The 57,671-nt window shown below is 37.4% G+C and carries 51 protein-coding genes (2 of these 51 cut by a window edge); 6 read left to right on the plus strand and 45 right to left on the minus strand.

Annotated elements, in window-relative coordinates; genetic code table 11:
* From ACLRYO_RS09035 to ACLRYO_RS09230, 40 genes are all read right to left on the minus strand, one after another.
* Positions 1-1,178, minus strand: the 5' portion of a protein-coding gene (locus tag ACLRYO_RS09035; protein ID WP_413084832.1) for a GumC family protein. 268 nt of this gene lie to the left of the window's left edge; only the first 1,178 of its 1,446 coding nucleotides appear in the window; the start codon lies at positions 1,176-1,178; the stop codon falls past the left edge of the window.
* Between the two features lie 149 nt (positions 1,179-1,327).
* Positions 1,328-3,154 carry a polysaccharide biosynthesis protein gene (locus ACLRYO_RS09040; RefSeq protein WP_413084833.1) on the minus strand — a complete coding sequence of 609 codons (1,827 nt, stop codon included), beginning with the start codon at positions 3,152-3,154 and terminating at the stop codon, positions 1,328-1,330.
* 37 nt (positions 3,155-3,191) lie between these two features.
* Positions 3,192-3,935: a polysaccharide biosynthesis/export family protein gene (locus tag ACLRYO_RS09045; RefSeq protein WP_012864170.1), complete on the minus strand. Its 744-nt coding sequence runs from the start codon at positions 3,933-3,935 to the stop codon at positions 3,192-3,194.
* A gap of 409 nt (positions 3,936-4,344) precedes the next feature.
* Entirely contained in the window at positions 4,345-5,055 is a 711-nt protein-coding gene (locus tag ACLRYO_RS09050) for an ABC transporter ATP-binding protein (RefSeq protein WP_302498393.1), read from the minus strand.
* A gap of 1 nt (position 5,056) precedes the next feature.
* Entirely contained in the window at positions 5,057-5,818 is a 762-nt protein-coding gene (locus tag ACLRYO_RS09055; RefSeq protein WP_008600621.1) for an ABC transporter ATP-binding protein, read from the minus strand.
* Positions 5,819-5,829: 11 nt separating this feature from the next.
* Complete coding sequence (locus tag ACLRYO_RS09060; protein ID WP_349208875.1) at positions 5,830-6,843, minus strand: branched-chain amino acid ABC transporter permease; 1,014 nt, start codon at positions 6,841-6,843, stop codon at positions 5,830-5,832.
* Positions 6,843-7,724, minus strand: a complete 882-nt coding sequence (locus ACLRYO_RS09065; protein ID WP_012864168.1) for a branched-chain amino acid ABC transporter permease — start codon at positions 7,722-7,724, stop codon at positions 6,843-6,845. Before ACLRYO_RS09065 ends, ACLRYO_RS09060 begins: the two co-directional genes overlap by 1 nt.
* Before the next feature lie 14 nt (positions 7,725-7,738).
* Positions 7,739-8,887, minus strand: a complete 1,149-nt coding sequence (locus ACLRYO_RS09070; protein WP_120054626.1) for an ABC transporter substrate-binding protein — start codon at positions 8,885-8,887, stop codon at positions 7,739-7,741.
* A gap of 121 nt (positions 8,888-9,008) precedes the next feature.
* A complete protein-coding gene (locus ACLRYO_RS09075) occupies positions 9,009-10,928 on the minus strand; it encodes an ABC-F family ATP-binding cassette domain-containing protein (protein WP_413084834.1) in 1,920 nt (639 codons plus the stop codon).
* A gap of 28 nt (positions 10,929-10,956) precedes the next feature.
* Positions 10,957-12,255 carry a secretion protein gene (locus ACLRYO_RS09080; protein ID WP_316074062.1) on the minus strand — a complete coding sequence of 433 codons (1,299 nt, stop codon included), beginning with the start codon at positions 12,253-12,255 and terminating at the stop codon, positions 10,957-10,959.
* Entirely contained in the window at positions 12,237-13,085 is an 849-nt protein-coding gene (locus ACLRYO_RS09085) for a hypothetical protein (RefSeq protein WP_316074063.1), read from the minus strand. The genes ACLRYO_RS09080 and ACLRYO_RS09085 overlap by 19 nt, the downstream gene beginning before the upstream one ends.
* Before the next feature lie 125 nt (positions 13,086-13,210).
* Entirely contained in the window at positions 13,211-14,200 is a 990-nt protein-coding gene (gene galE, locus ACLRYO_RS09090) for a UDP-glucose 4-epimerase GalE (protein ID WP_316074065.1), read from the minus strand.
* Positions 14,201-14,209: 9 nt separating this feature from the next.
* The gene (locus tag ACLRYO_RS09095) at positions 14,210-15,646 is read right to left on the minus strand and encodes a glucose-6-phosphate isomerase (protein ID WP_316074067.1); all 1,437 of its coding nucleotides are present in this window, start codon (positions 15,644-15,646) and stop codon (positions 14,210-14,212) included.
* An 83-nt stretch (positions 15,647-15,729) separates the two neighbouring features.
* A complete protein-coding gene (locus ACLRYO_RS09100) occupies positions 15,730-16,008 on the minus strand; it encodes a DUF1294 domain-containing protein (RefSeq protein WP_008600612.1) in 279 nt (92 codons plus the stop codon).
* Between the two features lie 20 nt (positions 16,009-16,028).
* Positions 16,029-16,952 carry an NAD-dependent epimerase/dehydratase family protein gene (locus tag ACLRYO_RS09105; RefSeq protein WP_316074068.1) on the minus strand — a complete coding sequence of 308 codons (924 nt, stop codon included), beginning with the start codon at positions 16,950-16,952 and terminating at the stop codon, positions 16,029-16,031.
* A 22-nt stretch (positions 16,953-16,974) separates the two neighbouring features.
* Positions 16,975-17,700 carry a ribonuclease H family protein gene (locus ACLRYO_RS09110; RefSeq protein WP_316074070.1) on the minus strand — a complete coding sequence of 242 codons (726 nt, stop codon included), beginning with the start codon at positions 17,698-17,700 and terminating at the stop codon, positions 16,975-16,977.
* A 9-nt stretch (positions 17,701-17,709) separates the two neighbouring features.
* Positions 17,710-18,201: a Cys-tRNA(Pro) deacylase gene (gene ybaK, locus ACLRYO_RS09115; protein WP_004697210.1), complete on the minus strand. Its 492-nt coding sequence runs from the start codon at positions 18,199-18,201 to the stop codon at positions 17,710-17,712.
* Between the two features lie 81 nt (positions 18,202-18,282).
* Complete coding sequence (locus tag ACLRYO_RS09120; RefSeq protein ID WP_174892330.1) at positions 18,283-19,281, minus strand: nucleoid-associated protein; 999 nt, start codon at positions 19,279-19,281, stop codon at positions 18,283-18,285.
* 27 nt (positions 19,282-19,308) lie between these two features.
* Positions 19,309-20,604: an AMP-binding protein gene (locus ACLRYO_RS09125; RefSeq protein ID WP_316074076.1), complete on the minus strand. Its 1,296-nt coding sequence runs from the start codon at positions 20,602-20,604 to the stop codon at positions 19,309-19,311.
* Between the two features lies 1 nt (position 20,605).
* Positions 20,606-21,712 (minus strand): acetyl-CoA C-acyltransferase, encoded by a 1,107-nt coding sequence (locus ACLRYO_RS09130; RefSeq protein ID WP_316074077.1) that lies wholly within the window; start codon positions 21,710-21,712, stop codon positions 20,606-20,608.
* Positions 21,713-21,774: 62 nt separating this feature from the next.
* Entirely contained in the window at positions 21,775-22,287 is a 513-nt protein-coding gene (locus tag ACLRYO_RS09135; RefSeq protein ID WP_004693338.1) for a biotin transporter BioY, read from the minus strand.
* Between the two features lie 8 nt (positions 22,288-22,295).
* Positions 22,296-22,862 carry a hypothetical protein gene (locus ACLRYO_RS09140; protein ID WP_120054616.1) on the minus strand — a complete coding sequence of 189 codons (567 nt, stop codon included), beginning with the start codon at positions 22,860-22,862 and terminating at the stop codon, positions 22,296-22,298.
* A 173-nt stretch (positions 22,863-23,035) separates the two neighbouring features.
* Positions 23,036-23,899, minus strand: coding sequence for a UTP--glucose-1-phosphate uridylyltransferase GalU (gene galU / locus ACLRYO_RS09145; protein WP_004693334.1), 864 nt, complete (start codon positions 23,897-23,899; stop codon positions 23,036-23,038).
* A 13-nt stretch (positions 23,900-23,912) separates the two neighbouring features.
* The gene (locus ACLRYO_RS09150) at positions 23,913-25,466 is read right to left on the minus strand and encodes an organic solvent tolerance protein OstA (protein WP_004697340.1); all 1,554 of its coding nucleotides are present in this window, start codon (positions 25,464-25,466) and stop codon (positions 23,913-23,915) included.
* A gap of 37 nt (positions 25,467-25,503) precedes the next feature.
* Positions 25,504-26,616, minus strand: coding sequence for a hypothetical protein (locus ACLRYO_RS09155; RefSeq protein ID WP_316591334.1), 1,113 nt, complete (start codon positions 26,614-26,616; stop codon positions 25,504-25,506).
* A gap of 108 nt (positions 26,617-26,724) precedes the next feature.
* Entirely contained in the window at positions 26,725-27,171 is a 447-nt protein-coding gene (locus ACLRYO_RS09160; RefSeq protein WP_004697051.1) for a hypothetical protein, read from the minus strand.
* Positions 27,172-27,432: 261 nt separating this feature from the next.
* Positions 27,433-28,440, minus strand: coding sequence for a hydrogenase expression/formation protein HypE (gene hypE / locus ACLRYO_RS09165; RefSeq protein WP_004697095.1), 1,008 nt, complete (start codon positions 28,438-28,440; stop codon positions 27,433-27,435).
* A gap of 1 nt (position 28,441) precedes the next feature.
* Positions 28,442-29,560, minus strand: coding sequence for a hydrogenase formation protein HypD (gene hypD / locus ACLRYO_RS09170; RefSeq protein ID WP_012864154.1), 1,119 nt, complete (start codon positions 29,558-29,560; stop codon positions 28,442-28,444).
* On the minus strand, positions 29,520-29,771 hold the full coding sequence (locus ACLRYO_RS09175; protein WP_012864153.1) for a HypC/HybG/HupF family hydrogenase formation chaperone: 252 nt from the start codon (positions 29,769-29,771) through the stop codon (positions 29,520-29,522). Before ACLRYO_RS09175 ends, hypD begins: the two co-directional genes overlap by 41 nt.
* Positions 29,772-30,004: 233 nt before the next feature.
* Entirely contained in the window at positions 30,005-32,284 is a 2,280-nt protein-coding gene (gene hypF, locus ACLRYO_RS09180) for a carbamoyltransferase HypF (protein ID WP_012864152.1), read from the minus strand.
* Positions 32,285-32,319: 35 nt separating this feature from the next.
* The gene (scfB, locus tag ACLRYO_RS09185; protein WP_004693319.1) at positions 32,320-33,729 is read right to left on the minus strand and encodes a thioether cross-link-forming SCIFF peptide maturase; all 1,410 of its coding nucleotides are present in this window, start codon (positions 33,727-33,729) and stop codon (positions 32,320-32,322) included.
* 166 nt (positions 33,730-33,895) lie between these two features.
* A complete protein-coding gene (scfA, locus tag ACLRYO_RS09190) occupies positions 33,896-34,039 on the minus strand; it encodes a six-cysteine ranthipeptide SCIFF (protein ID WP_004693318.1) in 144 nt (47 codons plus the stop codon).
* A gap of 100 nt (positions 34,040-34,139) precedes the next feature.
* Positions 34,140-34,901 (minus strand): ECF transporter S component, encoded by a 762-nt coding sequence (locus tag ACLRYO_RS09195; protein ID WP_101928144.1) that lies wholly within the window; start codon positions 34,899-34,901, stop codon positions 34,140-34,142.
* 49 nt (positions 34,902-34,950) lie between these two features.
* Complete coding sequence (locus tag ACLRYO_RS09200) at positions 34,951-35,793, minus strand: hypothetical protein (RefSeq protein WP_413084835.1); 843 nt, start codon at positions 35,791-35,793, stop codon at positions 34,951-34,953.
* Positions 35,786-36,190 (minus strand): hypothetical protein, encoded by a 405-nt coding sequence (locus ACLRYO_RS09205; RefSeq protein ID WP_279008286.1) that lies wholly within the window; start codon positions 36,188-36,190, stop codon positions 35,786-35,788. Before ACLRYO_RS09205 ends, ACLRYO_RS09200 begins: the two co-directional genes overlap by 8 nt.
* Positions 36,191-36,305: 115 nt before the next feature.
* Positions 36,306-38,444 carry a heavy metal translocating P-type ATPase gene (locus ACLRYO_RS09210; RefSeq protein ID WP_413084836.1) on the minus strand — a complete coding sequence of 713 codons (2,139 nt, stop codon included), beginning with the start codon at positions 38,442-38,444 and terminating at the stop codon, positions 36,306-36,308.
* 14 nt (positions 38,445-38,458) lie between these two features.
* Positions 38,459-38,719 carry a DUF6110 family protein gene (locus tag ACLRYO_RS09215; RefSeq protein ID WP_005376730.1) on the minus strand — a complete coding sequence of 87 codons (261 nt, stop codon included), beginning with the start codon at positions 38,717-38,719 and terminating at the stop codon, positions 38,459-38,461.
* Positions 38,720-38,822: 103 nt separating this feature from the next.
* Positions 38,823-39,029: a FeoB-associated Cys-rich membrane protein gene (locus ACLRYO_RS09220; RefSeq protein ID WP_105086582.1), complete on the minus strand. Its 207-nt coding sequence runs from the start codon at positions 39,027-39,029 to the stop codon at positions 38,823-38,825.
* A gap of 231 nt (positions 39,030-39,260) precedes the next feature.
* Positions 39,261-41,630, minus strand: a complete 2,370-nt coding sequence (feoB, locus tag ACLRYO_RS09225; RefSeq protein ID WP_413084837.1) for a ferrous iron transport protein B — start codon at positions 41,628-41,630, stop codon at positions 39,261-39,263.
* Positions 41,631-41,639: 9 nt separating this feature from the next.
* The gene (locus ACLRYO_RS09230) at positions 41,640-41,873 is read right to left on the minus strand and encodes a FeoA family protein (protein ID WP_413084838.1); all 234 of its coding nucleotides are present in this window, start codon (positions 41,871-41,873) and stop codon (positions 41,640-41,642) included.
* 538 nt (positions 41,874-42,411) lie between these two features.
* On the opposite strand from ACLRYO_RS09230, the gene ACLRYO_RS09235 reads away from it, so the two are divergent.
* Entirely contained in the window at positions 42,412-43,710 is a 1,299-nt protein-coding gene (locus tag ACLRYO_RS09235) for a DEAD/DEAH box helicase (protein ID WP_024061223.1), read from the plus strand.
* Between the two features lie 221 nt (positions 43,711-43,931).
* Here the strand turns inward: ACLRYO_RS09235 and ACLRYO_RS09240 are convergent, their stop codons facing one another.
* On the minus strand, positions 43,932-46,241 hold the full coding sequence (locus ACLRYO_RS09240; RefSeq protein ID WP_412224965.1) for a DNA topoisomerase 3: 2,310 nt from the start codon (positions 46,239-46,241) through the stop codon (positions 43,932-43,934).
* Between the two features lie 180 nt (positions 46,242-46,421).
* On the opposite strand from ACLRYO_RS09240, the gene ACLRYO_RS09245 reads away from it, so the two are divergent.
* On the plus strand, positions 46,422-48,017 hold the full coding sequence (locus tag ACLRYO_RS09245) for a peptide chain release factor 3 (protein ID WP_413084839.1): 1,596 nt from the start codon (positions 46,422-46,424) through the stop codon (positions 48,015-48,017).
* A gap of 445 nt (positions 48,018-48,462) precedes the next feature.
* Positions 48,463-49,710, plus strand: a complete 1,248-nt coding sequence (locus tag ACLRYO_RS09250; protein WP_105086586.1) for a sodium/glutamate symporter — start codon at positions 48,463-48,465, stop codon at positions 49,708-49,710.
* 90 nt (positions 49,711-49,800) lie between these two features.
* On the opposite strand, the gene rsmA is transcribed toward ACLRYO_RS09250, so the two are convergent.
* Together rsmA and rnmV are read right to left on the minus strand one after the other, a co-directional pair.
* Positions 49,801-50,655, minus strand: a complete 855-nt coding sequence (gene rsmA, locus ACLRYO_RS09255) for a 16S rRNA (adenine(1518)-N(6)/adenine(1519)-N(6))-dimethyltransferase RsmA (protein WP_412225942.1) — start codon at positions 50,653-50,655, stop codon at positions 49,801-49,803.
* 13 nt (positions 50,656-50,668) lie between these two features.
* Complete coding sequence (rnmV, locus tag ACLRYO_RS09260) at positions 50,669-51,196, minus strand: ribonuclease M5 (protein WP_316689536.1); 528 nt, start codon at positions 51,194-51,196, stop codon at positions 50,669-50,671.
* Positions 51,197-51,302: 106 nt separating this feature from the next.
* On the opposite strand from rnmV, the gene ACLRYO_RS09265 reads away from it, so the two are divergent.
* From ACLRYO_RS09265 to msrB, 3 genes are all read left to right on the plus strand, one after another.
* Positions 51,303-52,241, plus strand: a complete 939-nt coding sequence (locus ACLRYO_RS09265; RefSeq protein ID WP_412225940.1) for a LysR family transcriptional regulator — start codon at positions 51,303-51,305, stop codon at positions 52,239-52,241.
* Positions 52,242-52,496: 255 nt separating this feature from the next.
* On the plus strand, positions 52,497-53,618 hold the full coding sequence (locus tag ACLRYO_RS09270) for a 5-methyltetrahydropteroyltriglutamate--homocysteine S-methyltransferase (RefSeq protein ID WP_413084840.1): 1,122 nt from the start codon (positions 52,497-52,499) through the stop codon (positions 53,616-53,618).
* Positions 53,619-54,557, plus strand: a complete 939-nt coding sequence (gene msrB, locus ACLRYO_RS09275) for a peptide-methionine (R)-S-oxide reductase MsrB (protein WP_412225936.1) — start codon at positions 53,619-53,621, stop codon at positions 54,555-54,557. It begins immediately after the preceding gene.
* A gap of 47 nt (positions 54,558-54,604) precedes the next feature.
* Here the strand turns inward: msrB and ACLRYO_RS09280 are convergent, their stop codons facing one another.
* Both ACLRYO_RS09280 and ppk1 read right to left on the minus strand, forming a co-directional pair.
* Entirely contained in the window at positions 54,605-55,582 is a 978-nt protein-coding gene (locus ACLRYO_RS09280) for a 3D domain-containing protein (protein ID WP_004693280.1), read from the minus strand.
* A 425-nt stretch (positions 55,583-56,007) separates the two neighbouring features.
* Positions 56,008-57,671: the 3' portion of a polyphosphate kinase 1 gene (gene ppk1, locus ACLRYO_RS09285; protein WP_413084841.1), read on the minus strand. 454 nt of this gene lie beyond the right edge of the window; the window shows 1,664 of its 2,118 coding nt (coding positions 455-2,118); its start codon lies off the right edge, out of view — the gene reads right to left on this strand; it ends in the stop codon at positions 56,008-56,010.

The raw sequence follows: 57,671 nt of genomic DNA on the forward strand, positions 1-57,671 counted from the left end.
ACTTCATTCGGTACCATAACCTCTGCTACCTTCGCTTCTTCTAAGCGAGTAGATAACATTTGATAGATATCTTGAGCCACATCTACATCACGTTTTGCTTGGATATAACCACGTTCTTTTTCAGGTAGTCCTTTTATAGCTTCTTCGTTTGCTTTATCTAGCTCAGCTAATGTAGATTGTTTACCTTGAGCTACTACTAAAGCAGCTTCATTTTTAAACTTATCCGCTAGCAAGCCTTGTTGTGCAGAGTTGCTTGAAGGTGCTTGTTGCGATGCAATAGCGTTGATTTCAGCATTTAAACCACTTTTAGCCTCTTCAATTTGTTGGTTAATCTCTTTCATCGCTGGATGTTCATCAGTATATTTACCAATGTAAGAAGCTTTACGAGATTCTAGGTCTGCTAACTGCCCCTTGTAGGCTTGAACCGTGGCGCTATCGGCGATACTTTTACCAGCAGAACCTAATTGTTCATTGATACTGCCAAGTGCAGCTTGTGCCGTTTCTAAATCGAGTTGATTTTGAGCCTTCTCACGATCAATTAGAGTAATTTTATCTGTTAAGCCTTTCATCTGATCAGCGGTGGAGTACACCTTATTATCTATTTGAAATTGTTGCAATTTATTTTCTGCTTGTTCTAATTCAGATTTCGCAGTAACAACGCGTTTTTGTAAGAATTCACGAGTAGTTCGTTGTTCAACATGAGAAATTTCGGCAAGACGTTTCAAGAAGGTATCAATAAGTAATTGATTAGCTTCTTGTGCTTGCTCAGGACTCTTACCAGTTACGCTTACTTGTAATAACTCGGTTTCTTTATACGGTTTAGTTTCAATGCGATTTTTAACAAAATCTTCATATGTTGGCGCATTACCAGTACCTTCAGGATCTTCTATAGCAGTAATTACTGGCTCTACTACATTACGACTTTTTAAAATTTCTGCATCTGTGTTCATCAATTGACGAGACATAGAATCAGAATAGGCATTAGCACTAGATAATACAGAATTGCTCAAACCTTGAGCTTGTTTAATGCGCAACATCGATGTAGATTGATATATAGATGGTGCAAGAAAAGCATACGCACCACCTAAAACCATACATGCTACCGCAATATTAATAATTTTACGGCGCTTTTTAATGAGGACTCTGCCCACCTCTTTTAAATCAATAATTTGTTCCACCCATATACCCCTTTCTGTAAAAGTATACAAACAACAGGGCCTCTCCCACTTAGAATATTAACTACACCTAACCCTCTCAATAAAGGCACAATGTATCAAAATAAAATAGTCTTATACATGTATCGGGTAAAAAATGTATCGTCCAAAACCTATACATTATGATTTGGATCGTATGTAGGAATGATATCCTGCAACACATTAATTACATCTATATCAGTTTTACATGTATCAAAGCGCTCTATTTCATGACTTAGCCATTCTTGATTAACATCTTCTAGAGCTGCTTCAAAAATTTTCTTATGCGTAGTAGTATTCGTACCTTCTCCGGCAGTTAATAGTTCTTCATATAACTTTTCACCTGGACGTAAGCCAGTAAATTCAATACGAATATCCTTATTAGGCTCAAAGCCAGAAAGGCGAATCATATTCTTAGCCAAATCGACAATTTTAACCGGTTCACCCATGTCCAAAAGGAACACTTCTCCTCCATTTCCCATGGCACCAGCTTGAAGTACTAATTGACTGGCTTCAGGAATAGTCATGAAATAACGTGTCATTTCTGGATCTGTAACGGTTACAGGGCCACCTGCTTCAATTTGTTTACGAAATAAAGGAATAACCGAACCACGGCTACCAAGTACATTACCAAAACGAACTGTTATAAACTTAGTATCATATGTGTGATTCATACCAAGTACAACTTTTTCAGCAACTCGTTTTGTAGCGCCCATAACGCTGGTTGGATTCACCGCTTTATCCGTGGAAATCATAACAAATCGATCTACCCCATGAGCTCCGGCTACATCCGCAACATTACGAGTACCATAAATATTATTTAATACCGCAGCAATTGGCTGTATTTCCATAAGCGGCACATGTTTGTGAGCTGCCGCATGAAATACTACATCAGGGTTATAGTTTTTAAAAATTTGTTCTAATTGATTCTTATCACGAATATCTGCAATAATTGGAACCAATGTAGCTTGGGACATAATATTGCGCAATTCTTGATGAATAAGATAAATACTATTTTCACCATGGCCTAGAAGCAATAGCTTTTTAGGCTTTACACGTAAAACTTGACGACAAATTTCAGAACCAATAGAGCCCCCTGCACCAGTAACTAAAACTACTTTATCCTTAAGATATGTTTTAACCTTAGACGTATCGAGCTGAATCTCATCGCGCTCCAATAAGTCTTCGATTGAAACAGGATGTAAATGAGATACAAGAACTTCATCATCAAGTAATTGATACATCCCCGGTAAAATATTGATTTTACACTTTAAAGGAGCACAAATTTCCATGATTGCCTGAATAATATCTCGCTTCACGGAAGGCATAGCAATAATGATTTCTTCTACCTTATACTTAGCAACTAATGCAGGAATATCTTCACGGCTCCCAAGAATTCTAAAACCATTCATAAGGCGATTATGTTTAAACATATCATCATCAACAAAACCAATCACTCGACGAGAACGCTTATGATATCGTTCAATTTCACGAGCTATAGTTGCACCTGCATCACCAGCTCCTATGATCAATGTATTTACTTGTCCACTTTCACCATCGTCCCCACGGCTATAGTGAAGTGCCACATAATGAAGCAACATTCGTCCCATACCAACAGCACCTGTAGTGAGGAACCATGTAATAAAATAGACAGAACGTGGTAATGACTTACCAAATACAAACATAGAAGAATAGAATAAAGCCGTACCAATTGTAGTCGCTACAAATACTGCTAATACCTCTCGCATCCCTGCATAGCGCCAAATACGTGTATATAAATGCATTATCAAGAACATCAACATATACGAAATAAGTAATAACGGAAGTGCATCCACCATTTGAGTAATATATTGAGGTTCTATATGTCCATCAAATCGAATAAAAAGACTGATAAAAGCAACGATTACAATCGTCACAATATCTGTAATAAACAATATAGATGGTAATAAATATGAACGCAAAAAAACGCCCCCTTATATGATAGATATCGTCTTATCTTTAATCCTTACCTATTCGTGATACCATGTAAGCCCCTGTTAAGATTGGAGCAATATCACGAGCAAAGTTGATACGACTATTCTTAGTTAAGTAAAGAATATCACCTTCACGCATGATGTAGTTTTCAGACATATCTCCAGTTTGTAAAATACGATTCAAATTGATAGGAATCGGTTTCTCTGGATTGTCTTGATGAATCAAATAAATTTTTTTCTTTGCTGTATCCCAGTTAAAACTACCTGCAGCCCCAATAGCATCAATAACTGTACTAGATTTAGTCAACGTATAGGCGCCAGGCTTATTAATTTCACCAAATACATATACGCGAACGCCGCCCAATTTCGATACATTTACTGTGATATCAGGATTAATGATATAACGAGATAAACCTTGCTGTAACTCAGCTGTAAATTCATCTACAGTTAAGCCATCTGCTTTTACGGCACCAACCATAGGGAACGATACATATCCATCTGGTCTGACGGTATACACAATGTCGTTACCATTACGCGTACCAAGCTCTGCCTGCTGAACCACTTGAATATTTAGTTCATCTCCTTGGCGCAGACGATATTCTTTATCAGAGCTAATTACAGATGCGCTAGTTTCCAATGGTGCATGACCGTCCATTTGTACATTCTTAGCATTATAAGGCTGATTAGTATTTATACTAACTGGTGCAGCCATAGCCATTGTTGTAGTACATAAGAATGCAGCCATCATCATATACTGTTTCTTCTTCATACTTACCTCTTTTTTATTCAACTTATTTAATTCATCACTTAATTATTGATGTATCTTATATCTAAAAAATCAGTCATGCTATTTTATCATTTTTTTAAATGTTCTTCTACAAATCCAGTATGTTCCAAGCGAACTTCATAAAACCTTCAACAATAACCCCTTAAAAATACAGTATTTTCAATATATGCTCATTAATTATTATTTGCTTTTTTCATTCCTAATTCACTAGTTTTATCATTGAATTTTTTAAAAATAATAAAAAATATATAAACTCACTTCATTATTAGCTCACATAGTTTTTCTATTTATATCAGAATTAGTGATAAAAAAATAAGGTGTATATACTAGAAATCTAGTATATACACCTTATTCAAAGTTTTTGACACTAATGATCGCTCTATATAATTAATTATTCAACACGACCGCCTAAATAAGCTTCCATAACGCGAGGATTATGGCGAACTTCATCAGCAGAGCCAGATAATACCATTTTACCAGTCTCCAAAACATACGCATAATCAGCAATCTTCAATGCTTGACGCACATTTTGTTCTACTAAAAGAACTGTTGTTCCATCGGCGCTGATTTCTTTAATGGTTTCAAAAATCTCATTTACTACTAAAGGTGCAAGGCCCATAGATGGTTCATCTAATAATAACAATTTTGGACGAGCCATAAGTGCACGACCAATAGCTAGCATTTGCTGTTGACCACCTGATAAAGTACCACCCAATTGATAACTTCGTTCATCAAGAATAGGGAATCGTTTAAATACCTTTTTGATATCTGCTTCGATTTCTTTATCTTTACGTGTATAAGCACCCATTTCAAGGTTCTCATAAACACTCATATCTTGTAGAATTTGACGTCCTTCAGGAACTAAGGAAATACCACTTTGTACAACTTGATGGGTTTGGCGACCTGTAATATCTTGACCTTCAAAAATCACTCGACCAGATGTGGGTTTTACAAGTCCCATAATAGTCTTCATCGTCGTAGTCTTACCAGCACCATTAGCACCAATAAGAGATACAATGGAACCTTGTGGAACTTCTAAACTTATATCTTTTAAGGCTGTAATATGTCCATAACCAGCCACAATATTTTCTAGCTTTAACATATTACACCTCCTCTTTACCTAAGTAAGCTTCAATTACAGCCTCATTATTTTGAATTTCTTGAGGTGTACCTTCTGCAATTTTCTTGCCAAAGTTAAGTACTACCAAACGATCACAGATATTCATCATCAATTCCATGGCATGTTCGATAACCACAACGGTAATACCTAGGTCACGAATCTTGCCAATCAATTGACGCAGAACTTCAGTTTCACTATCATTCATACCTGCTGCCGGTTCATCAAGCAAGATTAACTGAGGGTGTGTCGCTAAGGCACGAGCGATTTCAAGACGACGTTGCTTACCATACGGTAATGATGTTGCAACCTCTTCTGCATCTGCTTCAAGACCTACAAGCTTTAAGAACTCATAAGCAATACCACGACAACGCTCTTCTTCAATGCGTTGACGTTTTGTTTTCAAAAAACTAGATAAGAAGCCAGAGCCAGTACGACAATGCATACCGGTTAAAACAGTTTCAAGAGCTGTCATATTGCCAAAGAGACGAATATTTTGGAATGTACGAGCAATCCCCATTTCAACAGTTCTATGAGGCTTGATGCCTACAACAGACATACCATCAAATACAATTTCACCAGAACTTGCAGGGAATACACCAGTAATCAAGTTGAATAGTGTGGTCTTACCAGCACCATTTGGACCGATGACACCAAATACTTCACCTTGTTTAACGCCAAAAGATACTCCTGTGAGGGCTGCAACGCCACCAAAGCTTTTACTTACGTCATTTAATTCTAATAGCATTCAGTTCCCTCCTATCCTTGTTTTTCTTCTTGTTGTTTGCGTTTATATGCTTCAAAACGTTCTGTTAATACTTGTGACTCTGGAATATATAGAGCCTTTTTAAAGCCTAATTTGCGACTAATTTTATCTACCATAGATTCTGTCAGAATACCATCTGGACGAACGGCCATCAAAATGACTAGTAATGCACCATAGATGATGTCCCGATAGTCGGATAAGAAACGCAATACTTCTGGTAATAATGTAAGAATAAAGGAACCTAATACGGAGCCCCATACTACATTGGAACCACCAAATACAGGGAATAACAAAATTTGTACTACTTTATGGTAGCTGAAATCTGTAGGATTAATAAAGTTTGTAATATGCGCATACAAACCACCGCCAATACCAGCGATGAAAGCACCAATGATAAAGGCCATCATCTTGTAGTATACAACGTTAATACCCATCAATTCTGCTGCATGATCATCAGCCTTAATCGCTGCAAAGGCACGACCCACACGGCTATTATTAATCCGTACACAAAAGGCGATAATCAATACTAAAATAGCTAACAAAATAATGATAGCCATTAGATTGCCCCATGCAACAGCATCAATGCCCATTAAACCATCGAGATCAAATTCATAGGCATAATTTGTCAATTCTTGAGGAATGGATGGAATACCAGAAAGGCCTAATGCACCATTTGTAATATCCAAATTCAAGAAAATAACACGCACAACTTCGCCAAATCCAAGTGTAGCAATGGCAAGATACAAACCTTTAAGACGTGTTGTTGGCAAACCGATAATAACAGCCACAAGACTAGCAACTAAGCCACCAATAATAATGCCTACAACGATAGGCAAATCAGCTTTCAAAGAAAGAATAGCGCCTACGTATGCACCAACACTCATAAAGCCAGCAGCCCCTAAAGAAAGCTGTCCACTTGCCAGTGTGAAATAAATTGAAATACCCATGATGGCATTAATGATGAAAAACATCACGATCTGTAGATAATACGGGTTTAATAATTCCATTACGGTCTACCCCCTTTATCTTTAGATCCAAACAAGCCTTGTGGGCGCCAGAATAATAATAGGATAATGAGACCAAAGGCCACAGCATCACGGAATGTAGATGCACCATAAGCAACAGAGAAGATTTCTGCTACGCCTAAAATAAAGCCGCCAACCATGGCGCCTGTAATATTACCAAGACCACCTAAGATAAGTACTGCCAGACCTTTAAAGCCTATAATAACACCCATAGTAGGCTCAATAGCATTAAAGGACAAGCCTACCAATACACCTGCCGCTGCACCTAAAGCAGATGCAATCATAACAGTAATAGATATAATCATTGTTGGATTGATACCCAAGAGAGCTGCTGTTTCCGTACTCATGGATACAGCGCGAATAGCCTTACCAATCTTAGTTTTCTTAATAACTACATTTAAAATCAGCATTAGCACAACAGAAACGCCTAAACCAATAATTTGTACCATAGAAATTTTGAAAGCTCCAAAGTCGATTAGGCCACCAATATAATCTGGTGGGAATGATCTAGTTTGAGGGCCCCAAAGCAATAATGCCAAACTTTCAAGGAAAATAGAAACACCAATGGTACTAATAAGTGGTGCCAAGTGAGACACCTTTTTCTTGCGTAGTGGACGAAGCGCCACAAATTCTAAAAGATAACCGAGGATAGCACCTACAGCCATAGCTACGATAAGGGCTACAAAAATGTTAACGTTAAAAATTGTTACCATAAAAAGACCAACGAAGGCACCTATCATAAAGATGCCTCCGTGAGCCATGTTGATAATATTCAAAACACCGAACACAAGTGTTAAGCCAATAGCGAGTACAGCATATAAGCTACCGAGGGTTAACCCGTTAACTAATTGTTGTAAAAACACTATACTACCTCAACTTATTTTGTTAATGCGTCAAATTGACCGTTTTTAATTTGTAATACTTGAACTTCCATAGAAGGATCGCGTTTTTCGTTGAATTTGAATTGGCCAGTTACACCAACGAAGTCAGCAATGTTTTTCAATGCTTCCCGGAATTTTTCACGATCTGTTGTGGACCCTGCTTTTTTCAAAGCTGTTTCATAGAGATATACTGCATCATATGCTTGAGCAGCGAATTGGTCAGGTTCTTTACCGTATTTAGCCACATAGGCTTTACGGAAATCTTTAACCTTTTGGTCTTCTTTGTTAGGGAACCATGGCGTACCAACAATAACACCGTTAGCAGCATCGCCAGCAATTTTAATGAATTGTGGGCTGTTGAAACCATTGGAGCCAACTACAGGTTGATTCATACCCATTTCACGCATTTTTTTCATGATTAATGCGCCTTCTTGGTAAAGAGAAGCAACTACAATTACATCAGGTTTTGCTTGTTGAATTTTAGTCAATTGTGCAGAGAAGTCAGTATCTTTATCTGCAAATGTTTCAGTATCAACGATTTGTACACCTTCAGATTCCAATGCTTTACGAGCTGTATTATTTACAGATACCATTTGGTCATTGTTGTTGGAGTACATGATAGCTGCAGTTTTGAAGCCTAAAGTTTTATGTGCTTCTTTAATTGCAGTATCTACTGCCAAGGATTCAGGTACAGCATTACGGAAAATGTAATCGCCGATATCCGTAATACCTTCAGCCGTTGTAGATGTACCAAGCGCTACTACTTTACTTTTGTTTGCTACAGGCCCCGCAGCCATCATTTCACCAGATAACATAGGACCGATAACTGCTACCACTTTATCTTTTGCAATTACTTTGTTCATCGCATTGATAGCTTCGTTTTTATCACCTTTAGTATCTTCTACTAATAAGTTAATTTTTACAGCATTTGCATCAGCATTGATTTCGCTTACTGCCAATTCAGCACCAGCTTTAATGGATTCACCATATGCTGCCGCACCACCAGTTGTTGTTGTTAATAATGCAATTTTAGCTTCATTGCTATTTGCACTACCTGCATCTTTATCGCTACCACAACCAGCAGCAATTGCCATTACACCAGCAAGGCCAAAAATGGCCGCTTTTTTTAACATGGATTTATTCATGTTACACCCTTCCTTTAAAACATAAAACTTTAAATCTATACCTATATTATGAGAATATAAAATAGTTTGTCAATTAAAAGATAATGATTTTAATTCCCTAATAATATATACATTAAATAAGTTATTCACATAGACGTTCCCACTTCTTATACAAGGATTCCAACTCTGTCTGAGTCTCTTCAATTTGTGTGGAAATTTTGGACATTTCATCTAAATCTTGTTGTACTACAGGATTAGCTAATTGTACCTCATACATCTTCATCGTCGCCTCTAAACGAGCAATTTCAGCTTCTACCTCAGCCAATTGTTTTTCTACCATATAAGCATTCGGCTTCTTCTGATTTTCCTCCGTAGTTTCTGATACTGAAAGCATTGACTCATTAATAGGAGTAGCTTTACTATCACGCTTACTGCTATCAGAGTTTTTCTCATTAGCCAATGCTAATAAATCTTCTTGCTCTTTCAGCTTTTCCTTATAGTATGAATAATTACCGAGATACTCTGTAATTTTACCTTCATCTAGAATTACTGTTTTTGTAGAAACTTGATCCAAGAAGTATCTATCATGAGAAATAATAAAACAAGTCCCTTCAAATTGTTGCAATGCTTCCTCTACAATTTCTCGTGTAGGAATATCTAAATGGTTTGTCGGTTCATCTAAAATTAGAAAATTATCTCCTTGAAGAAATAATTTAAGCAAAGCTAAACGAGCGCGCTCACCACCAGATAATTCACCTACTAGCTTAAATACATCGTCCCCTTTAAACAGGAAAGCCCCCAGCACATTACGAGCCTTATCCTCGCTGTAGTTAAAGTGATTCATGATCTCTTCCACTACCTGCCAAGAATCATGCAATTCTTCGTGTTCTTGTGAGAAGTAACCGACTTGTACGCGATTGCCAATATCCACATGACCAACTTCAGGAAATAGTTCTCCTACAATGGTTTTCACCAGTGTAGACTTACCCGCGCCATTAGGTCCAATAAGCGCTACTGATTCACCTCGTCGAACAACAAGAGAGATATCATCAATAATACAACTTTCACCATATCCGACAGATAAGTGATCTAATACTAAAACCTTATCAGCACTCATCGCAGCAGGAGGAAAAGAAAATTGTAAATGATGTGAAGTAACAGGTGCCTCTAGCCGCTCTAATCGATTTAGTTGAGACTGACGACCACGAGCCATTTTAGACTTGATACCAGCGCGGTATTTATCTATATAAGCCTCTGTTTTCTTAATATACTCCTGCTGTTTTTCATAGGCCACCATATCAGCCTTTAAACGTTCATCACGTTGTTGAATATAGCGACTATAGTTACCACGATAGGTTGTGGCTTTGTGATTATCTAACTCCACAACACCTGTGACGATACGATCTAGAAAATATCTATCATGGCTGACAATGAGAATACCACCTTGATAGGCAGATAAGTACCCCTCTAACCACTCCAGCATATCCATATCTAAATGGTTAGTCGGTTCGTCTAAGAATAAAAAATCAGGACTACGTACTAACGCTTTAGCTAAATTGATACGCGTTTTTTGACCACCTGAAAAAGCATTAGCCGGCTTATCTAAGTCATCATCAGTAAAACCAAGACCATAGACTATGCGCTTTGTCTTTTGCTCGTAGTCATAGCCACCTAGCCATTCTAGACGATTCTGTAAATAATCTAAGCGTTGTAAATCCGATTCGCTAGCCTCTTCGGTTTCCAAGCGACTAGTGAGCTCTTTTAATTGTTTTTCCAATGCATGAACATCAGCCCAAGCTTTTTCGATTTCCGTAGCAAGGCTATCATCTCCAAGATTTACATCTTGTTGTAAATAGCCAATACTAGCAACAGGCGACTTGACTACATTACCTTCATCGAGTTCTTCATAGCCTAATATGCACTTTAACAAGGTAGATTTCCCAGCCCCATTAGGGCCTACCAATGCGAGTCGATCCCCTTCTTTTATCTCAAAAGACACATTGGAAAATACTTGGCGCACCCCAAATGATTTTCCAAGGTCTATCATTCGAATGCGTTCCATTCACAACCTCCTAATCATTTACTCTTCATTATACCACAGTTGCCCTCACTAACATTAACATTTCTATAGAATCTTTTGTTTTTCGACTATGACGGAATAATTTTCCTAACAAAGGGATATCTCCCAAAATAGGTATTTTTTGTATTTGATGTTGATCTCGATTATCCATGAGTCCACCAATAACTAGCACTTCTCCTGGTTGTAATCGTACTCTTGTATGTGCTTGACGTGTGCTTATTTTGTAGGCTTTCATTTCAGATACCATAATAGGTGTACTCACTTCTGCATGTATTTTAGCATCTACACCACCATCAGCGGTAATGATAGGAGTGTAATTCAACTTAATGCCCACCTCTTCATAACGAGTAGAACGCTTTCGTTCGCCATTCACTTCTGACTCTTCTATAACAGGTATTCTTTCACCTATCAAGATATGCGCAGTCTCACCATTGAGAGCCATGATAGATGGTTTTGCAATTAAAACGGCCTTACCTGAGCTTTCCATAAGACTTAGCTCTGGCTTTACAAAGAACTTATAGGCCTCTCCAGTCGGTGTTTTACCAAAAGTAACAGCGCCATAGGAATGTGTTTTGTCTTCTCCATGTCCAGTTAAGCTGAGCCAAGACCATCGAAAACCCTGTTCTTTTGCATAAGATTGTTCCATGGCAATGATGGTAGCTTCCAATTGCACTTGTTTTGGTTCCTTGTCGATAGCACGTACTAAGGTTTCTACACGTCGCTTTTCTCCGCTCGTCAAATGCATAATTACTTCATTTTGTTCTGAAAGCACTGCCATTTTATCATTTTTTACCACTGTGCCTACCACATTTTTCAAAGACTCAGCCGGTAAATGTTCAGGTGATATAACATATAGTTCTCTTTTTTCAAGTGTTTCATCATCAGAATCAATAAGAAGTGTGTTATGCTCCTTCAATACGGAGAAATGATATAACTTACCTAATTCATTAATAATCCCTTCTGGGGATTCTCCCGTTACAGTGGCCGTAACAGTCCCTTTTAACGACTCTACACCAATAACAGATATACCGTAACTACGACAAATTCCTAAAACGGTTTCCTTTAAGGATGCATTGCGTACAGAAATCGTTATGAGTTTGTTCTCAATATTTTTTTCATTTTTAGCTACTTCACCACTATTTACAATGTTTTCAGAACTACTAGTAGTTATCCTATCAGTACCATTAGCAAATACCATGAAGGGAGTTACAAGCATTACGACCATCCATAAGCTTATTTGCAATATAACTGTCACTATAATCTTATCTATACATTTTAGACCTATAAAGCTTAATCGATTTTTAGCCACCGTGATGAACCTCCTTCAATAATTTCTACACCACTTGCAGTTATCTTAGATACTGATATTTCTTTCCACACACTTCCTATACTAACCATTTGTTCCTCTGTACCTTTTCGTAAAATAGCAATATTCTGTTGTCCCTCAATAATACCTATAAGCTCTATGGGATGTTGTTTGATAGGATTACTTATAGAAGGTTGTATACTAGATTCAACTCGTCTAGCACTAATATCTTTAGCTTTTAATTCAATATAATTACCACTATGCTTTTTATTATTTCTTATTTGTTGATATTTTTCATTTCTACGACTTTCATCTACCTTTTTCTCAAAAGTCTTCATTGAATCATCTGACTCATGTAAATCATTATTTATATCAACGAAATTGCCATTACTATCTTTAGTTATCTTATTCTGACCAAGTAATTCATCTATAGGAATATCTTTAAAAACCTCTCGCCAAGGATTTGCTCGCTCAACACCGGTAATATCATATAATAATCGTCCATGAACATCGCTTTTTACCTCTCTATCCTTTACATTTTTTATATCACTTTCATCTTTAAAATAGTTCTTTCCTTTCCCATTTCTATTATCATGTGTTGTTTCTTTTGATAATTTTTCTGAGCCTCGTTCAATTTGATTAGCATCTCTACCATTAGATTGATCTAAACTAATATGAACATTTTTCTCCTCATGTGGATAAAAAATACCAATGCCTAAAAGGGCAACCGTAATGATAAAGAAAATACCAAGTGCAAACTTATAGTGGCGCATAATAAAATGCTGCTTATCAATCCACATTTTCATACGTTCTATATAGTCTTGTAAGTTCATAATCCACCTCCTGCTGACATATTCTAGGAGGCTCTTTTAAAATCCTACAAAAAAATGACTCTACCAGTCACCAAGGTGACTAATAGAGTCATTCATTATATTGACAAATCAAAACAATTCGTTCTTTATTTACTATTAAATCCATCTGGATGAGAGGTATGCCAATGCCATGCATCTTTGATAACATCAGCAACATTACTAAATTTAGGATCCCAACCAAGTAAATTTTTGATTTTTTCAGAGGAAGCAATTAATGTTCCTGGATCACCAGCACGGCGATCACCATATTGAACAGAAATATCGATACCCGTAACCTCTTTTGCAGTCTCGATGATTTCCTTTACAGAGAATCCATTACCACTACCAAGATTAAATACTTGAGATTCTCCGCCTTTACGCAAGTAGTCCATAGCCAATACGTGAGCAGCTGCTAAATCATTGACATGAATATAGTCGCGTACACATGTGCCATCAGCTGTATCATAATCAGTCCCAAATACAGTTATATGCTCTCTTTTACCGCGAGCCGCATCTAACACAAGTGGAATCAAATGAGTTTCAGGATGATGGTCTTCTCCAATCATACCAGACGGATCCGCACCGGCCGCATTGAAATAACGCAACGCAACATATGTAGAACCATAAATCGAACTATAATCAGATAACATTTTTTCTATCATCAATTTAGTGCGACCATATACATTTGTTGGTTGTAGCTGAGCATCCTCACAAATAGGAACTACCTTAGGCTCACCATACACAGCAGCCGTACTAGAAAATACAAAATGCTTTATACCTGCGGTACGAGCAGACTCAATAAGGTGATAAGAACCAACTACATTATTTTCATAATAAATAGCTGGATTTTGCATGGATTCACCAACTTGTGAGTGAGCAGCAAAATGCATTACACCTAGGATGTTATGTTCTTTCATAATACCTACTAGTTTAGGATCAGCAATATCCATATTGTAGAACTTTACCCCCTCAGGAATAGATTCTACATGCCCACGAGATAAATTATCTACAATAATTGGTGTATATCCTGCTTGTTGTAAAGCACGTACAGTATGACTCCCAATATAACCAGCACCACCTGTTACTAAAATATTCATAGTTCCCCCTCATGAATTATGTACTTCCTTTGCTCGAGCCAATTTGGGCCCGATGAGACGCTTATAAACCTCTACCCCTGGTTGATCAAAAGCATCAACACCCGCAAAAATAGACTCAAAATAAACGGCCCAACAATGCATAAACATAATTTCTCCTAAATGGAATGCGTTTAATGTTGGTACAGTTATAGTCATGTTAAAACGATTGTCACTAGACAAGGCTTCTCTATTAGCATCTAAAGCAATGTTTAAAATATCACAAATGCCTACATCAGATAGAGAGTGTAAACGTTCATATTGACTATAGGAATCTGGAACAATGAGATTATGTTTCCAGTCTTTAACCTTAATAAATTGAACTACCTTATTTAGGCGCCCCTCTTGATGCTCTTGAACTTGAGCATGCATATCCATAGTACCTACTGCAGCAACTGGCGTACGGCCATATGGTAGACAAGTATTACTCATTTTTCCAAGAGACTCGGATAAGAGCTGCACATACCAATCAGATAATGAGTGGAGTGCTTCACTATAAGGCATAAACACCTCTATAATACGACCATATCGTTCAGATGCAATATATTTCAATAATGCACTTAAAAGGCCTGGATTTTTAAAAATGTCTTCTTCTTGACATGCTGCATCCATAGATGCAGCACCAGCTAAGAATCCTTCAATATCAAATCCTACAAGAGCGGCTGTTACAAAACCAACTTCTGTAAATACAGAGAAACGACCACCTACACCATAAGGAATGCTATAGGTCTTCCAATTATTTTCTATCGCCATAGATCGTAGAATCGTAGGATGTTCATCATCAGATACATCTGTAACAGCTATCACTTCGTAGTTAATATTACGATCTTGTAAAGCCTTCTCCAAAATCATGAAGTTAGCCATTGGTTCAATGGTAGATCCAGACTTAGAATTAATAACGAGCATCACCTTATAATCAGGACCTTTTTTCTGAGCTTGACACTCTATCGTACGAATTAGCCCTACTAAGTAATCACCATCCACATTAAAGCCTGCAAAGTACATCCTAGGATAGCCGTCGCGTTCCTCTGCACTGTAGTTATTCCAAAATGCTCCACACTGCACATCAAAAATAACTTTGCTCCCCAAATAGGAGCCCCCAATACCTACGGATACAACTGTATCAATATTATGGCGTGCATAGTCACGTAATTCGTAAAGCCGCTCTAACATATCTGGTGTATTGATACCATCTTCTGAAATATATGGAAGTTGGTAAAACAACACAGGTTCAGGTAAACCATCTTTAGAAACATGACCTTCTTCGAAGCCTGTAGAACGCAAAATATTTGTATGACGCCATACATTTTGTATAGCCCGTTCAAAATTATTCACATCACGTTCTTGTATGCAACTTTCATTATATATATTAGCATAATCTAACTCAAAACCTGATTGTAATCGCAACATCAAATATCTCCTTCACTGACATTTTATGTACAATATTCTTTTATTATACCATAAAAGAATGAATAAAATATTAGTTTATACAATCATTTTACCCACAAACCATAACCGAATCCAACTGCATATACAGACCAAAGTAATGCAAAAGGAATAGCTAATTTAAATTTAATTTTTAATGTCTTATGACGCCATAGGACCATGCCTAATAAAGCACCAACACCCCCAAAGGCAAACGCTAAAAATAATAATGTAAACTCTGAAATTCGATCATATCCATTAATGGCACATAATTTATCATATCCATACAGACTAAATACGATAAGATTCCAAATACCTACGGTCACCCAAAATTGCGTATCACTCATATCCCCAAACCTTATTTTTCTTACTTATGATGAGCTTTAAAATATTCCAATGTCTTTTGTAAACCAGCTTCTAATGTTGTAGTGGCAATAAAACCAAAATCACGTTCAGCTTTCACATTACTTAAGCGCGAATGTTTAATATCCCCTATACGTTCATTTTCATAATAAACCATAAAATCTATCCCACTAATAGACCGGAATCGCGTAATCAACTCATTCACAGATGTTCCCATATTGGTAGATACATTATAAATACCTGTGCATTGACCATTCTCCATAGCCTTAATATTAGCATCTACCACATCATCTACATAAATGAAATCTCTAGTTTGCTCACCATCACCAAATACAGTTAATGGTTGCCCTTCGACAATCAAGCGGTTGAAAATACTGATAACGCCACCTTCACCGCCATCACCTTGACGTGGTCCATATACATTAGCATATCTAAAGCATACTGTATTTAATCCAAAAGCTTCATGATAAATACGCAAATAACCTTCTGCAGTAAGCTTTGTCAAGCCGTAAAAAGACGAAGGCATTCCACTCAAGTCTTCAGTCAATGGCAATACTGCCAAGTCACCATATACAGCAGCTGATGAAGGCATTAAAAATTGTTCAACTTTCACTTTACGACAAGCATCGAGAACATTAATAAGCCCTATTAGATTTACATCACAGTCATAACTTGGGTTCTCCATGGAGGATTGAACCATTGTTTGTGCCGCTTCATGAAATACGATAGACGGCTTAAACTCTTCAAATACAGATAGTAATTTTGGATCTCGTACATCCATCTCAATAAATCGAGCATCTTCATGTACAAAGGAGCGCATACCTGTAGATAAATCATCTATAACGAGTACATCGTGCCCTAATTCAATTAATCTATCAACTAAATGGGACCCAATAAATCCGGCCCCACCAGTAACACATATATTCATAGCGCCCTCCCTTCTAATATCTTTAAATACCTGCACCTTGTTTTGCTAGTGCATCAGCTATTTCATTATATGTATCGCCTGTATGAGCAGCCACCTTGTGAAAGTATACTCGCACATGATTTTTTATAGAATCATAAAATGCTGAATACTCTTTGGTTAGCTCATTATTACGTTTCCATCTCTTAGTAGCCCACATTTCTATGCCCATATAATCATAGTAAAGTGAGCATTCAGAAATTCCATTATCAACAGCATATTTCATAACATGCATAGCAGCCAACAACTCGCCAGCTACATTCCAAAACGATGTATATCGTTCATCAGTAGAGGGAAAAGAAAAAGTTTTCCTCTTGCCATTCAAAAAGATAACCCCACCTGCACCAACAGTATTAGTCTCTTTATTATAACTACCATCGATATACGCAACCATATAGTTTGGAATAGTAAAATCTGGTTTCACAACACTTGCTGATACTTTACCTTGAATACTAGAACTAGAACCTATAGGCCTAGAATTTATAGATTTAAACTTCACTTCTTGTGGCAATTTAAGTTCACTCTTTTTAGCGCTCATAAAATCACTTAAAGACAAACCTGAATTCTCTACAAAAGCACGTGCTTCTACTTCTGTCGAAAATGATTTGTAGATAGCACCACCATAGCCCTTTACTTGTTTCTCACAGTCAGACCATGTAGTGTAAACTCCTGGTACACGGCCCTGACGAACAGCATAAAACTTTTTTGCCATACGTCCCCCTTAATGGTCCATTGTCAGTTCAACAAATTCAGCATTTACAACAGATGCCAAATCCTTTGGATTTACCTTCATTTGCATACCGCGTAAACCTGCGCTTACATATACAAACTTTTGGGGTTCCATAGTAGCATCAAAATAGGTAGGGAATGCTTTTTTCATGCCTACTGGAGAACATCCACCGCGCAAATAACCTGTAATACTTAACAAATCCTTAACATGAACAAGCTCTACAGACTTATTATGACTAACACGTGCTGCCTGTTTCATATCTAACTCTTCAGCCACAGGAATACAGAATACTACATATCCAGTTTTGTCACCTTTGCCAACTAATGTTTTAAAGACTTGTTTCTCATCGAGTTTTAATGCTTCTACTACATGAAGGCCAGCAGCACGCTCTTCAGACCACTCATATTCGCTAATACTATAAGGTATCTTATGAGTATCTAAAATACGTAATGCGTTTGTTTTTTTATGTTTCTCTTTACTCATCATAACCTCCATATACTAGCATAGCAAATAAATTTAATCATTACATAATATATTTCTATAGACAAATATAATTTTTCATCACTATTTATTTACGATTTTATTAATATTTTTTAATTCAATACGCAAAGTACCATCATCATTAGTTTTTATCTCAATAAACTCACGATTTTTCATATATTCTACAGGAAATGAAATCTCAATACCTGTATCTGTTTTAATCTTATGATGCTCTCCAACCTTCGTGGCAAACTCACGATTTACTGGCAAAGGACGCAGCATATCCGCATCAGCTAATTCTTTCTTTGCCGCCTCTTGTTGAATAGGATTCGCTTTAAATACCTCTTCTACAATACGAACAGGATCAACGGTATCTGATACTTCTGCATTTTTAGCAATCATAGATTTAGCCGTTGTCAACTCAACAACGCCATCAGACTCATGAGCTTGAGCCACCTTATCTACGATAGCTTTTACCTTTCTCACCGTATCTCGCGAGGATTGATTAGTCCCTAATTGCAAGACCTTATCTGCTAAGATATAAGATACCTCACCATCAAATTCACCTTTAGGTTCAAAAACACGAACACTAAAATCATTGAGATTAATAGATGCAAAGGCCCGTAATTTTTGTGACGGCATAGGTAATACTGCCTTATGAGAAACGAGCTCCGTAGCCAATGTACCATCATCTTCACTGAATAGTTGATGGGTAAAAGCATCATGAGCTTGGCACAGAAGAATACAAACATAGGACGTATCCGTAACGGCTTCACAAATAATCGTATCAATAACAACGGAATCCGTAGCTTGTTTCATGTATGTAAACAAGCTTTCACCTACATTCTTAGATAAATCAATAAACTTAAGCACTCCATTTTTATAGTCTACTAATTGTTTACCTACAGGACTCGCATCATGTAAGGTTCCGGTTCTAGCCCCTGGATCTTTGAAAGCCTTAACTACATGATTTGCTATATAATCTTGTATAGCTTGATCCCCAACCTTTAATTCATGTTCAGAATATACAGCTAACGAGGACGTAAAGTCGAAAATCTCTAGCGCCGCCTTATTAATCTGCATGATGCCTCCTTGTAGTACAAAAAATGTTCACCCTTTATTATACCACTCTTTTAACTTTCGTTTATCAACTTTTGAGCATTCCGTAAGGGGTAACATAGGAACTTCTATTATAGCTTTTGGCCACTCTACAGGAGGTCTTTTATTATGAATAAGTTCTATAACTTCACTCAATCTAACCTCACCATCTAGCACCATATAAACTACATAGTCTTCCCCTCGTATCTCATCAGCAATATCGATAATAGCAACCTCGGAAACCCCTTGTAAGGATTGTAAATACAATTCCATCTCTGGGATAGAAATTTTATATCCCCCTTTATTGATTACGTCACCTGCTCTCCCATTAAACATAAGATACCCGTCACTATCAATGTATCCACAATCATTTACAGTATACGTATTGGGAATCCCTTCAATACGATAATTTGTTGTCACATAAATGACATTATCATTCTCTGCGATTTTCACGGTTGGAAATGGTCTCCCTACCGTACCTTCTCGCGCTAACCATTCTTTACCAGTGCAATACGTTATATAGTTAAGCTCTGATGCACCATAGTACAAGATAAACTCCATATCAGGGCATATATGTTGTAACTGTTCCATTAATTGTCGATCCAGAACTTGAGATCCTGCAATGATGTATTTAATGGATGATAATTTACTTTTACAATGTCGAACCAATAATCGTAGTTTCGTTGGTAATGCATATATATGGTCTACATTGTATTCCTCTATAAGCTGCATCCATCTACTAGGACGCAAGGAACTCGTTGTAACAACAGTCCCTCCAGCCCATAAAGAGGCAATGACCATATTGCTAACACCTGTGAAACTAAAGCTTCCCTGTAAAAAGATTTTAGTATCTTTGTTTGTATGAAAAATATCATTTTGAATATCAAAAAAATTGCGCCAAGATATTTCTCGTCTCCACAAAGGCTTTGGTTGTCCCGTAGTCCCCGATGTAAGTACCCCAAAATCAGCTAATGGCGGTACACCTTCATAGGCTATAACACGAGCTAGCTCATCTACATAAGCCGTATCCATCTCATTGTGACATACCATAGGAATATTACCTTTATGTAATGCCCCAAGCCACTGTGTAAGTTGTTCAACAAACGACAGTTCCTGAATTAAAAGAATCTTAGTATTTAATGTCTTTTTAGACTGAGTAAGATTTACAATGCGACTTGTATTATTAATACCGACCGATAGAATAGCATCATATAGTTCACCATATGTATATTGTATGTCATCTACGATTAAAGCCATTTTATGGGGCTCTAAATCTTTATGCTGTTGTAAGCGTTCAATAATTGTCATATTACATGCGTTCCATAATTAAAGCCGTACCTGTGCCCCCTGCACCAGCAATAGCACATAAACCATAGCGACCACCACAAGATTCTAAAGCAGCCATACAGTGAAGCACTAATATGGCACCAGAACATCCATAGGGATGTCCATAAGCTAAGGCACCTCCAAGCATGTTATATTTTTTAATGTGATTAGGGTACGCCTTGTTAAAAAGAACATCAATGATGGCAAAAGCTTCATTCCATTCCACCACATCAATATCATCCATAGTTAAACCTGTACGTTTTAAAATGCCTTCTGTACTTTCAAGAGCGCCCTCCGGACTAAACTGAGGATTTCCTGCCCAAGGTTTAACGCTATAAATTTTAAAAGGACCTTTTTTATTAGATAAATATACAAAGGCCGCTCCATCATGAGTTAAACACGCATTGCCTGCATTTGTAATAGAGTCAGCTCCCAACAAAGGTTTCATCCTAGACAAGAGTTTCTCGTTCATCGTAGGTCGAATACATTCATCTATACATCTTTTACCATCTATAGTAATAGGTATATTATATGACTGTAAATATGGGTTATCTAAAGCAGCTGATGCTCTTTGATGACTGCCAATAATATGTGGATATAAATCTTCCTTTGTTACATTGTGTTTATGGATAGTCCGCTCAGCCCCTTCGAGCATGGCTAAAGGCGATTGATCTTGGGGCGTAAATTGAGCTACCTTATAGGTTCCTTTTCGATCATCCCCTGATGCATACACTCGCTCTGGCTGTAACGACGAACTTTCAATACCGCCTGCAATAGCGGAATCCATAATACCAGACAAAATATGTGCATAGGCGATCTCAATACTCATCAAAGCTGAGGCACATTGCATATCAACGGTAATAGCAGGCACAGAATTTGGTAAATTACACATAAGACCCATGAGACGGCCAAGGTTACCACCGGTACCAACTGCATTACCACAGAAGATTCCATCTATATGTGAAATAGTATAACGATTAATTATTTCATCAATTACTTGAGAGCCTAAAATCTCGGGTCTCATATGTTTATATTGTCCATTTAAAACGCCGATAGGACTTCTAAGCCCACCATGAATATATACTGACATATATACTCCTTCTATTAAAAGTAAAAAAGAGGCATCCCGCAGAATGCCACTTTAATTGTATTCTAAATTTTAACTTTAGTTGCTAACCAAGAAGCAACCAGACATTTTACGATATCTCCAGGAATAAATGGAAACATGACTACAGGCAAGGCCGCCCAAAGTTCTGTTTTTGTAACAATCATAAAACCTGCTACACCAAAAAGGTACACTACAGGAATGGTAATCACAAGAGATCGCCAGGCATAAGAGAAAAAGCTTTTTTTAGAACCTTTAAATATACTTAGTAATGTATATGCAACTGGCCAAGAAAAAATAAAGCCACCTGTTGGTCCCAACAATTTGCCAAGGCCAGCCGTACCGCCAACAAATACTGGTAACCCAACTGCACCAAGCAAAATATAAATGATAAATACGATAAGTGCATCCTTAGGCTGTAACAATAAGCCGATTAATGTGGCTACCAAAGTCAAAGCCGTTACCATAGCGGGACTAAATGGCAATGGGAAAGAAATATATGCTGAAATACATAATAAGGCTGTTAATAAAGCCATTTTTGTTAAACGTCTTGTTTCCATAATTACCTCTAACTAATACATCTTTGTTTCAAAGATGATGAATCTTCATTTTCACCGAAAAACGTAGCCGAAAATGCCAATGTATCACCAATGTAACCTTCTACATGAGCATCTTCAGGATATTCCACCAAAGTTACCTTGTCATCTGCAATAACTGGTGCATGAAAATAAATCGCCATTTGCAGAGCAGATTTACTAATATTCCAAAAATCCCACATCGTTTCTAAAATCATGCAGCCAGGAACAACATAAGGATTCTCACGATGGATGGAATTCGTATCATTAATATCATTTACAAATCGTATAACCTCTTCCTTAGAAAAAGATATAGCACCATCTGTTCCCTGTTGATTTATAGTAGAACGAATATTAAATTGTTTTGGCACTGGTCGTAAATCGACCATTAAGAAGCCAGACGTATCCATAATACCAATTGTGGTGGTTTTTGCTACTTTCGATACAATTTCACATACGGTTCTATCACTACCTGAGGAATCATAATGCATATGTTTAATAACGCTATGTCCCGGTAGGTTCAAATCATTATTACATAATGCTTTAAATAATGTTCTCATATAATCACAGTCCTTTTATTTATTCAATATCTTGATTATAATCAACATTATTTCATTCGTCAACAAAAGGCATTGTTCATATGTTAACAAATATCAAATGAGTTTGAAACTATAAACAAAAAGAGCCTATGATACATATCATAGGCCCCTCACGTGGAAGTTTCATAGATTATCTATTTTAGATCCAATTCCTTTAGGTAAGCTTTAAAGCTTTCACCCAATTCTTCGTTGCGCAATGCATACTCAACAGTGGCTTTTAAATAGCCCAATTTATCCCCTGTATCGTAGCGAATACCTTCATATGCTAATGCATACGTATCCGTTTTAGAGGCTGCCAATGCATCAGTTAATTGGACTTCATTACCTACACCAGGCTTAGTAGCTTCTAAGATATTGAAAATATCTGGTGTTAAAATATAACGACCTAATACAGCGAGTCGAGATGGAGCATCCTCTTTCTTAGGTTTTTCCACCAAGTTATCAACGCGATATAAATTATCAGCCAATGCTTCACCAGATACAATACCATAAGAACTAACTTTATCTTCCGGTACAAATTGAGCGCCTAAAATAATACCAGGATGCTCATTATAGCAATCAATCAACTGTTTTAAGCATGGATTTTCTGGATTGTAAACAATATCATCACCAAGTAACACTGCAAATGGCTCATCACCAATAAATGCTTTTGCACACAATACAGCATCACCAAGTCCACGAGGTGCTTTTTGACGAATAAAGTGAACTTTAATGTCCGCCAAATCCTTGATCATAGCCAATGGTTTATTTTTACCTTGACTTTGTAATAACAATTCTAATTCAACACTACTATCAAAATGGTCCTCAATAGCACGTTTATTACGACCTGTAATAATTAGAATTTCTTCAATCCCAGAATCTAAAGCTTCTTTTACAATGTATTGGATAGCAGGTGTATCGACAATAGGAAGCATTTCTTTTGGTTGTGCCTTGGTAGCTGGTAAGAAACGTGTACCAAAACCAGCTGCTGGAATTACAGCTTTTCTAATGCGTTGCATAGTATTCTCCTAACTAAAAGTCTTTACCTACAAATTTAATTTTCCATTGATCATTTTTATTTTTATGTCCATCTTTATATGTTAAGTACATATCGAAGGAGTGTAAATCACGATGCCATGTATAATAGACAGAATCAATATCCCCACTCATCATGTTATTCTTAACACTTACAGAAATATCATCTAGGCGAGTCAATTTATACGTACCGCCATAAATAAGCTCTTTTGGAAGTTCTGTCGTGTCAAAACGATAAGGGGAATTATTGTAGGTTATATTTCGTTGATTATAGCTAACCCATACATTAGCACGATTACCAACTTTAGATTGGAATCTAGCACCCCAATAAGGCATGCTACGGATACTACCATCATAACCATAGTAGTCACGTTGGTAACCACCTAAGAAGCGTAAATCAGCATTTTTACCAAGCTTAATCGGATCATGAGAAACCTCTGCATAATATTCTTTATGAGAACCTTTTACAGAGCCCTCTTTCCAATAACCAGCATTAACCCCACCACGTACAGTAATTGGAGAATTTCCTACATGATATGTATGAGTATCCAAACGAGCTTCACCGATTTTTTCTACCCATACTGTTTCATCATTATATTCATTAGATTCCTTGCTATAACCAACAGAAGCAGTCCCCCAAGGTAAATAATGACGATATCCCACCTGTGGTTTAAAACCAGATTTAGAATACCAACGATAGTCAATATAAGCTTCACCATTTTTACCGATAGGATATTCTGTACTACCATGTAAGCCAATACCATCATCGTTACTATACGTAGGTTTTGGTATTAAGGAAAAAATACTAAATTTGCCTTCTTTGTCATGACGCAATGAAGTCGTATAAGATGGCAAGGATAATACTTTAAAGTTTTTAATATAAAAGGATGGTTTTTTAATAACGACTTTATCACCAGGATATACCTGAATATCTTGACCCTCCACACGATAATCTGGAGTATGAACAAAAGCCATTGCATGTTTTGTAGTGACCATGCCCTTTTCCATATGGCCTATTTGTCCATCAAAAGTGGCGTTATTGCCCTTTACATAATAGGGATCGCTCCATCCCATGGCTTGGTCTGCCTCAAAGTGACGATCGCTAGTGCGATACGTCATATTTTGACCTGTAATATCTTTTGTTTTACCGCCATCTTCCAAATAGCGATAGCCCCCAACAGTACGATATTCTGTGGTTTTAGTATTACCTTCAATACGGGGGGCCATCAAAGTTTGATTGCCTTGAGACACCACAACATCGCCTTGAGCATATACATCACCTGTAGAGCCAGTATAAGACATTTTATTAGCATCGATACGTGTAGGCAACTGTTCAGCAGGAGCAGCAGATTTCGCTTTTTCACCACGACGTACAACACGGATATTACTATATTCAGGTGTAGATGCTTTAGAAATTTCTCCTGCATAGGATTGACCTACGCTATCCAATGTATCTTGATATACAATAGTTGACTCAGTAGCGGCCCATACAGGTTGTGCTAAACAAACAACACATGCCGCTGCCAGCCATTGTACTTTACGTTTCCTCATGGTTACTAGAACTCCTATTACTTTAAGAATTTGTTAATTATTGATTACGCTTTACAACAACGATAGGTTGAGAAACATTTTCTACAGGTTCTTCTGGCTCCTCAACTGCTGTAGTATCTTCAGCTACAGCTGCATTTTCATCAGTATCATTATTTTCTACATATTCTTCAGATTCACCTGTTGTATTAGGTACAGTTACAGCATCAGCTAATTCATCATCACTATGAGCTAAACCATCGCCACCAATAACAAGACCTTGAATTGTTACGGAATCTTGAGGTTGTACATATACAGTAGCACCAGCTGGGTACTCAATATTTTTACCTTTGATGAAAGCGCCCCCTACAAGCCCAACAGGACCGAGTAGAACTGCGCCCGCTACAGATGCACCTGCTGCTTTAACTTCACTACGGGTTTTATCCTTAGCCTCTTTACCTTGTACAGCAGTAAATTCTGTACCATCAATAGCTGGGATTGTATCAAATGTAATATCTAACACACCATTACGACCAAAGGAACGAGCCTTTTTCAAAGAAGTAATTGTTCCGGAACCTACAGTGCCCGCAGGTACTAATAAGACATTGCCATCCATTACATTTTCTGCAACAGTAAAGGATATAGTGTCACCTTCATGACTAGTTTTAGAAGAAACCGCTTCATTTAGAGTCACTTTGAACACTTGATTACCAGACAATGTACCTACTTGGTTAGTAAGAGCCACATTGCTACCATATACCTTTGTCTTCAAAGAAATAATACGTTTTTGTAAGGACCCGCTACCAATGCGACCATTAACGCTACGTTCCATCTTTTCTACACGGTCTACAAGAGATCCTGCGTTAATGCTATTTTGATATGTATATTCCAATGCATCCATTTCTTCGCGCAAAGAAATATTAGTACCACTGCCTTCTACAGAATTGTAGAGGGAGTCAACACGTTTACTCAATGTTGCGGAATTACCATTGAAACCAGTACCATACACGGTTTCATCAAGTTGATTAATGCGGTCCACAACAGCACCATCTTGTACGGCTCCATATACAGTAGTTTCTAAAACATTTGTTTTTTCAGTTACTGTACCAGGAGCGGCAAATGCAGTGCCTGAAATTAGGGATGCCATTAAAAGTGTAAGTACTTGTTTCTTCATAAATTCCTCCACAATGTATCTAATGTATAACTGTTATACAACAGAATAAGCACGGGCCTAAGACCGTGCTTATTCCCTGAGTCTATCAATTTATATGCTCAGTGGCCATTAAATTTTCAAATCAATAATCGCAGATACACCTACGCCTTGAACACGAGATGCACCAACTGGGTTTGTGCTATTAACAGGAACTAATCCTTTTACACGAACCATACCATTAAAGCTACCTTCTACTTGAGCAACAGCTTTAACTTCTTCAATGCTAGAAGCAGGCCCAGTAACTTGAGCCGCACCGATATAACCTTTTGTACCAATACTGATAATAGGAACTACTTTAGTTGTATATTCAGTACTCAAGTTATTTTGTTTCAATAATTTATTTAGGAAAGAGTCAATTTGTGGACCAAATTTGTTAACAACAATGCCGATACCACCAATTTTAGCTGCACCACCAAGAATGCTGCTAAGCCCACCAGCTTGAGTTGTCAAGATACCACCAAATGCAGTTGTAGTTAAACAAATCCCTAGAACAGCTGTAATAATCTTCTTTTTCATAATAAGCCTCCTATAGATACTTATATTTTAACAAATTCTATACATAGATTCTAGTGAAAGTATAAGAACTTACACATAAAGATACTAACATAATATAGATTTTCGATGAATTCTTAATGAATTTTACGCAACTTAATTTAATGCTACCATCAACGATAAATCGTGTCAACATCTAATACAAGCTACATCTAGAAAGCTCAAAAATTGAAATAAAAAGATTAACAAAATGATATAGTTTAATTACTTTTATTAATTATAAATTTAACAAATTCGTGGAACCTGATCTTCGCCTAATAAATCAATCAGACGAACACCTCCAATAGCCGTTTGTAGACCAACCTTACCAATATTTTTATCTATAGTCTTACCAATTAAAACAGCTTCACTGCCCTCTTTAAAGCTATGAAGAATCTTAAGGACTTCGTTCGTAATAGATGGCTCTACAATAAGAACCACTTTCCCTTCATTCGCTAAATATAAAGGGTCATACCCTAATATATTACATACTGACTGTACCTCTTCATGAATTGGTATAGCCGTTTCTTCAACCTTAATGCCTACTTGACTCTGATCAGCAATCTCTTTTAAAACGGTACCTAGGCCACCACGAGTGGGATCTCTCAACAAAGCAACTTGAGTTCCTACTTTATCTAATACTGCTTGAACCATCTTATTTAGTGGTGCACAGTCAGTTGTTAAGGAGTCAGATAAATCTAAACCAAACCGTTGCCCCATAACGGCAATGGAGTGATCTCCAATAGCACCTGACAAAATGATATCTAGCCCTGCTTTTACGCGATGTGGACCAATATCTATTCCATCTGGAATCATACCAATACCAGCAGTATTAATGTAGATTTTATCTACTTCGCCCTTTTTAACGACCTTTGTATCACCTGTAACAATTTGAACATTTGCGGCTTTTGCCATTTCTGACATAGTGCGAAGAATTTCATCTAGCTCTTCAAAGGCCAAACCTTCTTCTAAAATAAGACCACAACTTAAATATTGAGGTATCGCACCATTCATGGCTAAATCATTCACAGTTCCACAAACAGCCAACTTGCCAATATTACCACCAGGAAAGAACGCAGGTTGCACCACATAAGAATCTGTAGAGAAGGCCATGCGCCCGGCTGTAACAGGAAACTGGGCACCATCGTGTAGGGGCGCCAATAAATCATTTGTAAAATATTTCAAAATAAAACGGTCCGTCAACTCATGACTAAATCGTCCACCATTACCATGGACTAAGCGAACTCGTTCCATATTAATCCTCCCACGTCGATCCACCACTAGAATAACCATATTTATACCATGCAGCACAGCTACCCTCTACAGATACCATACAGGCACCTACTGGATGATCTGCGGTACAGCTTTTACCAAATAACAGACATTCACTAGGTTTAATAAGGCCTTGTAAAACACGTCCACATTGACAGCCTTTAGGATCAAGGGATGGTTTATCTAAGTTAATAGGTAGGACAAGCTCTACATCGTAAGCTGCATATTCACCCTTTAATGCTAAACCAGAGTTAGGAATAACACCAATACCACGCCATACATCATCGCATACTTCATACACTTCCTCGATCATAGCTTGGGCTACAGGGTTTCCCTTCTGCATAACTACAGAATGATACGTATTGCCCACCACAATATTACCAGACTTACGTTGCTCTAAAATATTAGCTATGGCAGATAATATTTCTAAGCCATCAAAACCAGCGATACAAGATGGGATACCGTATTCTTTGGGCAAAAATTGGTATGGTTCTTCACCAATAATAACGCTAACATGACCAGGTAGAATAAATCCATCGATATGACCTTCTTGTTTATCTAATAATGCACGTAATGCTGGAGGCACTAATTTATGAGATACTAAAAAGAATACATTCTTAAGTCCTGCTGCGTGAACGGCTTTCACAGTAGCACATATAATCGCAATAGTTGTTTCAAAGCCAATAGCTAAGAATACTATTTTCTTTTCTGGATATTTTTTGCTAAGTTCTATTACCTCTAAAGGCGTATAAATAACATGGATATGAGCGCCTTTTGTTTGAGCTTCATTGAGACTACTATAGCTACCTGGAACCTTTAACATATCCCCAAAGGTAGCAATAATAACATCCTCACATTCTGCATAGGCTAAAGCCTTATCCATATAAGTTTGATCAGTTACACATACTGGACATCCTGGTCCACTAACAAGTTCTATGCCACATGGCAATAATTGACGAAGACCTTCTCGGAAAATCGATACTGTATGCGTACCACAGACCTCCATAAGCCGTACAGTTTCACCGGGCTTATGAAGCGCATTGATGCGCCTTAACAAAGCATCAGCTGTGTGCTGCTTTTCCTGCAAAGTAAGCTTCTTCAAGTTCTTCTAACTCCTTAAAGGCCTCTAATGTTTTTTGAGCCTCTTCTTCATCAACAATTTGTACAGCAAAACCTGCATGAACTAACAACCAATCCCCGACCTTTGCATCTGGTACGAGGAGCAAACTGCAGTCACGGGTAGCACCTGTCAATTCAACGGTACCAATAGCATCATTCACAGCAACCAATTGCGCTGGTACAGCTAAGCACATAGTATCTCCTTATCTATATCATTTATAACAAGTTTTATATACATTTACTTTAATAAAATATCTCCAAAATATATGAATAAAATTAATATTATTGTATCACAGTTACACTCATTATTTAGTGATAGTGGCCACAAACAACTAGAGCTTAAACTGGCTATACAACTCATATGGATTAAACAATATTCAAAACATTACTAAATAAATTTGTCTAAGAATAAGAGTTGCATGACAATTTATAATTGATTTCCTAACCACAATTGTCCTAAAGCAAGTCCACCATCATTAGAAGGAACTGCTTCATTCATATATAAATTACCTATATGCCACGTCCTATATATGAATTCTAATAATTTACGATTTTGAAATACACCACCAGACATGGCCGCATCACTAATATTATATCGCTCCATCAAGTCTGCCGCCGTTTCACATAGTGCTATTGCAATTGTTTTATGAAATGAAGCGGCTAAATGAGCTCGACATTCACCACGAACAACACCATCCATAATAGATTGAACTGTAGGTGTAAAATCAAGAATATGTCCATCATAATGGTAAGTAAGTAATGATCCTTTTTCATCACCACATAGAGTTTCTAAAGCAATGGCAATTTGTGCATCATAACTATGGACCATACCAAGACCTAATAAAGCACCTACAGTATCAAATAATCGCCCACAGCTTGTAGCTTGAATCATGGGCATTCTAGATTGTAATGCTTTATCTAAAATTTCCCATCCCTTTGGAAGTTCCTTCATCCATTCTTGATATACAAAAGGGATATCATCGCCATAATAATTACGAATATACCATAAGGCTTGTCGCCAGGGTTCAGAAACAGCCTTTTCTCCGCCAGGTAATGGAGCTGCATGAATATGTGCCAATCTCTGATATTGATTGCCTTTACAAAGGAGAAATTCTCCCCCCCATATAGTTCCATCTGGACCATAGCCAGTACCATCCATAGCAATCCCTAGTACAAGCCCCCTTAAATTGTGTTCCGCCATAACAGACGCTATATGAGCATGATGATGCTGAACAGGTACAACAGAAAGATGGAAACTTTCACCTATTTTTTCACCTAACCGAGAAGAAAAAAACTGGGGGTGACTATCTATGATAATTTTATCTGGTTGCACAGAAAATAAGCTCTTATATCGTTTAATAGTCCATTCTAGTGTTTCATGAGTTGATATATTTTCTAAATCACCAATATGGGGCCCTACAAGAACTTCACTACCTTTATTCATAGCAAAAGCATTTTTTAAATCACTGCCCATAGCTAATATCGAAGTTTGTTCTAAACCATCACAATGAATAGGTTCAGGCACATAACCACGACTGCGACGAATAAATCGAGGTTTATTATTGATGACCACTACCACTGAATCGTCAAGGGGCGCATAGATTTCACGATTATGAACGAGGAAATAATCTGCTACCTCACCTAGTTCATTAAACGCTTGATCGTCGTTATATAATACGGAATCACCGCTTTTGTTACCACTGGTCATTATCCATGCCGCATCAAAAGGTAATAACACCTCATGCATTGGTGAATAAGGTAACATAACCCCTAACATGCGATTATCAGGAGCCACATAAGAGCTTAAATGAACAGAACTATTATGATTTTTTTCTAATAACACAATAGGACGTTCCATCCCCGTCAATATATCTAGTTCTACATCATTAATATGTACTAACTCAATCGCCATATCTAGAGTTCCCACCATTATTGCTAATGGTTTATGCGGCCTATTCTTCCGCTTACGTAAGCGTTGTACAGCAGCGTCATTTCTAGCATCGCAAACAAGATGATATCCTCCTACACCTTTTATTGCGATAATACTACCTTCATTAATCAATTCCCGCGTAGTATTCCATATATTCACTGTATCCACAGCCTTGCGATCTGGCTTATACAATGTATATTGAGGACCGCAGCGAGAGCATGCGTTTGGCTCCGCTCTATAGCGACGCCCCTCTATATCTTCATATTCAGCCTTACAATCTTCACACATGGGAAACTCGTTCATCGTCGTCCGCTCCCGATCATAGGGCAAAGATTTGATTATCGTATATCGTGGGCCACAATTTGTACAATTGATGAAAGGATAGTCACGTCTGCGTTTATCCTGCTGTAGTTCTTTAATGCAGTCATCACAAGGCGCCGTATCGGCGCTAATAAAGGTACTCACGGATTCACCTAATGGAGATGGCGCTACTATAAAGTCGATTTCATCACCTTTTACAGTAAGATGTTGTACAGTTTGACTTGTAATACGACATAAACGAGGTTGCTCCGCTTGAACAGCATCTAAAAATAGTTGCAATGCTCCTAGAGGACCTTGTATTTCAACATATACACCGCGGCTATCATTATATACAAAACCAGTTAAACCTAGAGAATGGGCACACATAGAAACAAGGGGCCGGAATCCGACCCCTTGAACTATACCGGTATAGCGAATTCCCCAGCGTTCTGTAGTTTGATTACTATTTTGTTTCATATAAACTCCTACTATACTCGGAGAATCAAGTGTAATTAACCTAATGCAACAGGAATACTTCCATCAATACCAGCTTGTTCTAATTCGGCTTGAATCATAATAGCACATTCGATGCGTTTCTTCTGTAAACGACAACCAAATTCATAAGGTGTTTCTAGATCGCCACCCAATGTAATGTTGTTAGCATGACAACCACCGGAACAGAAGAATTTCGCCCAACATTCAGCACAAGTTGGTTTGGAGAATACATGTGTATTGCGGAAATCTTTAGGAATTTCTGTATTTTGTAAACCATCATACACATTACCAAGCACGTATCCATCTTTACCTACAAATTGGTGACATGGGTAAATATCGCCATTAGGTACGACTGCCATATATTCATGACCTGCCCCACAACCGCGAAGGCGTTTCGCCATACATGGCCCACGATATAAATCCATGCGGAAGTGGAAGAAGTTAAACTTCTCACCCCAGCCTTCTAACTGGCGTTGTAAATAAATATCTGCTAATTTTTCATATTCTTTCTCTAGAGCTGGCCAATCTTCTTCACGAAGCACATAATCCCCTTCTTCACCGACAACAGGCTCCATGGACAAATGCTCAAAGCCAAGATCAGACATTGCCATAACGTCTTTAGTAAAGTCTAAGTTTTTATGAGTATATGTACCACGTACATAGTATTCAAGACCGTGACGTTGTTTTACTGCATTGATAAGGTTTTTAGCAATATATTTATAAGACTCTGCACCACTACCTGCTACTGGACGCATTGCATTATGTACGGATTCACGACCATCCAACGACAATACTAAACTCATCTTGTGTTTGTTTACATAGTCGATTTTATCTTGTGTTAAAAGCATACCATTCGTAGTCAATGTAAGCTTAAATATCTTATTGTGCTTTTCTTGAATGGATTCAATGTATTCAACCGTTTGCTTAACAACATCCCAGTTCAACAATGGCTCACCACCGAAAAAGTCAATTTCACAATGTTGGCGAGGTCCACTCATTTTAATAAGAAAGTCCACAGCTCGTTTTGCTACATCAAAGCTCATCAATTCTCGTTTAACACCGCCGTAATCACCTTGACTAGCAAAGCAATATTTGCATGCTAAATTACAATCATGAGCAATATTTAAGCATAATGCCTTAACAATAGGTTTCTCACCTACTACAAGTTTAAACTCTTTACTCATCGGTGCAAATAATTGCTCCGCTTTGATGAGCTCATCTAACTCGTCCATAATCTCATCTAGTTCTACTGCATCTTCTTTAGCATCTAACGCAGCATGTACAGCATCGCGATTAGTGCCATCATATATGTCAAGAACTCTATCGATGAGTTCGTCGATAACATGGATAATACCGCTATTTACGTCTAAGCAGTAATAGTTATCCTTCATCCGAAACTTATGGATCATTGGTTTTAATTCTAACATGGTACCTCCAATTGATTTGTATGGTAAAAGCTCTAGTATATAGAACTTTCTAGATAATTGTACCACATTTCCACACTAAACGTTATAAAAAGAGTCATAAAGATATACTATACAATGTATGTCTTTAAAACATAAATAAAAAAGGCCCGCTAAGCGAGCCTCTTCATTATTTTTGTTTGCAAACTTGGTTACCAACTGTGCAGCTTGTTTTACAAGCGGATTGGCAAGATGTTTGACATTCCCCACAACCGCCAGTTTTAGCAGTTTTTTGTAAGGATTCAGTGTTGATAGTACGAATACGTTTAGCCATGATTATCCTCCTCAATACTTATCGAATGATATTTATTTTATCATATTTATAAAAAGCCTGTAAAATACTATTTCGTTATATTTTCGTCTACAACTTCAGCTTATTTGGTTTCTACCACTTCAGTTTCTCCTAATTGATGGTCTGTAACTTTTGTGTCTCGCATAGCTTCACCTTTAGTTTTCTTAGGAGCATCCTTACGCAATACTTTTCGTAAAGCCATTGCCACCGGTGTTACAATTACAGCAGCAAAAACTGCTTCTGGAATACCATGTGTAACAGACAAGAATACAATAGAGCCTAATACTTGATCTGGACTAAGATTCATTTTAAGAGCAAACATATCTGCATAGAGTAAGAAGATTAATCCCATAACCATGATCGTATGAAATACAGTCCCCATAAAAGCAGAAACAATAATACGCGGACCTTGCGGTGCTTTCCACAATAATAGATATACCAAATATGCTAATACTGGGAAAAGTATACGCGGTAATACGGAAATGATTGGATTAATAAATAGTGGGGATAAAATATTAGGAGCTGTAATATTTTGCCACAAACTATAGCAACCAAAGATAAAGCCAACAAAGGCCCCCACTTTTGGTCCTTCTACAATAGCACCAATTAGAGTTGGTACATGTAAAGTTGTTACATTTAGCGGCCCTAATGGAATAATACCATAACCAGAAAGCCCTAATGCAATAGTGATACCTGCTAGTAGACCAATAATTGTCAATTCTCGAATCGTAATGCCACTTTTTTTCTCTTTCTTGGCCTCTTTACGTTCAACTTGCTTCAGTTTTTCATTGTCGTGGATTGATACAGTTGAGTTATCATCCAATGGACGTTCAATGTTGTTCATAGATCCTCCTTCGCTCTCATTCCTTACGGATATAAGTCGAAACTAGAAATTAAATACGTTCACGGCGTCGTGAAATAATACCACGCTCTACCAATGCACCTATAATCACTGCTCCACCTGTCATACCAGCTTCTAATAAAGTTGGAGTTACAAACACTAGTGGATTACCTTGGTACGTTGGAAAAACGGTGGGAACTAAAGATAATATAAATTCTGGAATATAACCACCATACAAGATATGGGCGTTCATAGCAAGCCATATGCCTGCAGTAATAATGATACGCAACAAACGTACACCCTTATATGCTAAATCTCTTGGATACAAATAGAATACAAAGACCAATAAAGAAACTAATAATAATACAAGTTCAGCAAATAATATATTTACATTCATGGATGATGCATACATAAAATATACCATCGGATCTTGTAAATCTATATATAGGATTGAGCCAATATACAAGAACGGAATCGGTATAGTATAGGCAATTATATCTAATGCTTCATCAATCATACCCCATCGATAAGTACGATTGAAAAACTTCGTAGCTAATAAACCACATAACTCAATGAGAACTTGAACGATAAAATACACCACAAATAAAAGTAATGCTTTTGCTAATCCATTATCTACATTAAAGCTAAATGGTGTATGAAGAAACGAAAATACCGTCCACCAAGCCCAACTATAAGCATGATACCCCATGCTTAGCGGTAAATCATCGTTAAACTTGGCATTCTTTAGTCGTCGCACCATAATTGGTATGACTAGCGACAAAACTGGAAACACTAAAATGGATAATGATAATGCCCCACTTAATGAAAGTACTGTTGTAATAGCACTTACAAAAAGTGAACAAATTAACGTAAATAGCCAAAAACTTCTATTCATTACAGCCTCCCACTAATCGAGTTAAGCCATAAGCTATAAGCAAGCTAAATGTGACACTTAAATACATAGCTAATAAAAAGGCTATATCACGACCTACTGTTGGCCATCCCCACAACATGGATAAATCAACACCTAAAAAAATACCTTTATAGCTGATACCATGAACGACAACCCAACTCACTACATAAGCAATGCGACTTATAGATTTACCATCATCAAAGGTACTGCTTTTAAATGATAAATAGGCCCAAGGCATACATAAGGATAACAATAAATACCATACTAGTGCTACGGTCGCACTCGATCCATTATGAATCATATATGCAATAATGGGGATTACCACAATAAATAGATTCAAATAAAAGGAGCGCTTACAAATATCTATCAAAATGTTCATATAAATCTCCTACAATATGTAATCTCCTTGTATTTTACAATAATCATAGATAAATGTCATCAAAAAAGAAAAACCTCCATACAGGTAAATCAATACCTATATGGAGGTTCTTTGATTAAGCTACTACAGAATCAGCTGTTACATCAATTGTAGGAACAGTTTCCTTTGGTTCATCTTTTTTCAACAATGGGGTCATGCTTTCTAAGCCGATACCCAATGTGAAAAGATTATGCAACCATGCTGTTTGACTTGGTGGCATAAAGCCAAGTACACCGCCACCAACAAGAGCACCATTGAAACCAACGATACCATTGTAATTTGCTTTGATACGTTTCATCAATGCAATAGAAATGCGGCGCAAATCTACAAGAGCTTGTAGATTATCAGAAGAAATAGTAACATTAGCAATCTTTTGAGCGATTGGAGCGCCTTCATTCATAGCGATACCAACATGAGCTTCAGAAATTGCCGGGGAGTCATTGATACCGTCCCCTACCATCATAACAGTATAGCCATCAGCTTTAGCTTGTTTTACATAACTTGCTTTATCTTCTGGCAATACTTCTGCATGCACTTCATCAATACCAAGTTCGTCAGCTACACGTTGTGCATTACGTTTGGAGTCACCAGTCATCATGACAACCTTTTTAATGCCTAATGCATGCAAATCAGCTATAACTTGTTTTGCCTCTTCACGTACAGGGTCTTTAATGCAAATAACCGCTGCTAATGTACCACCAATAGCGAGGTAAATATGTGAAGATGTATTTGGTAAATTATTGAATTTTTCTTGTTCATCAGCAGGAATCTTTGTTTTTTCATCATCAAAGATATAATGAGCACTACCAATGCGTACACGATAGCGACCAACCTTAGATGCAATACCATGAGCCACAACGTATTCTACATCAGAGTGCATTTCCTTGTGAGGTAATGCATGATCCTTAGCAGCACGTACAATTGCTTTTGCCATGGAATGAGGGAAATGCTCCTCAATACATGCAGCTAATTTCAACATTTCATCTGCATCATGACCGTTAAATGGAATAATTTGTTCAAACTCAGGTTCAGCTTTAGTAAGAGTGCCTGTTTTATCAAATACAATCATATCTGCTTGTGCAATTTGTTCTAGGAACTTACCACCTTTAACAGTGATACCGCGTTTAGATGCTTCTTGCATAGCGGAAAGTACTGCTAAAGGAATAGATAATTTTAATGCACAAGAGAAGTCAACCATTACGAAAGACAATGCTTTCATCACATTGCGAGTCAACAAGTATGTTAAACCAGCGCCAATGAAGCTAATTGGAACTAATTTATCTGCCATGCGATATGCTTGTTGTTCCATACCAGATTTCATTTGTTCAGACTCTTCAATAAGGTTGACGATTTTTTCGTAACGAGATGATTTAGATGTACTACGTACTTCTACAATAGCTTTACCGTCTTCAACAACAGTACCAGCATATACAGAAGTATCTTTATCACGACGAACTGCTTCTGGTTCACCAGTCATGGAGCTTTCATTTACAAGAACAACACCATCGATTACAGTGCCATCCAAAGGAATAACTTCGCCTTGACGAATGATAATTTGATCACCAGCTACAACCTCGTTAACAGGTTTGCTTACCTCAATATCATCCACCAATACCCATACTTTATCTACGTTCAAGGACATGCTTTGAGCAAGATTCAATACGGATTTACGGTGAGTCCATTCTTCTAAGATATCACCAATACCCAATAGGTACATAACGGCTCCAGCTGTAGGATAATCTTTTTGAAGTAATGCAGCACCAATAGCTACACCATCAAGTACTTCTACAGTTAACTTACGTTGCCACAATGTTTTAATCGCTTTACCGATAAATTTAATCCCATCAAACCATGCCCATGCTGCCGCAATCGGTGCAGGTAACACTGCTTTTTTACCTAAGTAAACTGCTGTGCGGTTAATCATCATTTCACGGTATTTTTTATTTACCAAGCGTGGAGAGTATTCGTTCAAAGCTGGTGCTTCGGACAAATCTAAATCGCGTAGACCAAGTACTGCATCACGCACAGCATCAGAATCACCATTATGTTTAATGGCGATCTGACTGCTACGAGTGTAGAAGGTTACATCTACAATTGCATCATTAAGGAGCAATGTATCCTCTACATAAGCAGCTTCAGCTTCTGTAAAGCGATGACCTGTTACCTTAACGTGCAAGCGATTTCTGAGTTTTCGTACAACAGAAAATTGTAACATAGTTAAATCCTCAATTATTTGTTTTCTTCAAAGATTTCTTCGTTGCGTGCTTCGTTGATTTCTTGAGCTTCTGCCAATACATCAGATGCGGATGCTTGTACTTTTTCAGCTGTTTCTAATACAGTTTCTTTAGCGCGAAGACCAGCTGCTACGATACCAGCATATACTTTTTTAGCGTCTTTAGAAGTTAACACTTTAAGACCTACAGTACCTAATGCAAGACCTGCTGCGAATAAATTAGCATTTTTAAGATTGTTTTGGTTGAAGTTGAACATGATAATATTCCTTTCTACTAAATATATATGAAATTACTTACTATATTTGAAAAAGGAGCCCATTATAGAGACCCCTCTTTCAAAACCAGAAATATGTATTAGTTTACTTAACAGTACGTTTAATGCCTAAAGCCTTATTGGAACCATCACAGCTGCAGCTACCACCACAACCAGAGGATTTCTTTGAGCTAGAATCAGAGTCGCCGCCACCACAGCCGCAACCACCTTTTCCAGACACTTGCTTATAAATTTTAGTACCGATATAAGCTAATGCTAATACAACTATGAGTCCTATAACAAGATTATCCATTATTATTCCTCTTTCTCAATATCTACTAAATTACAATATGTGTCTTAGTGATAAACAAGATAAAAGCAATATCTAAAGGATATTTCCCTTTTCTCATTATCATTTAACCACGAATATTGATAATTATCAAGTATTATTTTTAAATTACCTATAACAAAATCGCATTTTTTTTATTCATTTTTGTTTAAAGAATCTAAAAGTGGCTAAATACACCTATTTAGCGACTCTAGATTAGAAACCTAATGCGCGACCTATGTTATAGAAGATGAAACATGCAATCCATGCAAATGCATTTTCATAGAAGAACATGAACAACATCCATTTCCAAGAACCAGTTTCACGTCTAATAACTGCTAAAGCTGCGATACATGGAGGGTAAGTCAAGATGAATAGCATTAATGTTAATGCAATCAATGGTGTAAAGTGTGGATCATTTTGTAAGTAATCAGTCAATGCTTGAGGGTGAAGTGTATCGCCACCTACTGCATAAATTGTACCCAATGTAGATACAACAACTTCTTTAGCCGCTAAACCAGCTACGAGAGATACACCCATTTTCCAGTCAAAGCCTAATGGTTCTAGCACTGGGTTGATAGCTTTACCAAAGGATGCTGCATAGGATTGTTCAAGTTTTTCAGAAGCTTGTTCTTTATCAAGTTTGTCATTTTCAGCATCTAAATTAGCACTGTTTTTATACATTGCCCATGCTGCTGGGAACAAGTCTTTATTTTCATCTTTAATATCATTGAATAATTCAGGTGCTTCAGAATCATCTTCCGTTTCAATTTCAGGAGCATCTTCACCATTATCTTCTGCTGCTGAAGTAGCATCTTCTACAGTAGATTTCATATTGTCAACGATTTCATTAACTTGATCTTTTTGTTCATCTGTAGTGATACCAAAATGAGCCAAAGTTTCAGCATCTTTCATTTCATATGTTTGAGCTACTTGATCATGCAATGCATCATAATCTTTGGAATATTCTACATCCATTGGATATGTTGTGATGAACCATACGAGGATGGAAGCAGCAAGGATGAAAGTACCTGCTTTTTTAAGGTACATAATACCACGTTCAAACATATGAGTTAATGTAGCTTTTAAAGTTGGTAAATGATATGGAGGCAGTTCCATTACGAATGGTTCTGCTTCGCCAGCAAATAAATATTTGCGGAAAATTTTAGCAAATACGATACCAAATACAATACCTAATGCATACACACCAAATACTACAGTACCAGCCCATTCAGGAGGGAAAAATGCTGCTGCAAACAAAGTATAAACAGGTAAGCGTGCAGAACAACTCATGAATGGAGTAATTAAGATTGTTACCATACGATCTTTGTAGTTATCAAGTATACGTGCACCCATTACGGATGGTACGGAACAACCAAAACCTAATAATAAAGGAATAAACGATTTACCATGTAAGCCACAAGCGCGCATTACACGGTCAATAACGAAGGCAGCACGTGCCATATACCCTGTATCTTCCAAGAAAGAGATACCAAGGAATAATAATAGAATTAATGGTACGAAGGATAGTACAGCACCTACACCGGCGATAATACCGTCAGAAATAAGTGATTGTAACTGACCTTCTGGAATAACTGTTACAACCCATGCCTGTAATGCAGTAAAGCCATCTGTAATCCAAGCTTGAGGAATAGCACCTACAGTATTTACGAAGTTAAATAGTAACCACATTACACCCATAAAAATTGGCAAACCAAAAATACGGTGAGTTAAAATTTTATCATAACGGTCAGAACGCGTTTCTAATTGTGTAGGAGCCTGTGTTAAACATGTATTATATACTTCTACTGCGAAGCGGTGACGATATTCTTGGAATACTACATCAAGATCGACTTGATCTTTAATTTCTTCACGAATAGCTTCAGCCTTTTGAATAACAGCTTCCGTATTATCAAAGCGCATAACTTTGCCAATAACGTCCGCATCTTTTTCTAACAACTTAACAGCAATCCAACGAAGTGGATATGTAACAGTACCAGCTTGTTTTAGTTCTTCTACAAGTTCACTAATTTTGCCTTCTAACAAATCACCATAGTTAATTGTTACACCAGGAGCTTTTTGAGAAGCAGCTACACTAATTGTTGCTGCTAACAACTCTTTTGTACCAATGTTTGTACGACCTACTGTGCTAACAATTGTAGCCCCTGTCATTTCTGCCATTTTTTTTAGGTCGTATTTGATGCCCATATCTTCAGCAACATCGGACATATTTAAGGCAATAACCATAGGTTTTTCTAATTCTAATAGTTGAGCCGCTAAATACAAGTTACGTTCCAAGTTAGATGCATCAAGAACATTAACGATTACATCTGGGTTATCGTTTACGATAACATTACGCGCCACCAACTCATCCAAGGAACGTGCTGTTAAGCTATATGTACCTGGTAAGTCAATGAATAATAACTCATGGCCATCAAATTTCGTATGGCCTTCTTTTTTCTCTACTGTAACACCTGGATAGTTACCCACGTGTTGCTTCGCCCCTGTGATATTGTTAAACATTGTAGTTTTACCACAGTTAGGGTTACCTGCTAAGGCAATGCGAATTTGCCCATTTTCTGCCATGTGAACCTCCTATTGAACCTCTACATCAATCATGCCAGCTTCGCTATTACGAAGTGCTAATTCAAAGTTTTTTACTTTGACTTCCACCGGATCACCCAAAGGGGCAAACTTCATAACATGGATTTTTGTACCATGTACGAGACCCATGTCGATTAGACGATGCTTAACATTGCCACTGCCATGTAGTGCAACAATAAGACCAGACTCACCTGGCTTCATGTCTTTCAACTTTTTGATAGCCATACGACACCTCCTAATTATTGTACCTAACAACCTCATATTAACCACACAAAATAATAATGCGTATTAATATCTTAAATTATTATATCAAATCAAGCATTAATTTCAACAATTATTATCATTTTTATGGTTTATTTTTATCTCATATCTATATTTTATTATCATATTTAATATGAGATTATTTATATGATTATCTAATAAAATACTGAATACTAGCTGAAATTTAATATTTCATGGCTATATATTTAGATACAGTAATCAATAAACACTACAAAGATTATCATTTACAAATGCTAACACATTCTCAATTAACAGTTTATAAATAGTTTAAATGTAGTTATTTTAATGTTTTCATTTCTCATTTCACTTAATTATATCAATATTTTTCTATATATTATCAAAAAATATATTCGAAAGTACTATAATATTTTTTTGAGTCTAGAATATATTAAGACTATAAATCTTCCAAGTTCAATTCATTTGCCCCTAGTATGTGCATACTGTATAATTAATATAATATGTATTATAGAAAGGACAATCCATGAAATCTTTTAAATCTTTAGGTGTTTGTGATGAGCTCATCATAGCCCTACAAAAACAAGGTATCAAGGAGCCCACGCCAATTCAAGAACAATCCATTCCTGTCGTCTTTAAAGGGAATGATGTCATAGCAAAAGCTCAAACAGGCACGGGGAAGACACTAGCCTTCTTACTGCCAATTTTACAACGTGTACATACTGATGTTCATCAAGAACAAGTGCTTATCATTGCACCTACACGGGAACTAATTAAACAAATTTCCGACGAAGCGAAGGAACTAGGTTCTATTTTAAATGTAGATATCCTCCCTCTCATCGGTGGTAAAACTATTGAAGCCCAACTACAGCAACTGGGACGTCGTCCTCAAGTTATTCTAGGTACACCTGGTCGATTATTAGATCACGCAAAACGCGGTTCCCTACATTTAGATTGTATTCGCCGTGTTGTACTAGACGAAGCAGACCAAATGTTGCATATGGGTTTCTTACCAGATATTGAAAATCTCATTAGCCAAACAGACGCTAATAGGCAACTGTTGCTATTCTCTGCAACAATTCCAGATAAAATCCGAAATCTCGCAAAGGCATACATGTCTAAACCTATTTCTGTAACAGCAGAAGGCAAACATATCACGCTCGAATCAATTGATCAACGAGTGTATATGATGAATCCTGAAGAAAAAACACAACGTCTCATCAAAATGATTGAAGATGACAATCCATTCTTAGCAATTGTATTCTGTAATAAACGGGAAGGTGCCATTCGTTTATCCTACGAGTTAACCGCAGCAGGGCTTAATATTGCAGAAATGCACGGTGACTTGACACAAGGTCGTCGCACACAAATTCTACGAGACTTTGCAAAAGCGAAAACACAAATCTTAGTAGCTACCGATATTGCGGCTCGCGGTATCGACATTGAAGGTATCACACATGTATATAATTACGACGTACCTCGCGATGTAGATTACTATATCCATCGAATTGGACGTACAGGTCGTGCTGGTAACTCAGGTATTGCTGTAACATTTGCAACTCCACAGGATGAGGCTTGGTTAAGACGTATTGAACGAGCTATTCAAGCTACGCTTACCAAATATACAAAAGATGGTCAGATTAAGACTAAGGGCAACGCCAGTACTGCGCCAAAACGCACAAAATCAGCTAGTAAACCTAAGGTTACAAGCACTTACCAATCCACTAAGGCGAAAGCTCACAAAGCACGAGGCCACAAAGGCTCCAATACACGCCAACGCCGTGCTTCTACCTCCCAAACGGGGCGTCGTGGCAAACGCAGATAAAATTCGGCTTAATATCCTAAACTAAATGAAACAATTTTTCTTCTACAAGAACATTTTCAAAAAAGACGCGTACAGCTAAGCTGTACGCGTCTTTTTATTATCACTGTAAAAATAGTTGTTTCTTGGTAATCTTAGATAACTAAAAACATAACTAAAAACTTTACAATAATCTATATTTATATATATATTTACCGATAATAAGTTACCTTTTATTGGTTACTTTATTTATTAGCATAAATGCTCGGTACCCCATCTACATCAGAACATTGGGTCTTACATTGAGATCGATTGCTACAAATCCAGTTTGTTCGACCTCTCACCTCTTGTTTCACAAAGTAACCTACGTTACATCTAGGGCATTTATATTGTTTATCTTCATCAGATACTTCAATATTACCTTCAACACTAGAAGTATCCCCTTCTACTGGCTGCGTATGTTTACACGTAGGATAATTCGTGCACCCTAAAAAGGCACCAAATTTACCATTCCGCTGTTGCAAACGTCCTTTTTTACATTTAGGACATACAGGTAAGGAAGACAAGTCTACGCTTTCACTATCCATAGGGCGCTTACGATTTTGACTCGTTATAGTTCGTACCACATTTGGCATCATTTGATCAGAGTTTATTACTTTATCAAAACCAAGTTTATCAATTAATAATTTTAAAAACTTAATTTGATCCGCTAAGAAGGAATCTAATGTATCCTCTCCTTCGCTCATAAGTGCTAAGCGTTCTTCCCAAACAGCTGTTTCATCAGGATAAAGCAGCTCTTCTGGCAGAGCATCTACTAAGAGATAGCCCGTTTCCGTTGGAGATAAGACTTGCTTCTTCCCTGACGTTTTCATAAAGCCTCGACTGATAAGCTCATCAATTATGTTTGCCCGCGTTGCTTCTGTACCAATACCAGATACAGCCTTTAATTGTTTTTTCAAATCTTCATTTTTTACGAATTTATGAATTTCCTTCATCGCTTGTAGTAATGTGGATGGCGTAAAACGGGATGGTGGCTTTGTTTGTTTAGCCTCTACAGAAGAATCCGTATATAAAACAGTATCGTTCTTTTTAACTGCTGGCAAGTGGTCCGTTTCTTCAATAATCTCTTTTTTAGGGTCTGATTCAGCCCCACGCTCATCGGTTAGATCGGGCTCGTCATTGTCCGTCGTAGATTTAGACTTATGTCGTTTATAAAGCAATTTCCATCCTTCTTCGATAACTACACGACCATTAGCTACAAACTCTTCCTTGCATTGTTCTACTACAATTTTAGTTTGCTCGTAAATATGCTCCCCATAAAATTGAGCAATATAAGCTTGACTGATGAGGAAATAAATATTTCGCTCCTCTTGGGACAAACTATTTATATTGCAAGCCACCGTTGTAGGAATAATAGCATGATGGGCGGTAATTTTCTTTTCATTCCAAGCACGGCTCTTAATAGAACGATCTGCATCGGCAGCCCACTGTGCTAATCTCTCATCACCTGCATTTTGTAGATTGTTGAGGATTGCATTGCGATCATCATATTGATTGGGTGGTAAATATTCACAATCAGAACGTGGATAGGTAGTTAATTTCTTTTCGTATAATTTTTGCGCTGTATCAAGTACAGTCTGTGGATCATAAGAAAAGGCTTTACCTGCCAATACTTGTAAGGATGATAAGGATAAAGGCAATCGTTGTACATCTTTTTTCTTAGACTTTGTAACACCTTTAATAAAACCGTCTGGTCCAGCTTGTAAACGTTCTACTAATTCATCAGCAATAGCTTTATTAATGAGTCGTCCATCTGGGTCAAGCTCCTTTTGTTCGTCTGTAGGCTGCCAAGTCGCCCAAAACACCCCATTAGGATGGTTATATAATACCTTTACAGTAAAATAGTCTACTGGTTTAAATGCAGCTAATTCTCGTTCTCTACGTACAACAAGAGCTAACGTTGGCGTCTTTACACGACCAATTGGCAATGTTACCTTATTCCCTTTATAACGTTCAGATAGTGTATATGCTCGAGATAAATTCATCCCAATGAGCCAGTCTGCCCGCGCTCTTGCCAATGCAGATTGATATAGATTGTGAAAGTCCTTGTTATCTCTCAAATCATCAAGAGCGGAACGAATGGATTTTTCATCGAGCGCATTTAATAGAATACGCTGTACTGGTTTTGTATTACCTACATAGTACAAAACTTCATCAACTAAGAGTTGCCCTTCCCGATCCGGGTCACCTGCGTTGACGATGACATCAGCTTTGCCGATAAGGTCTTTTACAATCTCAAACTGTTGGCGGCTGCTATCTGTGACAAGCAATTTCCACTCAACTGGTACGATAGGCAAATCTTGAGGACGCCAACGGATATATTTATCATCGTAATCTCCGGGCTCAGCCTGATGCAGTACATGACCTACTACCCAGGTCACCACATCGTCACCTTGGATAAAATAGCCATTCCGCTTTTGGATATTCTTATTTTCCGGCAAGCATTTACTGATTTCGCGAGCCATGGATGGCTTTTCCGCAATAAATAACCGCATGGTCCCCCTCCTTAACATGAAGATAACAGCTAAACCCCAAGCCGTTCTATGAAATCTCATTATACTACAATTTAGTGGTCATAACTAGAAAAATCATGTATAATTTTTACGATATATAGACTGTGAAAGTAGAACCTAAAGATTTATCTGCTTTTACAAACATATTAATAGAGGTGAATCATGACATTTTTAGAAGAAGTACAACGTCGTCGTACGTTTGCTATCATATCTCACCCGGATGCGGGTAAAACAACATTAACGGAAAAATTACTATTATATGGTGGTGCTATTCACTTAGCAGGCTCCGTAAAGTCTCGTAAAACTGCAAAACACGCCGTATCCGACTGGATGGAAATCGAGAAACAACGTGGTATCTCTGTAACAAGTTCCGTGTTGCAATTTGACTACGATGGTTGTCGCGTAAACATCCTTGATACTCCTGGTCACCAAGACTTCTCTGAAGATACATACCGTACATTGATGGCTGCTGATAGTGCTGTCATGCTTATTGACGTAGCAAAAGGCGTAGAGGCCCAAACAAAGAAGCTATTTGCTGTATCAAAAGAACGCGGTATTCCTATTTTTACATTTGTAAACAAAATTGACCATTTCGGTCGCAGCCCATTCGATCTAATGGAAGAAATCGAAAATGTTCTCGGTATTCGTACGTGTCCTATGAACTGGCCTATCGGTATTAATGGCGAATACAAAGGCGTATACGATAGAGAACACGAAACTATAGAGCTCTTTGCAAAAGACGAAACACATGGTCAAGAAAAGTTAGCTTCTGAAAAAGGGGCGTTAACGGATCCTCGTATGAAAGAGTTATTAGGTGACGATGTATACCAAGCATTGCTTGACGATATTGAGTTGCTCGACGTTGCTGGCGATCCATTCGATTTTGATAAGGTTCGTGCTGGTGAATTAACACCTATGTTTTTCGGTTCTGCTATGACGAACTTCGGGGTAAAACCATTCTTAGAAAAATTCTTGGAACTAGCTCCATCCCCTGCTCCACGACAAGCGATAGAGGAAATAGTGCAACCTACTAGTGAAGACTTCTCTGCTCTAGTATTTAAAATCCAAGCTAATATGGACCCAAATCACCATGACCGCATCGTATTTATGCGTATTTGCTCTGGTAAATTCGAAAAAGGTATGTCCGTATTACATCGTCAATCTAATAAAACAATCCGCCTATCTCAGCCTCAACAATTTTTGGCTACGGAACGTACCATCGTAGAAGATGCATACCCTGGCGATATTATCGGTGTCTTTGATGCCGGTACTATGGGCGTAGGAGATACGCTTTGTGCACAAAAGCATAAAGTAACCTTTGGCGACTTCCCTGTCTTTCCTCCTGAGTTTTTTGCTCGTGTATCCCCGAAAGATACTATGAAACGTAAGCAATTCCAAAAGGGTATGACTCAATTGGCTCAAGAAGGGGCTGTTCAAATCTTTGAACAACCAGGTGCCCTTGATTCCTTCGTGGTCGGTGCCGTAGGTATGCTTCAATTTGAAGTTCTTGAGTACCGCCTCAAAAATGAATATGGCGTTGATTTATTAAATCATACATTGCCATATGGTGTAGCCCGTTGGATTGATGGCGAAGTTGATATTGCAGCCTTAAAAGGTATAGATAATGCGATGATTGTAAAAGATAATCGGGATCGCACCGTAGTTCTTATCTCTAACGAATGGCAAATGGGTTGGGTTCAAGAGCGTAATCCGGATGTAACATTCTTAACAACCCCTAAATTACACCATGAGCTATAACTTCTAATTAGCTTATTGCTAGGTATATATATTTTAGTTATATCTTAACATGCATTTATAGAACGAATTTATCGCATTTATAATTTAGAGCCTTACGAAATAACATAAAAATATTAAATTTTAAAACTGGAGTATATTTTATATAATTATAAATATAAAAAATATATTCCAGTTTATTTTTTTATAACAAGAAGGAAAATCACAGATTTAAGTCGAATACATATAGTATGATTATGTACATAAGTAATATATACTATTACTTTTCTATATTTATATGTATAATCATAAAAATAGCTTTATTAATATTATTGTTTTTTTTGTGTTATTATGAGTGTTTAAAGATAAAAATGTAAACTTTTTATACGTTATATATTCTATAGTATTTTTTGACCATTCATGATACCATAAAATTCAGATTTATTTTTTATTTTAAAGGAGTGATTTTATGCCACTTATTGACTTAGCCCTAGTCAACAATGTATGGACCTTAAAACTGTCCATGATTCAAACTGTAGGTCTTGCTGTAATTACCTTATTCATCGGTACTTGGATCAATAAGCATTCCAAGTTCTTACAACGTATGTGTATGCCTGCACCAGCCGTAGGCGCTCTTCCATTTGCATTTTTAACTGCTATTTTGTCTTATTATAAAATCTTAAACATTACCTTTGAAGGTTCCTTGCAAACATTTCTAATGCTTGCCTTCTTTACCACTATCGGTTTAATGGCATCCTTAAAAGTCCTCAAAAAAGGTGGTATCTTCATTATTTTCTTCTTCTTAGCATGTGCAGTGTGGATTGTAGTACAAAATACTGCAGGTATTATGATTGCTAAAGCATTAGGAATTGAGCCAATTATTGGCATCATGGCTGGTTCTGTATCTATGATTGGTGGCCTTGGTACAGCTGGTGCCTTCGGTCCATATTACGAACAATTACTTGGTATCCCTGGTACCGCTTCCGCAGCAGTTGCAGCTGCAACATTTGGCATGGTAGCTGGTACAATCCTCGGTGCGCCTGTAGGTGAACGCATTATTAAAATGCATAAAGTTAAAACACCTTATGAAAATCCTGAGTTAATGGAGGATGAAGGCATCGATATGATCGAAGATCACGTTGAAAGTGGTGGCAAACAGTTCAACTCTCAAGATCTTTTAACAATTTGTATGTGGATTGGCCTTGCATTAGGCATCGGTACCATCGTAAGTGCTGGATTATCTGTTCTTACTCCACTACCTGCATATATTGGTGCTATGATTTGTGCAGCAGTAATTCGTAACTTTGGTGATTTTACTAAAGCATACAAAATCAACGATGCAGCTCTTGATGCGGTATCTAATGTAGCATTATCTTTATTCGTAACAATGGCTATCAACAGCTTAAAGTTAGTTCAATTAATTGATCTTGCTTTACCACTTATTACAATCTTAGTTGTACAAATGGCACTTATCTGTGTATTTGCATACCTTATTTACTTTCTCTTTGGTCGCAACTACGATGCAGTTATGCTTGGTTCCGGAGCTATCGGTTTCGGTTTAGGTGCTACACCAAACGCATTAGTTAACATGTTATCCTTAGCAAGTAAACACGGCCCATCTCCTCGTGCTTGGCTCGTAGTTTCCTTAGTAGGTGCATTCTTAATTGACTTTGCAAATGCTTTCCTCATTACAACCATGGCTGGTATTCTTTACTAACTAAAAAGGACCCATTCGGGTCCTTTTTTCATGAAAAAGAGCTTACTGGAATGATATTTTATCAGTCCAATAAGCTCTTTATGTATTATACTATTTGATTAAAGCTGCCCATGCGTTGGCTACATCGGCAAATTCTTGAAGTGTAAAGGTCTCACCTCTTCGTTGTCCATCAATATTCGCTTTTGCTAATAGCTCTTCAATTCTATCCCTTGTTAAACCCGTTGTCTTCATCGTATTAGAGAATGTTTTACGGCGTTGAGCAAAACCAGCTTTCACAACGCGAAAAAATAGTTTCTCATCAATCACATCTACAGGTGGTTTATCGCGCAATACGCAACGAATAACAGAACTAGTTACTGCTGGAGCTGGTAAAAAGGATTTAGGCGGTACATCAAGAACAATATCTGGTTCCGTATAATACTGAACAGCAACAGATAATGCACCATAGTCCTTTGTGCCAGGCTTTGCTACCATGCGTAAAGCTACCTCTTTTTGCACCATCACAACGAGACGTTCAATAGGTAGTTTACTTTCCAACAAAGACATAATAATAGGTGTTGTAATATAGTATGGCAAATTGGCAACCACTTTAAAAGGTTTGTGATTCATAATCGTTGGCACATCAAGCTTTAACACATCACCATGAATGATACGTACATTGTCATAAGATGCCAATGTCGTATCTAGTACCTCTAATAAGCGACGATCCAGCTCGATAGCCGTTACATCTGCCCCACTTTGCGCTAAACCTTGTGTCAACGTACCAATACCAGGACCGACCTCTAGAACAGGTTCCCCTACGGTTAATTCTGCAGCATGTACAATTTCATCAACTATGCCTCGCTTAATAAGAAAATTTTGCCCTAGCTTTTTGCTCATTTTAATATCAAAGCGCTTACATATATAATGCACAACCTCTAGGCTTGCAATTACTGATTCTAACATCTTAACTCCTATTTTAACAATTTACTGCCTCTTCATAAGCATCTCGAGTTATACCATAATGATTTAAACGGTACAAAAATTGTTTACCATTACCGTATCCAATACCTAATTTAGCACCAATAACTGCTCGACGAGCCGCACTATCAGGCATACCAGACAGTCCGTGACGCACTAAGTCCGCCATAGTAAATTCGTTGGATGATTCTAAAGACTCTACATGTAATGTAGATAAAGCCTTTCTGATTGACTCAGGAGAGGCTTGTTCTATGCCAATATCATCATTTGCAAACGCTTCGTCGCGAGGGACAAAAGCATGTTGTGCATTAGGGAATTTCTTCGTCAAGACACGTCGAATTCGTTCCCCTGCCGTATCAGGATCCGTTAATATGATAATGCCACGCTTTTCATAGGCAACGCGAATCATATCGATAACACCTCTTCTGAGGGTAAATCCTTCTGTAGCAATGCAATCAGCCTCTACAGCTTGAGCGATACGTTGTATATCAGATTTTCCTTCTACGACAATGACTTGTTTTAACATATATCCCCCTTTTATTCTATTAATACATTGTAACATATATATAACATTGCTTAAATACTTATAATCGAGTAGTATTAATAGTGTAATATATAAAAGGAGGCCAATTATGACCTTACAACAATTAAAGTATGTCACAACAATTGCCAATATAGGCAGTATTAGTGAGGCAGCCAAGAGATTATTTGTGTCTCAACCGAGTCTCACCAAGGCTATTAAAGAACTAGAGAAAGAAATGGGTATTACCATTTTCGATCGTACTAATAAAGGAATTACTGTATCTAAAGAAGGGGAACGCTTCCTCGGCTATGCGCGCCAAGTGTTAGAACAAGCAGCCCTTTTAGAGGAGCAATATAAGAGCCAAAGCGGTGGTAAAAAACAATTTTCTGTGTCTACTCAACATTACTCCTTTGCAGTCAATGCCTTTGTAGAGCTTTTAAAAGGCGCTGAAATCGATCAATACGATGTATCCTTACGCGAAACACAAACCTATGAAATCATCGATGACGTAGCTCATATGAAGAGTGAAATTGGCTTACTCTATTATAATGATTTCAACCGTCCTGTATTGGAAAAATTAATTCACACTAACGAATTAACCTTTACAGAACTATTTACGGCCCACCCACATATTTTCATCGGAAAAACACATCCATTAGCCAATAAAAATGTAGTCTCTATGGACGAATTAGAGGAATATCCATATATTTCCTTTGAACAAGGCGATCATAATTCCTTCTACTTTTCTGAAGAAATCTTCAGTACTGTAGTACGCCCAAAACATATCCGTGTTCGAGATAGAGCATCTTTATTTAGTTTACTGCTTGGACTTGATGGATATACGGTATCTAGTGGTGTAATCGATAAAGAGGTAAATGGTGAAAACATCATTTCAGTACCACTTGCCGAAGAAGGTTTAATGCACATCGGCTATATTACTAATAATAAAATGCAACGCAGCCGTTTGGGTCAAGAATATATCCACGCCCTAGAACAATACGTTAGTAATTACGGTAGACATATTCAATTACCGAAAGACAAAAAATAATTATATATCATATTATTTATAGAACTATACAACAATACTGTTTATTTTAGATGTATCAGATAATCCATAAAGAAGGCACTCTCTTTTTAGAGAGTGCCTTCTTGGGTATAACTTAAAGTACAAAATTACTCACAGACATAACTTCAAGCTATATATAACTCAAACATATTGATATTTTTATATATAATCATACTTAGCTATAATAAATCTATCGAAACTATCGGTTTTACCGTTTATATAAGGAGGATTATTATTATGGCTAAACATACAGCACCATTCCACTTTGATATTGTAGGTTCTTTCCTACGTCCTGAAGAATTAAAAGAAGCACGCGAAGCTTTCAATAATGGAAATATTTCTAGAGAAGAATTAACAGCCGTTGAAGATCGTCTCATTATAGACCTCATTCAAAAACAAAAGGCTGCTGGCCTACCAGTTATTACAGATGGTGAGTTTCGTCGTGCCTATTGGCATCTAGATTTCATGTGGGGATTTAACGGCGTAAAAAAAATTGAACTGGAACACGGTTACAAATTTGTTGGTCAAGAAACAGCACCCGGCTCCCTCGCCCTTACTGGCAAAATTACGGGAACAAACCACCCATTCGTTGAGCATTTCAAATTTGTAAAACAATTTGAAGACGAAAATACTACGGCGCGTCAAACAATCCCAGCCCCATCCCAATTCTTAGCTGAATTATTTCGTGAGGATAACGGCATTACAACACGCTCCTTCTACCCTGATTTAGAAGAACTCATTCAAGACATTGCCGCTGCGTATCGTCAAGTTATCAAAGAATTGTATGACGCTGGTTGCCGTAACATCCAGTTTGATGATTGTACTTGGGGTATGTGCTGTGACCATGCTTATTGGACAGGTCGTCAAAAAGATAAAAGCGTAACCATCGAAGGTGAAACTGCTAAATATTTACGTTTAAATAACTTGGCACTCGAAGGTCGCCCTAAAGATTTAGCATTTACTACACATGTATGTCGCGGTAATTACAACTCTACCTGGGCTGCTAGCGGTGGTTACGAACCTATCGCCCCTATTCTATTTGCCAAAGAAAATGTAGACGCTTATTACTTAGAATTTGATGATGATCGCTCCGGAGGTTTTGAGCCATTGCGCGAAGTTTCTCCTAATAAAAAAGTTGTATTAGGCCTTATCACATCTAAACGCCCAGAGTTAGAGGACAAAGAAGTCATCAAAGAACGTATCAAAGAAGCAACAAAATATATCCCCCTCGAAAGACTTTGCTTATCCCCTCAATGTGGCTTTGCATCCTGTGAAATTGGCAACCAATTGACCGAGGAAGAACAATGGGCTAAACTCGCATTAGTCAAAGAAATAGCTCATGAAGTTTGGGGTGATTAAATGAGTGAACATACTATTTATTTAGGCGGTGGTTGCTTCTGGGGCCTTCAGGGGTATATCAAAAAGATCTCCGGTGTCCTTACTACTGAAGTAGGTTATGCTAATGGTCCTACAGAAAATCCAAGTTATGAAGATGTATGCCACAATAGTGGGCACGTAGAAGCCCTCAAGGTCACTTACGATGCTGATATATTATCTTTAGATCACTTAATTCAATATTTCCTACGTGCTATTGATCCCTTTAGTGTCAACAAACAAGGTGGTGACGTAGGGATTCAATATCGCACGGGTATTTATTATACTGATTCAACAGATAAGGACGTTATTGAAAGCACCTTAGCTCGTGCTCAAGACTTTGAAGGCAAACCATTTGCTATTGAAGTATTACCGTTAGAGAGCTACTACTCTGCCGAGGAATACCATCAAGATTACTTAGACAAAAATCCTAATGGCTATTGTCACATTCCATTAGGTCTATCTAATGAACCACTCATCGATGACAATGTATATACTAAACCTTCCCAGGAAGATTTAAAGGCTTTAACGCCGCAAGAGTTTGAAGTAACTCAAAACTCTGCTACTGATGCACCTTTCAGTCATGAACTAACAGATGAGTTCAAAGCAGGTCTCTATGTTGATATTACAACTGGAGAACCCCTTTTTGTATCAGCCCATAAATTCGATTCTCATTGTGGCTGGCCTAGCTTTACTAAGCCAATAGCTAAAGATGTTATCAAATATTACCAAGATGACTCACATGGTATGAATCGCATAGAAGTTCGTAGCCGCATCGGTAATGCTCATTTAGGTCATGTATTTGAAGATGGGCCTAATGGCTCTCTTCGCTACTGTATCAATGGATCAGCTTTAAGATTTATCCCTAAAGAAGAATTAAAGGGTACCAAATACGAATACTTAATTCCATATATTGAAGACTAGTTAAAATAAAAGGACGCCTTACATATGTAAGGCGTCCTTTTATTATATTAATCTAAAACGTACACTGTAACGTCTTGACGACCAAAGTCCATAGCCTCCCCATAAGAGTCCATTACAAGATCGATTTTGTTACCTACTATAGCACCACCTGTATCGGCAGCAATAGCTTCACCGTAACCAGGAATAAATAAACGTGTTCCCAATGGAATAACATCTGGGTCAACTGCAGCAATGCCACGTACTGCAGGTAAGCCCGTAGCTGTAATACCAGCACCATCACCATCGCCAGCAAGATAAGCAGATGCTTCCATTACGATAGCGCGAGACGCACGACCCGCCACATTGCGAGATGTAGTCACCTCACGAGTACCCTCTTTAATAATTGTAGGTACCATTGCACGTTGTGTTACTTTAGATACGTCATTAGTTTTAATAACTGTACCATTACTATATAGTGTTTCACGTTGTACTCGTTCTAAGCCGGGTTGACCAACTTGAACAACCTCTTCTTCGCCCTTAGCCATAGTATCATCTTTTTGACGAACCACTTCAACAGCAACTTCTTGATCTACTGTAGATAGAGAACGGCTTGTTACTTGAGCAATTGTTATACGTGTACCACTTAAAACAGATCCATTTTCATCGCCCACTACTACATAGTTAGGTGCTTTGAAACCAAGCTCATTAGCAACACCTTGAGCAGTTGTTTCTGTAGTGAATACAGCTCTTGTTTTACCATTTACAGTTACATAAACTGGAATAGCACGAACAACCGTTAAGGTTGTTCCATTTTGAACTGTAGATGAACTAGAAATAACTTTATCATTTGGATTTAACTTAACCCCAGCATCGCGTACAATGCCTTCGTTAGAATTTAAATGCGTTCTAACAGTGTGTGCTGCACCATCTACCATAACGGTAACGGTTTTATCATTATAAGAAAAACCGGTCATGGTTACAGCTGTTACAATCAATCCGGCAACAACAGACGAAATATATCGCTTGTGTGTCTTATGAATTCTCATGTTGTAATTCCTCCTGTAATGGTATTATTCTACTACAGATAGATACAACCTGTCAAACACCGTAAGTTAACAATAAGTCAAAACCATTTATAAACACTGAATTTATAACAGTTTGTATTTTGTATTTTTTAATAGAAGTCCACTGTATGCGTACATATCGATATTTTTAAATACTATACAATATATTCCGAATTGTGTACATATATACAACACTAATACCACATATAGTATATATAGATTTTTTATTACTAAATTTGTATTTTTATGTGTTTTTTAATTGTTACCAACATTTTCTAGAACACTCAAAACTTCACTTTTCCCTCATTTTTAAATGTATAAGAAAGTAAAAAAGCCCATATAATGGGCTTTTTATATGTTATGTAATTGTATTAAAATTCATTACCTAATATATTAAGGTTTCTTCATTATCTATTCATTTTTAACATTGGTTGTAACCGTTCAATGACCGTCATTGACTCTCTGTGTTCATGCTCAATAGCAGCTTTCATTAGCTCCTCTTGAGCAGATATAGGATTCTCTCGATCATTGATTTTATGATACGAACCATCAGCTCTCATAAAATGAGCTTTTAATGTATCATCTAAATATAAATCTAAAATACTTTTTACCCGTTCTTTATGGCGTTTATCTTCAATAGGAATCATAAGCTCTACACGTTCATTCAAATTTCGAGGCATCCAATCTGCACTAGATAGGTACAGACTTTCATTCCCTCCATTACGGAAGTAGAACAAACGATGATGTTCAAGAAAACGCCCCACAATAGAGCGTACTGTGATATTATCACTAACACCGGCAATGCCAGGTCGAAGCGTACAAATACCACGCACAATTAAATCTATACGAACACCAGCCGAAGAAGCTTCATACAACTTGGCAATGACCTTTTTATCGAGCAAAGAATTCATCTTACAGATGATATAGGCTTCTTCCCCGTTTTTGGCAAACTCAATTTCACGGTCAATAAGTTCCATAATTTTTTCACGTAAATTTAAAGGCGCTACAATAAACTTATTCCAAATCGGTGGGTCAGAATATCCAGAAATCAAGTTAAAGAAACGAGATGCATCATCGCCATACTCATCATTACAAGTAAATATACCACAATCAGTATACATGCGAGCTGTTTTACCATTATAATTTCCCGTTGCTAGATGGACGTACCGCCTAATACCATCCGTTTCCCGGCGTACCACCATAGTAATTTTAGAATGTGTCTTAAGACCTTTTAAGCCATAAATAACATGACACCCCGCTTTTTCGAGTCGTCGAGCCATATGAATATTGTTTTCTTCATCAAACCGTGCCTTAACCTCCATAAGCACGGTTACTTGTTTTCCATTATCTGCAGCCTTTATTAAGGACGCAATAATCGGAGAGTCCCCACTAACGCGATATAATGTTTGTTTAATGGCCAATACATCAGGGTCTATAGCTGCTTGTGCAATAAATTGCTCAACCACAGCAAAAGATTCAAAGGGATGATGAACAAAAAGATCTTGCTTCCCAATAATAGAAAATAAGCTATCACCTTCATAATCAACTAATTCACTAGGAATCTTAGGATCAAACGGTTCATATCGGAGCTTATCATAACCTGGATAATTACAGAAATCAAAATACATACGGCAATCTAAATGTCCATCAATGCGATATACGTCCTTTTGCTCTAATTCTACACTTGTAAGGACAAAGTCTAATAAGTGATCCTTTATCTCTCCACAAACCTCAAGACGTACCGCATCACCACGACGGCGACGCCGCAAGGATGCCTCTACTTCAGATAGCAAATCTGTTGCTTCTTCCTCATCTATTTCAAGGTCTGCATCACGAGTAATACGGAAAACCATATAATCTTCAATGCCGTAACCTTGGAAGAATTGATTTGCATAATAAGTAATGACATCTTCTAGATAAACAAATCGATGTTCCTTATTACCTCGGCTCGGAACTTCAATGATTCGATCTAATACAGATGGTATTGGCAAGATAGCAATCTTGTAATCCTTAGTTCCATCATCTTGTATTTGAAAGATACGTACAATTGCATTAATAGTATGATTCGTTA

This window comes from Veillonella parvula (genome assembly GCF_047241225.1).
GTDB classification, from domain to species: Bacteria; Bacillota; Negativicutes; order Veillonellales; family Veillonellaceae; genus Veillonella; species Veillonella parvula_O.

Bases quoted from the DNA above. Each gene is read 5' to 3' on its own strand.
- ACLRYO_RS09045 (WP_012864170.1), bottom strand. From the start codon at position 3,935: ATGAAGAAGAAACAGTATATGATGATGGCTGCATTCTTATGTACTACA.
- ACLRYO_RS09050 (WP_302498393.1), bottom strand. From the start codon at position 5,055: ATGTTAAAGCTAGAAAATATTGTGGCTGGTTATGGACATATTACAGCC.
- ACLRYO_RS09055 (WP_008600621.1), bottom strand. From the start codon at position 5,818: ATGCTATTAGAATTAAATGACGTAAGTAAAAGCTTTGGTGGCGTTGCA.
- ACLRYO_RS09060 (WP_349208875.1), bottom strand. From the start codon at position 6,843: ATGGAATTATTAAACCCGTATTATCTACAGATCGTGATGTTTTTCATC.
- ACLRYO_RS09070 (WP_120054626.1), bottom strand. From the start codon at position 8,887: ATGAATAAATCCATGTTAAAAAAAGCGGCCATTTTTGGCCTTGCTGGT.
- ACLRYO_RS09075 (WP_413084834.1), bottom strand. From the start codon at position 10,928: ATGGAACGCATTCGAATGATAGACCTTGGAAAATCATTTGGGGTGCGC.
- ACLRYO_RS09085 (WP_316074063.1), bottom strand. From the start codon at position 13,085: ATGAACTTACAAGACTATATAGAACGTATGAAAATGTGGATTGATAAG.
- galE (WP_316074065.1), bottom strand. From the start codon at position 14,200: ATGAATATTTTAGTAACAGGTGGTGCTGGTTATATTGGGAGTCATACT.
- ACLRYO_RS09095 (WP_316074067.1), bottom strand. From the start codon at position 15,646: ATGTTGCGATTACAATCAGGTTTTGAGTTAGATTATGCTAATATATAT.
- ACLRYO_RS09100 (WP_008600612.1), bottom strand. From the start codon at position 16,008: ATGAGTGATACGCAATTTTGGGTGACCGTAGGTATTTGGAATCTTATC.
- ACLRYO_RS09105 (WP_316074068.1), bottom strand. From the start codon at position 16,952: ATGAATATATGTGTTACTGGTGGGGCCGGATTTATTGGGTCCCATTTA.
- ACLRYO_RS09110 (WP_316074070.1), bottom strand. From the start codon at position 17,700: ATGGCAAAAAAGTTTTATGCTGTTCGTCAGGGCCGTGTACCAGGAGTT.
- ybaK (WP_004697210.1), bottom strand. From the start codon at position 18,201: ATGAGTAAAGAGAAACATAAAAAAACAAACGCATTACGTATTTTAGAT.
- ACLRYO_RS09120 (WP_174892330.1), bottom strand. From the start codon at position 19,281: ATGCAGATTAATAAGGCGGCGCTAGAGATTTTCGACTTTACGTCCTCG.
- ACLRYO_RS09125 (WP_316074076.1), bottom strand. From the start codon at position 20,604: ATGACAATTATTGAACGCTTACAACAGCATAAAGATTTAGAGCCCCAT.
- ACLRYO_RS09130 (WP_316074077.1), bottom strand. From the start codon at position 21,712: ATGTCAGTATATATTCATGGTGGGCTTAGAAGTCCTATCGGCGTTTTA.
- ACLRYO_RS09135 (WP_004693338.1), bottom strand. From the start codon at position 22,287: ATGGAAACAAGACGTTTAACAAAAATGGCTTTATTAACAGCCTTATTA.
- ACLRYO_RS09140 (WP_120054616.1), bottom strand. From the start codon at position 22,862: ATGAGAACATTATTTAAAGCATTATGTAATAATGATTTGAACCTACCG.
- galU (WP_004693334.1), bottom strand. From the start codon at position 23,899: ATGCAACGCATTAGAAAAGCTGTAATTCCAGCAGCTGGTTTTGGTACA.
- ACLRYO_RS09150 (WP_004697340.1), bottom strand. From the start codon at position 25,466: ATGAGGAAACGTAAAGTACAATGGCTGGCAGCGGCATGTGTTGTTTGT.
- ACLRYO_RS09155 (WP_316591334.1), bottom strand. From the start codon at position 26,616: ATGAAGAAACAAGTACTTACACTTTTAATGGCATCCCTAATTTCAGGC.
- ACLRYO_RS09160 (WP_004697051.1), bottom strand. From the start codon at position 27,171: ATGAAAAAGAAGATTATTACAGCTGTTCTAGGGATTTGTTTAACTACA.
- hypE (WP_004697095.1), bottom strand. From the start codon at position 28,440: ATGGAACGAGTTCGCTTAGTCCATGGTAATGGTGGACGATTTAGTCAT.
- ACLRYO_RS09175 (WP_012864153.1), bottom strand. From the start codon at position 29,771: ATGTGCTTAGCTGTACCAGCGCAATTGGTTGCTGTGAATGATGCTATT.
- hypF (WP_012864152.1), bottom strand. From the start codon at position 32,284: ATGAAACAAAATAGTAATCAAACTACAGAACGCTGGGGAATTCGCTAT.
- scfB (WP_004693319.1), bottom strand. From the start codon at position 33,729: ATGTTAGAATTAAAACCAATGATCCATAAGTTTCGGATGAAGGATAAC.
- scfA (WP_004693318.1), bottom strand. From the start codon at position 34,039: ATGGCTAAACGTATTCGTACTATCAACACTGAATCCTTACAAAAAACT.
- ACLRYO_RS09195 (WP_101928144.1), bottom strand. From the start codon at position 34,901: ATGAACAACATTGAACGTCCATTGGATGATAACTCAACTGTATCAATC.
- ACLRYO_RS09200 (WP_413084835.1), bottom strand. From the start codon at position 35,793: ATGAATAGAAGTTTTTGGCTATTTACGTTAATTTGTTCACTTTTTGTA.
- ACLRYO_RS09205 (WP_279008286.1), bottom strand. From the start codon at position 36,190: ATGAACATTTTGATAGATATTTGTAAGCGCTCCTTTTATTTGAATCTA.
- ACLRYO_RS09210 (WP_413084836.1), bottom strand. From the start codon at position 38,444: ATGTTACAATTTTCTGTTGTACGAAAACTCAGAAATCGCTTGCACGTT.
- ACLRYO_RS09215 (WP_005376730.1), bottom strand. From the start codon at position 38,719: ATGTTCAACTTCAACCAAAACAATCTTAAAAATGCTAATTTATTCGCA.
- ACLRYO_RS09220 (WP_105086582.1), bottom strand. From the start codon at position 39,029: ATGGATAATCTTGTTATAGGACTCATAGTTGTATTAGCATTAGCTTAT.
- feoB (WP_413084837.1), bottom strand. From the start codon at position 41,630: ATGGCAGAAAATGGGCAAATTCGCATTGCCTTAGCAGGTAACCCTAAC.
- ACLRYO_RS09230 (WP_413084838.1), bottom strand. From the start codon at position 41,873: ATGGCTATCAAAAAGTTGAAAGACATGAAGCCAGGTGAGTCTGGTCTT.
- ACLRYO_RS09235 (WP_024061223.1), top strand. From the start codon at position 42,412: ATGAAATCTTTTAAATCTTTAGGTGTTTGTGATGAGCTCATCATAGCC.
- ACLRYO_RS09240 (WP_412224965.1), bottom strand. From the start codon at position 46,241: ATGCGGTTATTTATTGCGGAAAAGCCATCCATGGCTCGCGAAATCAGT.
- ACLRYO_RS09245 (WP_413084839.1), top strand. From the start codon at position 46,422: ATGACATTTTTAGAAGAAGTACAACGTCGTCGTACGTTTGCTATCATA.
- ACLRYO_RS09250 (WP_105086586.1), top strand. From the start codon at position 48,463: ATGCCACTTATTGACTTAGCCCTAGTCAACAATGTATGGACCTTAAAA.
- rsmA (WP_412225942.1), bottom strand. From the start codon at position 50,655: ATGTTAGAATCAGTAATTGCAAGCCTAGAGGTTGTGCATTATATATGT.
- rnmV (WP_316689536.1), bottom strand. From the start codon at position 51,196: ATGTTAAAACAAGTCATTGTCGTAGAAGGAAAATCTGATATACAACGT.
- ACLRYO_RS09265 (WP_412225940.1), top strand. From the start codon at position 51,303: ATGACCTTACAACAATTAAAGTATGTCACAACAATTGCCAATATAGGC.
- ACLRYO_RS09270 (WP_413084840.1), top strand. From the start codon at position 52,497: ATGGCTAAACATACAGCACCATTCCACTTTGATATTGTAGGTTCTTTC.
- msrB (WP_412225936.1), top strand. From the start codon at position 53,619: ATGAGTGAACATACTATTTATTTAGGCGGTGGTTGCTTCTGGGGCCTT.
- ACLRYO_RS09280 (WP_004693280.1), bottom strand. From the start codon at position 55,582: ATGAGAATTCATAAGACACACAAGCGATATATTTCGTCTGTTGTTGCC.